The 57,671-nt window shown below is 64.2% G+C and carries 50 protein-coding genes, 1 tRNA gene, 1 rRNA gene and 1 pseudogene (1 of these 53 running past the window's edge); 35 read left to right on the plus strand and 18 right to left on the minus strand.

What is annotated here, in order from left to right:
• The 14 genes from rrf to JDV76_RS05225 all read left to right on the plus strand — a co-directional run.
• Positions 1–112, plus strand: a 5S ribosomal RNA gene (rrf, locus tag JDV76_RS05160); the annotation flags it as partial.
• Between the two features lie 209 nt (positions 113–321).
• Positions 322–1,503, plus strand: a complete 1,182-nt coding sequence (locus tag JDV76_RS05165; protein ID WP_198735830.1) for a hypothetical protein — start codon at positions 322–324, stop codon at positions 1,501–1,503.
• Positions 1,504–1,596: 93 nt separating this feature from the next.
• Entirely contained in the window at positions 1,597–2,580 is a 984-nt protein-coding gene (locus JDV76_RS05170; protein ID WP_198735831.1) for an HAD-IIA family hydrolase, read from the plus strand.
• A 2-nt stretch (positions 2,581–2,582) separates the two neighbouring features.
• Positions 2,583–2,774, plus strand: a complete 192-nt coding sequence (locus JDV76_RS05175; protein WP_198735832.1) for a hypothetical protein — start codon at positions 2,583–2,585, stop codon at positions 2,772–2,774.
• Between the two features lie 68 nt (positions 2,775–2,842).
• Complete coding sequence (locus JDV76_RS05180; RefSeq protein ID WP_198735833.1) at positions 2,843–3,679, plus strand: TlyA family RNA methyltransferase; 837 nt, start codon at positions 2,843–2,845, stop codon at positions 3,677–3,679.
• Positions 3,676–4,611 carry an NAD kinase gene (locus JDV76_RS05185; RefSeq protein WP_198735834.1) on the plus strand — a complete coding sequence of 312 codons (936 nt, stop codon included), beginning with the start codon at positions 3,676–3,678 and terminating at the stop codon, positions 4,609–4,611. Before JDV76_RS05180 ends, JDV76_RS05185 begins: the two co-directional genes overlap by 4 nt.
• 61 nt (positions 4,612–4,672) lie before the next feature.
• Positions 4,673–6,403 (plus strand): DNA repair protein RecN, encoded by a 1,731-nt coding sequence (gene recN, locus JDV76_RS05190; RefSeq protein ID WP_198735835.1) that lies wholly within the window; start codon positions 4,673–4,675, stop codon positions 6,401–6,403.
• A gap of 85 nt (positions 6,404–6,488) precedes the next feature.
• Positions 6,489–7,673: a putative cytokinetic ring protein SteA gene (steA, locus tag JDV76_RS05195; protein ID WP_198735836.1), complete on the plus strand. Its 1,185-nt coding sequence runs from the start codon at positions 6,489–6,491 to the stop codon at positions 7,671–7,673.
• A gap of 51 nt (positions 7,674–7,724) precedes the next feature.
• Complete coding sequence (locus JDV76_RS05200) at positions 7,725–8,750, plus strand: copper transporter (protein ID WP_198735837.1); 1,026 nt, start codon at positions 7,725–7,727, stop codon at positions 8,748–8,750.
• A gap of 253 nt (positions 8,751–9,003) precedes the next feature.
• Positions 9,004–10,665, plus strand: coding sequence for a CTP synthase (locus JDV76_RS05205; RefSeq protein WP_232958922.1), 1,662 nt, complete (start codon positions 9,004–9,006; stop codon positions 10,663–10,665).
• Positions 10,666–10,677: 12 nt separating this feature from the next.
• A complete protein-coding gene (locus JDV76_RS05210) occupies positions 10,678–11,340 on the plus strand; it encodes an NUDIX hydrolase (RefSeq protein ID WP_336244244.1) in 663 nt (220 codons plus the stop codon).
• Positions 11,337–12,275, plus strand: a complete 939-nt coding sequence (locus tag JDV76_RS05215; RefSeq protein ID WP_198735838.1) for a tyrosine recombinase — start codon at positions 11,337–11,339, stop codon at positions 12,273–12,275. Before JDV76_RS05210 ends, JDV76_RS05215 begins: the two co-directional genes overlap by 4 nt.
• Positions 12,276–12,468: 193 nt before the next feature.
• A complete protein-coding gene (locus JDV76_RS05220; protein ID WP_198736405.1) occupies positions 12,469–13,341 on the plus strand; it encodes a ParA family protein in 873 nt (290 codons plus the stop codon).
• 2 nt (positions 13,342–13,343) lie between these two features.
• Positions 13,344–14,177: a segregation and condensation protein A gene (locus JDV76_RS05225; RefSeq protein WP_248140996.1), complete on the plus strand. Its 834-nt coding sequence runs from the start codon at positions 13,344–13,346 to the stop codon at positions 14,175–14,177.
• Between the two features lie 14 nt (positions 14,178–14,191).
• Here JDV76_RS05225 and JDV76_RS05230 read toward each other — a convergent pair whose 3' ends face one another.
• Positions 14,192–15,340: an AAA family ATPase gene (locus JDV76_RS05230; RefSeq protein WP_198735839.1), complete on the minus strand. Its 1,149-nt coding sequence runs from the start codon at positions 15,338–15,340 to the stop codon at positions 14,192–14,194.
• Positions 15,341–15,591: 251 nt separating this feature from the next.
• Between JDV76_RS05230 and JDV76_RS05235 the strand changes: the two genes are divergently transcribed.
• The gene (locus tag JDV76_RS05235) at positions 15,592–16,419 is read left to right on the plus strand and encodes a sulfurtransferase (protein WP_198735840.1); all 828 of its coding nucleotides are present in this window, start codon (positions 15,592–15,594) and stop codon (positions 16,417–16,419) included.
• A gap of 30 nt (positions 16,420–16,449) precedes the next feature.
• Positions 16,450–17,013, plus strand: coding sequence for an SMC-Scp complex subunit ScpB (gene scpB / locus JDV76_RS05240; protein WP_248141005.1), 564 nt, complete (start codon positions 16,450–16,452; stop codon positions 17,011–17,013).
• On the opposite strand, the gene JDV76_RS05245 is transcribed toward scpB, so the two are convergent.
• Together JDV76_RS05245 and JDV76_RS05250 are read right to left on the minus strand one after the other, a co-directional pair.
• Positions 17,007–17,486, minus strand: coding sequence for a hypothetical protein (locus JDV76_RS05245; RefSeq protein ID WP_198735841.1), 480 nt, complete (start codon positions 17,484–17,486; stop codon positions 17,007–17,009). The two genes, scpB and JDV76_RS05245, sit on opposite strands and share 7 nt — an antisense overlap.
• A gap of 115 nt (positions 17,487–17,601) precedes the next feature.
• Positions 17,602–19,083 (minus strand): peptide MFS transporter, encoded by a 1,482-nt coding sequence (locus tag JDV76_RS05250; protein WP_198735842.1) that lies wholly within the window; start codon positions 19,081–19,083, stop codon positions 17,602–17,604.
• Between the two features lie 213 nt (positions 19,084–19,296).
• Between JDV76_RS05250 and JDV76_RS05255 the strand changes: the two genes are divergently transcribed.
• The 8 genes from JDV76_RS05255 to JDV76_RS05290 all read left to right on the plus strand — a co-directional run bounded on the left by JDV76_RS05255 (position 19,297) and on the right by JDV76_RS05290 (position 28,923).
• Positions 19,297–21,015, plus strand: coding sequence for an ABC transporter transmembrane domain-containing protein (locus JDV76_RS05255; protein WP_198735843.1), 1,719 nt, complete (start codon positions 19,297–19,299; stop codon positions 21,013–21,015).
• Positions 21,012–22,853, plus strand: a complete 1,842-nt coding sequence (locus tag JDV76_RS05260; protein ID WP_198735844.1) for an ABC transporter ATP-binding protein — start codon at positions 21,012–21,014, stop codon at positions 22,851–22,853. The genes JDV76_RS05255 and JDV76_RS05260 overlap by 4 nt, the downstream gene beginning before the upstream one ends.
• 429 nt (positions 22,854–23,282) lie before the next feature.
• A complete protein-coding gene (locus JDV76_RS05265; protein WP_198735845.1) occupies positions 23,283–24,563 on the plus strand; it encodes an adenosylmethionine--8-amino-7-oxononanoate transaminase in 1,281 nt (426 codons plus the stop codon).
• Complete coding sequence (bioD, locus tag JDV76_RS05270; protein ID WP_198735846.1) at positions 24,560–25,234, plus strand: dethiobiotin synthase; 675 nt, start codon at positions 24,560–24,562, stop codon at positions 25,232–25,234. Before JDV76_RS05265 ends, bioD begins: the two co-directional genes overlap by 4 nt.
• A gap of 71 nt (positions 25,235–25,305) precedes the next feature.
• Positions 25,306–26,184, plus strand: a complete 879-nt coding sequence (locus JDV76_RS05275; protein ID WP_198735847.1) for a pseudouridine synthase — start codon at positions 25,306–25,308, stop codon at positions 26,182–26,184.
• A gap of 17 nt (positions 26,185–26,201) precedes the next feature.
• A complete protein-coding gene (gene cmk, locus JDV76_RS05280; RefSeq protein ID WP_198736408.1) occupies positions 26,202–26,894 on the plus strand; it encodes a (d)CMP kinase in 693 nt (230 codons plus the stop codon).
• Positions 26,891–28,525: a ribosome biogenesis GTPase Der gene (gene der, locus JDV76_RS05285; protein WP_198735848.1), complete on the plus strand. Its 1,635-nt coding sequence runs from the start codon at positions 26,891–26,893 to the stop codon at positions 28,523–28,525. The genes cmk and der overlap by 4 nt, the downstream gene beginning before the upstream one ends.
• Before the next feature lie 245 nt (positions 28,526–28,770).
• A complete protein-coding gene (locus JDV76_RS05290) occupies positions 28,771–28,923 on the plus strand; it encodes a zinc transporter permease (RefSeq protein ID WP_198735849.1) in 153 nt (50 codons plus the stop codon).
• Between the two features lie 93 nt (positions 28,924–29,016).
• Here the strand turns inward: JDV76_RS05290 and JDV76_RS05295 are convergent, their stop codons facing one another.
• The 4 genes from JDV76_RS05295 to JDV76_RS05310 all read right to left on the minus strand — a co-directional run bounded on the left by JDV76_RS05295 (position 29,017) and on the right by JDV76_RS05310 (position 32,402).
• Positions 29,017–30,435: a Na+/H+ antiporter family protein gene (locus tag JDV76_RS05295; RefSeq protein ID WP_198735850.1), complete on the minus strand. Its 1,419-nt coding sequence runs from the start codon at positions 30,433–30,435 to the stop codon at positions 29,017–29,019.
• A 200-nt stretch (positions 30,436–30,635) separates the two neighbouring features.
• Positions 30,636–30,712: transfer RNA gene (locus JDV76_RS05300), tRNA-Pro, on the minus strand.
• Between the two features lie 102 nt (positions 30,713–30,814).
• Entirely contained in the window at positions 30,815–31,225 is a 411-nt protein-coding gene (locus tag JDV76_RS05305) for a YchJ family protein (RefSeq protein ID WP_198735851.1), read from the minus strand.
• Positions 31,212–32,402 carry a bifunctional alpha/beta hydrolase/OsmC family protein gene (locus JDV76_RS05310; protein WP_198735852.1) on the minus strand — a complete coding sequence of 397 codons (1,191 nt, stop codon included), beginning with the start codon at positions 32,400–32,402 and terminating at the stop codon, positions 31,212–31,214. Before JDV76_RS05310 ends, JDV76_RS05305 begins: the two co-directional genes overlap by 14 nt.
• Positions 32,403–32,643: 241 nt before the next feature.
• Between JDV76_RS05310 and secA2 the strand changes: the two genes are divergently transcribed.
• From secA2 to JDV76_RS05335, 5 genes are all read left to right on the plus strand, one after another.
• The gene (gene secA2, locus JDV76_RS05315) at positions 32,644–34,938 is read left to right on the plus strand and encodes an accessory Sec system translocase SecA2 (RefSeq protein WP_198735853.1); all 2,295 of its coding nucleotides are present in this window, start codon (positions 32,644–32,646) and stop codon (positions 34,936–34,938) included.
• Between the two features lie 259 nt (positions 34,939–35,197).
• On the plus strand, positions 35,198–35,644 hold the full coding sequence (odhI, locus tag JDV76_RS05320) for an oxoglutarate dehydrogenase inhibitor Odhl (RefSeq protein ID WP_198735854.1): 447 nt from the start codon (positions 35,198–35,200) through the stop codon (positions 35,642–35,644).
• A gap of 94 nt (positions 35,645–35,738) precedes the next feature.
• Positions 35,739–36,488 carry a transcriptional regulator FtsR gene (gene ftsR / locus JDV76_RS05325; protein ID WP_248141013.1) on the plus strand — a complete coding sequence of 250 codons (750 nt, stop codon included), beginning with the start codon at positions 35,739–35,741 and terminating at the stop codon, positions 36,486–36,488.
• A 79-nt stretch (positions 36,489–36,567) separates the two neighbouring features.
• Positions 36,568–37,329 carry a bifunctional nuclease family protein gene (locus tag JDV76_RS05330; protein ID WP_198735855.1) on the plus strand — a complete coding sequence of 254 codons (762 nt, stop codon included), beginning with the start codon at positions 36,568–36,570 and terminating at the stop codon, positions 37,327–37,329.
• Between the two features lie 119 nt (positions 37,330–37,448).
• A complete protein-coding gene (locus JDV76_RS05335; protein ID WP_198735856.1) occupies positions 37,449–37,994 on the plus strand; it encodes a MerR family transcriptional regulator in 546 nt (181 codons plus the stop codon).
• 319 nt (positions 37,995–38,313) lie between these two features.
• On the opposite strand, the gene JDV76_RS05340 is transcribed toward JDV76_RS05335, so the two are convergent.
• The 6 genes from JDV76_RS05340 to gndA form a co-directional block, all read right to left on the minus strand.
• A complete protein-coding gene (locus JDV76_RS05340; RefSeq protein ID WP_198735857.1) occupies positions 38,314–39,783 on the minus strand; it encodes a hypothetical protein in 1,470 nt (489 codons plus the stop codon).
• Between the two features lie 84 nt (positions 39,784–39,867).
• Entirely contained in the window at positions 39,868–40,728 is an 861-nt protein-coding gene (locus JDV76_RS05345) for a 3-methyladenine DNA glycosylase (RefSeq protein WP_198735858.1), read from the minus strand.
• A 6-nt stretch (positions 40,729–40,734) separates the two neighbouring features.
• Entirely contained in the window at positions 40,735–41,796 is a 1,062-nt protein-coding gene (locus JDV76_RS05350) for a hemolysin family protein (RefSeq protein WP_198735859.1), read from the minus strand.
• Positions 41,793–43,172 carry a hemolysin family protein gene (locus JDV76_RS05355; RefSeq protein WP_198735860.1) on the minus strand — a complete coding sequence of 460 codons (1,380 nt, stop codon included), beginning with the start codon at positions 43,170–43,172 and terminating at the stop codon, positions 41,793–41,795. Before JDV76_RS05355 ends, JDV76_RS05350 begins: the two co-directional genes overlap by 4 nt.
• A 31-nt stretch (positions 43,173–43,203) precedes the next feature.
• Positions 43,204–44,607, minus strand: coding sequence for a DEAD/DEAH box helicase (locus JDV76_RS05360; RefSeq protein WP_232958926.1), 1,404 nt, complete (start codon positions 44,605–44,607; stop codon positions 43,204–43,206).
• Positions 44,608–46,059 carry an NADP-dependent phosphogluconate dehydrogenase gene (gene gndA / locus JDV76_RS05365; RefSeq protein WP_198735861.1) on the minus strand — a complete coding sequence of 484 codons (1,452 nt, stop codon included), beginning with the start codon at positions 46,057–46,059 and terminating at the stop codon, positions 44,608–44,610. It abuts the gene before it with no gap.
• 145 nt (positions 46,060–46,204) lie between these two features.
• Between gndA and JDV76_RS05370 the strand changes: the two genes are divergently transcribed.
• The 4 genes from JDV76_RS05370 (at position 46,205) to JDV76_RS05385 (ending at position 49,066) form a co-directional block, all read left to right on the plus strand.
• A complete protein-coding gene (locus JDV76_RS05370) occupies positions 46,205–46,672 on the plus strand; it encodes a hotdog family protein (protein WP_198735862.1) in 468 nt (155 codons plus the stop codon).
• Positions 46,673–46,735: 63 nt separating this feature from the next.
• The gene (locus tag JDV76_RS05375) at positions 46,736–47,188 is read left to right on the plus strand and encodes a PaaI family thioesterase (protein WP_198735863.1); all 453 of its coding nucleotides are present in this window, start codon (positions 46,736–46,738) and stop codon (positions 47,186–47,188) included.
• Between the two features lie 88 nt (positions 47,189–47,276).
• The gene (locus JDV76_RS13025) at positions 47,277–47,819 is read left to right on the plus strand and encodes an isochorismatase family protein (RefSeq protein ID WP_198735864.1); all 543 of its coding nucleotides are present in this window, start codon (positions 47,277–47,279) and stop codon (positions 47,817–47,819) included.
• 155 nt (positions 47,820–47,974) lie between these two features.
• Positions 47,975–49,066: a hypothetical protein gene (locus JDV76_RS05385; protein ID WP_198735865.1), complete on the plus strand. Its 1,092-nt coding sequence runs from the start codon at positions 47,975–47,977 to the stop codon at positions 49,064–49,066.
• 347 nt (positions 49,067–49,413) lie between these two features.
• Here JDV76_RS05385 and JDV76_RS05390 read toward each other — a convergent pair.
• Positions 49,414–51,678: pseudogene (locus tag JDV76_RS05390) on the minus strand (bifunctional hydroxymethylpyrimidine kinase/phosphomethylpyrimidine kinase).
• A 203-nt stretch (positions 51,679–51,881) separates the two neighbouring features.
• Here JDV76_RS05390 and JDV76_RS05395 point away from each other — a divergent pair.
• Positions 51,882–52,475: a class I SAM-dependent DNA methyltransferase gene (locus tag JDV76_RS05395; RefSeq protein ID WP_198735866.1), complete on the plus strand. Its 594-nt coding sequence runs from the start codon at positions 51,882–51,884 to the stop codon at positions 52,473–52,475.
• A gap of 121 nt (positions 52,476–52,596) precedes the next feature.
• Here the strand turns inward: JDV76_RS05395 and JDV76_RS05400 are convergent, their stop codons facing one another.
• Positions 52,597–54,009 (minus strand): NAD(P)/FAD-dependent oxidoreductase, encoded by a 1,413-nt coding sequence (locus tag JDV76_RS05400; protein WP_198735867.1) that lies wholly within the window; start codon positions 54,007–54,009, stop codon positions 52,597–52,599.
• A gap of 229 nt (positions 54,010–54,238) precedes the next feature.
• Here JDV76_RS05400 and JDV76_RS05405 point away from each other — a divergent pair, with 229 nt between their 5' ends.
• Positions 54,239–55,579 carry a class I SAM-dependent methyltransferase gene (locus JDV76_RS05405; RefSeq protein ID WP_198735868.1) on the plus strand — a complete coding sequence of 447 codons (1,341 nt, stop codon included), beginning with the start codon at positions 54,239–54,241 and terminating at the stop codon, positions 55,577–55,579.
• A gap of 5 nt (positions 55,580–55,584) precedes the next feature.
• Here JDV76_RS05405 and JDV76_RS05410 read toward each other — a convergent pair whose 3' ends face one another.
• From JDV76_RS05410 to JDV76_RS05420, 3 genes are all read right to left on the minus strand, one after another.
• Complete coding sequence (locus tag JDV76_RS05410) at positions 55,585–56,250, minus strand: histidine phosphatase family protein (RefSeq protein WP_198735869.1); 666 nt, start codon at positions 56,248–56,250, stop codon at positions 55,585–55,587.
• 31 nt (positions 56,251–56,281) lie between these two features.
• Positions 56,282–56,971 (minus strand): DedA family protein, encoded by a 690-nt coding sequence (locus tag JDV76_RS05415; protein ID WP_232958930.1) that lies wholly within the window; start codon positions 56,969–56,971, stop codon positions 56,282–56,284.
• A gap of 127 nt (positions 56,972–57,098) precedes the next feature.
• Positions 57,099–57,671: the 3' portion of an MFS transporter gene (locus tag JDV76_RS05420; RefSeq protein ID WP_198735870.1), read on the minus strand. It continues 789 nt past the right edge of the window; 573 of the gene's 1,362 nt are visible here — the last part of the coding sequence; the start codon falls outside the window, past its right edge; it ends in the stop codon at positions 57,099–57,101.

The following is a 57,671-nucleotide window of genomic DNA, read 5'->3' on the forward strand; positions in this document are numbered from 1 at the left end:
TGGTTTTAGCGGTGGGGAAACGCCCGGTCCCTTTCCGAACCCGGAAGCTAAGCCCTCCAGCGCCGATGGTACTGCATGCGGGAGCGTGTGGGAGAGTAGGACACCGCCGATACTATAACTTCACATTCTACGAAGCGTGGACCATGATCCGACCATGATGCCCTCAGGGGGTCACGGTCACGATCATGGTTCACGCTTTTTGTGTGTACCAGCCCGGAGATGAGGCGCGGTAACATGAACTGTTCCGGTTACCGCACACACTCACCGTGCGGTCGCTGTTTATATCGTTTTAAACCCGATGATCCCGGAAGGGCATGTGTCATGGCTGAACACAATTCCAACGACAACCGTTACTCGGGCCGGGGTCGGGGCGACAACCGTCCGTCCTCCGGTCGCGCCCAGAGCTCCCGCGGATCCCGCGGCGGACGCTCGGATTCAGGTGACCGCCCGAAGGCCACCTACGACCGCAAGACCGGTGGATTCAGCACCGACGGTGATCGGACGAAGCGTGACGGTTACCACGGACGCTCGGCCTCTGCCGAGGACAGGAACCAGGGTGACCGCCGGCGCGCCAGTAAATCTGGTGAGCGGACTTATGGTGCCCAGGACACCGAAGACCGCCGTGGCGGTTACGACAGGGGTGCTTCTCGTGACGGTGGCGCACCTCGCAGTGGTGAACGCCGACCGGCGGGGAACCGTGGTGATGATCAACGCCGCGGTGGACGCAACAACAACGCTGGCCGTGGGCACGCACAGCGGGCCGGTGCCGGTCGCCGTGACGATGAATTCCGGGCGGGGCCACAGCGGGCCGGTTTCCGGGAGGAACGGATCAAAGCCCGCATGGCGGAACCGGAACTCCCGGATGACATCACCGCACAAGACCTGGATCCGTCGGTCCGGCAGGATCTCCGGTCGCTGTCGAAAGACAACGCCGAGGCCGTCGGCAGGCACATGGTCATGTCCGCCACCCTCATGGCGGACGACCCCGAACTCGCCCTCCGGCACGCCCGGGCCGCCAAGGATCGGGCGGGCCGCGTCGCGGTGGTCCGGGAAACCTGCGGCATCGCCGCCTATCACGCGGGCCAGTGGAAAGAAGCCCTCGCCGAACTTCGCGCCGCACGCCGGATGAGCGGAGGGCCGGGTCTCCTCGCGGTCATGGCGGACTGCGAACGGGGGCTCGGTCGCCCCGAGCGGGCCATTGAGATGTCCAGAAACGAGGATGTCGATGCCCTCGATCCGGAATCGAAAACCGAGTTCGCAATCGTCATCGCCGGTGCGCGGAAAGACATGGGCGATGTCGATGCCGCAGTCATCGAACTCCAGCGTGAGGATCTGAATCCCGCCCGGACCGGGGCGTCGGCCGCCCGGCTGTTCTACGCGTACGCGGATGCACTCGCCGCCGCAGGACGCAGAGAGGAAGCTCGCGAGTGGTTCACCAACGCGAAGAAAGCCGACACCGAGGAGATGCTCGACACTGACGAGCGGCTCGGCGAACTTGGCTGACGCCCGAACCGGGGTACCTGCCACGGGCCGGTGACACACTGTTCACCGGGGCACCGGATGCGCTCCGATGGCCCCTCGGTACACTGATGGACCATGACTGTGGCCTCAGATTACGATGCACTTCTCCTCGACCTCGACGGAACGATCTACCAGGGTGGGGCCGCGATACCGGGTGCCGTCCCGGCCGTCAGCGGATCCGGACTCCCCGCCATCTACGTCACCAACAACGCCTCCCGCGCTCCCCGGGATGTGGCGGAACAACTTAATTCCCTCGGCCTGGAAACACGCCCGGAGAACATCATGACCTCCGCCCTGGCGGCTATCCAGCTCGCCACAGACCGGATCCCCACCGGTTCGACGGTTCTTGTTCTCGGCACCGATTCCTTCCGGACACTGGCTGCGGACGCAGGCTTCACTGTTACCGACACGGCCGACGACGATCCCGTCGCCGTCCTGCACGGGCACAACCCCGACACCGGGTGGAGACAGCTCTCCGAGGCTGCACTCGCCATCCGGAAAGGGGCCCTGTATCTCGCGAGCAACCTGGACACCACGCTGCCGAAGGAGCGCGGCCTGCACGTCGGGAACGGCTCGATGGTCGCGGCGGTAGTCTCCGCTACGGGTGTTTCCCCGATCTCCGCGGGAAAGCCAGAACCGGCGATGTTCCATTCTGCGGCCCGGACTCTCGGGTGCAGCGCGCCACTGGCTGTCGGCGACCGACTGGACACCGACATCGCGGGCGGGGTCGCCGCCGGAATGGACACCCTCTGCGTTCTCACTGGGGTAAGCGGATACCATGACGTGCTCAGAGCACCCGGGCCCCACCGCCCGACCCTCATCTCCGACACCCTGGACATCTTCAGTGAAGCCACCGATACTCTCCGTCCCGGGGCACAGGGGGGCTTCACAGCGTCCATGGATGGTGACGTTTTGTGCATCAGCGGCGGAAGCCCCAATTCGACCGCTATTCAGGCGCTCCGGACCGCCGCTGCCGTGGCCTGGTCCACGGGAACCACGTTCGGCGAGGTCACCGGGATCGGTGTCGATGCGCGGCGCGTGCTCGAACAGTGGTGGTGACGATGCCCGGACACCCGAAACCGGGACCGCGGCTGGGCGGTCCGCTGCCCGGTGATCCCGGGGCATCACGGATGACCCCGGAACAACTCGCGACGAGTCTGGACGCTGTCCTGGGCGAGGCGCCTGCCACGCTGGCCGAGGAGGCTGATCAACTCACCAGGGCACATCAGATCCTGCACGATGCGCTGCAGTAGTCACAGTGGTTCCGTCCCGCCACCCCATCACCCGTTATGCACGTCACCGAACACCGAGGAGTCTCTTGATGGTCGCCCGCCGGCGTCTCGACGCCGAACTCGTCCGCCGCAAGATCGCGAGGTCTCGTGAACACGCTGTGGAGATGATCCGAGGGAAGAGAGTGGAGGTGGGGGGAATCCTCGCGGTCAAACCGGCCACCGTGGTCAACCCGGATGTCTCAATTCGGGTTTCCGAAGCTGAGGAAGACACGTACGCGTCGAGGGGGGCACACAAGCTGCTCGGGGCTCTCGACGCGTTCGCAGCGGATGGACTCTCCCTGTCCGGGCGGCGTGTCCTTGACGCGGGTGCCTCGACGGGTGGTTTCACTGATGTCTGTCTGCGCCGCGGGGCGGCAGAGGTCGTCGCTGTCGACGTCGGGTACGGACAGTTGATCTGGCGACTCCAGAACGATCCTCGGGTCAAGGTCCTCGACCGGACGAACATCCGTGGGATCACCCCGGAGATACTCGGGGGACGCTGCGACGCGATGGTGGGTGACCTGTCGTTCATCTCTCTGCGGCTCGTCCTCCCCGTCATCCGCGAGTGCCTGATCCCTGGCGCAGATCTGCTTCCCATGGTGAAACCCCAGTTCGAGGTCGGTAAGGACAGACTCGGATCCGGTGGTGTGGTGCGCAGTCCCGAACTCAGGGCTGAGGTCACCTGCGGCATTGCCCGCTTCGCCCGGGATCTCGGGATGGGTTTCCGGGGAGTAGTTGCGTCCCCGCTCCCCGGACCATCCGGCAACGTAGAGTACTTTCTGTGGCTCGTCAATGGGCCCGCCACCGACGGTGAGGTGTGTCCGGACCACGGGGACGATGACATCCGGAAGATGGTGGAACGAGCAGTGGAGGAAGGGCCGAAATGACCGACCGCGAGGTACTACTTGTTCCGCACGTAGGGCGCAGAGCTAACCTGCAGGCCACCGCTGATGCGGCGGAGCTCCTCGACGCCGCGGGCATCCGAGTCCGCGTGCTCACCCCCAGCGACCCGACCGTCCTGGTCGAACACCCCGTCCTCGGACGGTTCCCCCGCTACGCGCACGGCGCGGAGGCCGCGGATGGTGTCGAACTCGTCCTGGTTCTCGGTGGCGACGGCACGTTCCTCCGGGCCGCCGACATCGCGCACATGAATGACCTCCCTGTCCTCGGGATCAACCTCGGGCATGTCGGATTTCTCGCCGAGTGGGAGTCCGATTCTCTCGAACTGGCCATCACCCGCGTCATCGAGCAGGACTACCGGATCGAGGATCGGATGACCCTCGACGTCACCGTTCTGGGACCGGACCAGCAAAAGGTCGGTACCGCCTGGGCGCTAAACGAGGTCAGCGTCGAGAACCTCAACCGTTCCGGAGTTCTCGACGCGACCCTCGAGGTGGACGGTCGCCCGGTCACCACCTTCGGGTGCGACGGCATGCTCATCTCCACACCGACCGGATCCACGGCATACGCTTTCTCCGCTGGGGGGCCGGTGCTCTGGCCCGAACTGGACGCCATCCTCGTGGTCCCGAACAACGCCCACGCGCTGTTCGCCAAGCCCCTGGTGGTCAGCCCCTCGTCGATCGTCGCGGTGGAGTCGAACTCAGATACCTCTGCGGCGGTCGCGATCATGGACGGTTTCCGCGAACTCCCCATGCCGCCCGGTTCCCGGATAGAGGTGGAGCGTGGACGTCACCCGGTCCGTTGGGTCCGGCTTGACGAGTCGACCTTCACCGACCGTCTCGTCACGAAGTTCCGGCTTCCCGTGGAAGGATGGCGGGGGCCCGACCCCACACAGCACCAGCGATGCGAGGCCGTCTGACGTCTCACCGCCCGCTACGCCTCTAGCACGCGTGTTCTAACAGTTGCTGTATCGTGGTGGCATGCTTGCAGAGATCACGATCGAGAACCTCGGTGTCATCCCCATCGCCACCACCGAACTCGACGGTGGGCTCACTGTCCTGACCGGGGAGACCGGCGCCGGCAAAACCATGGTGGTCTCCGGACTCCGGTTGCTGTGTGGTGGCCGGGCCGATGCCTCGAGGGTCCGGACGGGCGCCGCGCAGGCTGTGGTCGAAGGCCGGTTCCTCGTCGATCAGCTGCCCGCGGAGACCGCGCGAACGGTCACTGAACTCGTTGACGCCGCAGGCGGTACCGCCGACGAGAACGGCGAGTACATCGCCTCCCGGACGGTGAACGCAACGGGCCGTTCTCGGGCGCATCTCGGGGGTCGATCGGTGCCCGCAGCTACCCTCGCGGACTTCACTGCGGATCTGCTCACGATTCACGGGCAGAACGATCAGCTGCGGTTGCTATCCCCGGAACGCCAGTTGGCCGCTCTCGACAGGTTCGACCCTCAGATAGCGCCACTGCTCGCGGACTATCGTCGTGCCTGGCGGTCGTGGCGCGACAAGGCCAAGGACCTCAGGGAACGGACGACGCGGCGGCGTGAGCTCGCACAGGAGGTGGATCGCCTCCAGTTCGCGATCGGGGAGATCGACGACGTGGATCCCGCCCCGGGCGAGGACACGGACCTGAAGGAACAGATCCGTCGGCTCCAGGACGTCGACGGACTGCGGGAACAGGCGACCGCCGCCGTCGTCGCAGTCGACGGTCCCGAGGCGCTCGGTGGTTTCGACGGGGCAGCGGACACTTCGGGTGCCTCTGACCTACTCGGTGCAGCCCAGTCAGCGCTGGCGGATTCTGATGATCCCGTTCTCACGGCGATCGCCGTGCGGCTGGGGGAGATGACCGCGCAGCTGGGGGAGATCTCCGCGGAACTCGGCGGATTTCTGTCCAGTCTCCCCGCCGACCCTGACGCCCTCGAACAAATGCTGCAGCGTCAACAGCAGTTGAAGCAGCTGACCAGGAAATACGCTGCGGACATCGATGGGGTTCTCGCGTGGCGGGACAAGGCTCGCCGCAAGCTTGCCGCCATTGACGTCTCTAGCGAGGCGGTCGAGAAACTCCAGTCCGAGACGGTGGAGGCCGAGAAGATGATGCAGTCCACCGCGAAGAAGCTGACGTCGGCCCGCGCTGCCGCCGCGGAACGGCTGGGAAGTGAGGTGACCGCGGAGCTGCATGGACTCGCGATGGCGAAGTCCCGCTTCGAGGTTGCTCTCCGCCAAGTGGCCCCGGGTGCAGATGGCGCGGATGATATCGAGTTCCTCCTCGCCGCAACTCCGGACACGGAGGCCCGGGCCCTGGCCACGACTGCCTCCGGTGGAGAGCTGTCGCGCGTCATGCTCGCGCTAGAGGTCATTCTCGCAGCCGGAACCAGCGGGGCGACCCTCGTGTTTGACGAGGTTGACGCCGGGGTCGGGGGGCGGGCTGCGGTTGAGATCGGGCGCCGACTCGCGCGGTTGGCAGTGGACAACCAGGTGATCGTGGTCACTCACCTGCCGCAGGTTGCGGCATTCGCGGACACCCACCTCCACGTCGCGAAGCAGGTGGGGGACGCATCCGTGACCTCCGGGGTCGAGGTGCTGGATGCCGATAGGCGGGTCGAGGAGATTTCGCGCATGCTCGCCGGGCTCGATGACACTGCGACCGGCCGGGCACACGCCCGGGAACTGCTCGACACCGCTGTGAAGGTCCGCGCCGAATTCCGCTGACGGAGAGGCAGTCGGGTTGGATATCCTGCACCGCTGTTCCGCGAGTCTCCACCACGTGGAGCCTGCCTGGTTGCACAATAGCGACATGAGTCTGTTCTCCCGCACCGTAGATCTCCCCGGCCTGCGCGGTACCCTCCGCGAGTGCACCCGCCGCGGTAAGGGCCTCAAACGCCTTTCCGCCGGTGACATCGCGGTGATTGATGCGCCGGATATTAACCGGGCTTTCGCCCAGCGGTTGATCGACGCCAATCCCGTTGCCGTCATCAACGTCGCCGAGTTCACCACTGGTGCCGTACCGAACTTCGGTCCGCAGATGATGCTTGATGCTGGGATCACCCTGGTCGACGGGGTGGGGGCGGAGGTCTGGCGTCATCTCAAGGATGGTCGCAAGGGAGTGCTCACCGACGACGGTGAGCTGTACCAGGGTGACACGCTGATCTGTGCGGGCAGGGTCCTCTCACCGCCCGAGGCAGAGAAGGCTTTCACTGAGGCACAGGGGTCCCTCGTTGACCACATGGAGGCGTTCTTCGGGAACACCATCCAGTTCATACACTCGGAGGCGCCGCTGTTGATCGACGGCCTCGGTGTCCCCGAAACCGGAGTCGAGATCGCCAACAGGAAGGTCCTGGTCCTTTCACCCGGTCCAGACCACCGGGAACAGCTGAAGCGGCTGCAGAACTTCATCCGCGAGTACGATCCCGTGCTCATCGGCGTTGATTCTGCGGCGGATGCCCTGGTCGACGCGAAGTACACGCCGGACCTCGTTGTCGGCGACCCGTCCGGTATCGGTTCGGAGGCGTTACGCAGTGGAGCTCGTGTCGTGCTCCCCGCGGATCCCGACGGACACGCGGTGGGGCTGGAGCGAATCCAGGACCTCGGTATCGGGGCGATGACTTTCCCCGCCGCCAGCAAGTCTGCCACTGACCTGGCGCTGCTGCTGGCCGATTACCACGGTGCTTCCCTTATCGTGAACGCCGGATCCCCCCTGGATCTTCACACGATCTTCGTCGGGGGGCCCGAGGCGACGCCCTCGGCCTTGCTCACCAGAGCGAAGCTCGGCAGCAGATTGATCGACGGGGACACAGTCGAGGAGCTCTACAACGTCGGCGGCCGCGTGAATCTGGCGTGGCTCTGGACCCTGCTCGGTTTCCTCGTCGCGGTCGCCGTGGTCCTCGTCATCGCAGGTACCTCCGGGGACGGCGGTTTCACGGAGAATCTCATCGACACCTGGAACAATCTGGCGCTGACCGTTCAGAGTTGGTTCCGTTAACAGTTTTCCGACACCGACCCCCTCACCACATCTGATCAGGAGTTCTCACCCATGGCCCACACATCACAGCGCCGCTTCGGACCGCTGGCGGGCATCTTCTTCGGCATCGCGGGCGGCGTAGCTTTGGGAGCCTGTGTGCTGGCACCCATCCTCCCGGAAGGCGATTCAGGGACGGAGTCGATCACGCCCGCGCAACTCAAGGAGGCGCGCCTCGACGCCGAGATTGGCGCGGCCCAGGCGGATACCGCGGATGCGGTCGTCGCAAGTGTCGCGGAGGAGACCGTGGAAGGGGTACTGGCCGGCCAGTCGATTCTGTTGATGACCACACCGGACGCGGAGCAGGAGGACATCGAGAACATCGCCTGGCTCCTCGGGAAAGCTGGTGCGGTTGATGCCGGAACCGTGCAGCTGACGGAGAAGTTCCTGAACCAGGAGGGGGCGGACGGTCTCAAGACGATCGTCACCTCCACGCTCCCGGCGGGTGCACAACTCTCCCTCGACCGGCTCGACCCCGGCACCCACTCCGGTGAGGCGCTTGGGTCGGCCCTGTTCAAGGACACCGCGACCGGCGAACCGCAGGCCGACGCTGGGGAACGCAACCTCCTTCTGAACGCCCTCTCCGAGGGCGGATTCCTCATCTTTGCGCAGGGAACGATCCAGCCTGCCGACATCATCGTCATCGTCACCGGCGACGATGACGGCTCCGGCGACCGGTTCTCGGCGAAGAACCTCGCGACCTTCGCGACCGCCCTCGATACCCGGGGTCGCGGTGTCGTCCTCGCAGGCCGGGTGCACGCGGCGGCGGACACCGGGGCCATCGGCGTGCTCCGGGCCAACGCGGATGCCAATGCCCATGTCTCCACGGTGGACTCCATCGACCGTGCCTACGGTCGCATGGCGACGGTGCTCGCGGCACGCTACGAACGTGAGGGGGAGTCCGGCTCCTACGGATCCGCGGCCTCGGCTGAGGCCGCTGCGCCGGCCAAACCCACCGGCCCCGTCCGGGAACCGGAGCGCCCCGCCGACGCGCCCCCGAACCCGGAGGTCCCGACTGCGGATGCACCCGGTGGGGACTAGCCCGCTCCGGACCAACGAGCAGACTAGCGGCGTCCGGGAAGCGGAAGTTGGCTGTGTTAGACTGAAGACCCGTGGGTTACTATGCCGTTAACCTTCAGCACCACCTGGGGTTTCCTCCTTTTCGGGTCCGCTCCACGTTCGTGGGGTAGGCGGACGAACCGGTTGATTGCGAGTCCTCGGGTGGGGCAGTCCGCACACCTCGATCCCCTCCGGCAAATAGGCCGGGATCGACCTACAACCCCGGGAGCCCCTTTTGTCGCATACGCGTGGCATTGATACCAAGTACATCTTCGTCACCGGCGGTGTCGCATCCTCGCTGGGCAAGGGCCTGACGGCCTCCAGCCTCGGGCAGTTGCTCACCGCACGGGGCCTGAAGGTGACCATGCAGAAGCTTGATCCGTACCTCAACGTCGATCCGGGCACCATGAACCCCTTCGAGCACGGCGAGGTCTTCGTGACGGAGGATGGCGCTGAAACCGACCTCGACCTCGGCCACTACGAACGTTTCCTCGACCGGAACCTCGGTTCGAACGCGAATGTCACCACCGGTCAGGTGTACTCGACCGTGATCGCCCGCGAGCGTCGTGGTGAGTTTCTGGGGCACACCGTCCAGGTCATTCCGCACATCACCGATGAGATCAAGCGCCGTGTCCTTGAGATGGGCGAGCCCGATGCCGATGGCGTCCGCCCCGACATCGTCATCACCGAGATCGGTGGAACCGTCGGAGACATCGAATCGCAGCCGTTCCTCGAGGCCGCACGCCAGGCTCGCCACGATGTCGGGCGGGAAAACATCTTCTTCATCCACGTCTCCCTCGTGCCCTACCTTGCACCGTCGGGAGAGCTGAAGACCAAGCCCACCCAGCACTCCGTCGCCGCGCTACGCTCCATTGGCATCGTCCCAGATGCCCTGGTGCTCCGCTGCGACCGGGAGGTACCGGATGCCCTGAAATCGAAGATCGCGCTCATGTGCGACGTTGATGAGGAAGGCGTCATCTCCTGCGCTGATGCACCCTCGATTTACAACATCCCGAAGGTCCTGCACCGCGAGCACCTCGACTCCTTCCTGATCCGCCGACTCGGTCTCCCGTTCCGTGATGTCGACTGGACCGTGTGGGGTGGATTGCTGGAGCGCGTCCACAATCCCTCTGGCGAGGTCACCATCGCCCTGGTCGGTAAGTACATTGACCTGCCCGACGCCTATCTCTCCGTCACCGAGGCCATCCGGGCCGGCGGTTTCGGGAATAACGTCCGGACCAGGATCCGCTGGGTGCCCAGCGACGACTGTGCGACGACCGAGGGAGCCGCCCGGGTGCTCGCGGACGTCGACGGTGTTGTCGTACCGGGCGGCTTCGGTATCCGTGGCATCGAGGGGAAGATCGGCGCGATACGGTACTGCCGGGAGAACAACATCCCGCTCCTCGGATTGTGCCTCGGTCTGCAGTGCACCGTCATCGAGGCGGCCCGAGCCGCCGGAATCGAGGATGCGTCTTCCTCGGAGTTCGACCCCGAGACCCCCGCGCCCGTCATCGCCACGATGGCCGATCAGCACGACGCCGTCTCCGGTAAAGGGGATCTGGGGGGCACGATGCGTCTGGGAGCATACCCGGCTGTCCTGGCGGAGGGCTCGGTCGTCGCCGAGACCTACGGAACGACCGAAGTGTCTGAGCGGCACCGCCACCGCTACGAGGTGAACAACGCCTACCGCGACCGGATCGCCGAGGGCTCGGGGCTCGTGTTCTCCGGAACATCCCCGGACGGCAAGCTGGTCGAGTTCGTCGAATACCAGCGGGACGTGCACCCGTTCCTCGTGGCTACGCAGGCGCACCCGGAATACAAGTCCCGTCCGACGCGCCCGCACCCGCTGTTCGCCGCACTCGTGGCCGCAGCGGTGGAACGTCACGCCGACCGTTAGGAGGGCCTACCCGTGACCGAACCGGGTTCGCACGAGTTCACCGTCACTGAATCGGAGCTGCTCCTCGATGCCCCGATCATCGCGGTCCGCCGCGACCAGGTAACCATGCCCGGCGGGAGTGTCTCCGCCAGGGAGATCGTCGAGCACTTCGGTGCGGTCGCGGTGCTCGCCTTCGACGGGGAGCGGATCGCGCTGGTCCGCCAGTACCGGCACTGCGTCCGGGACCGGCTCTGGGAACTACCGGCGGGACTGCTCGACCTGTCGGACGAGGATCCGCTGCAGTGCGCCATCCGGGAGCTGACGGAGGAAGCCGGACTCCGTGCCGGTCGGTGGGATCTGCTCACCGATGTGGTCAGTTCCCCGGGCTTCTGCGAAGAAGCCGTGCGGGTGTACCTCGCCCGCGACCTCTCCGAGGTCGAACGGCCGGAGACGCCCGACGATGAGGAATCCGACATGATTCTCACCTGGTTCGATCCCGGGGAGGTCCACCGGATGGTGGTTTCGGGACAGATCGTCAACTCGATCGCCGTCGCCGGGATCATGGTGGGACTCGATGTTATCGCGGGGCGTAGCACGCCCAGGAGCGTCGACGAACCGTTCCGGCTCCGTCCGACGTCGCTCCCGCGACGTCGGGGAGTGGGCCGTGCACCGGGCACGGATCTCAAACGGTTGTGACGGATCCCCGGGAGCTGGCCGAGACCTGGCTCGATCATCTGGTGGTGGAACGGGGCGTATCATCGAACACCGAATCGAACTACCGGCGCGATCTTCGCCGCTACCTCGGTTGGCTCGATGCGGTCGGACTCGACGATCTCCGCTATGTGCGCGAAACGGACATCGAGCGTTACCTCGCCTACCTGCGTACGGCGGACCCGGACACGGGGCGGAGGGCATTGGCGGCGTCGTCAGCGGCACGGGCACTCGTCGTGGCCCGGGGTCTCCACAGATTCGGTGTCGCGGAGGGGAAACTCGAACTGGACGTGGCCAGTCAGGTACAACCTCCTTCCGTCGACGAACGGCTACCCGACGCCCTCACCGTCGAGCAGGTCGGATCCCTCATCGACGCTGTTCCGTGCGGTGAACACGCCCGTCCCGCCGATCTCCGGGACAGAGCTCTCCTGGAACTGCTCTACGGCACGGGTGCCCGAATCTCCGAGATCACCGCCCTCCTCGTCGATGATGCACCCCGGCCGACCGAGGACGGTTCTATGACCATGTTGGTGCTCACCGGCAAGGGAGACATCCAGCGCATAGTCCCGGTGGGAGGTCCGGCGATCCGGGCGGTTGAGGAGTGGCTTATTCGAGGTAGGCCCGCAATGTCCCGGGGAAAGACTCACGCTCTGCTGCTCAACCGACGCGGTGGTCCACTGAGCAGGCAGAGTGCCTGGCGGATCATCAGGGAGGTCGCGGACCGTGCGGGGCTGGGGATGGACATATCTCCGCACACGCTCCGCCACTCCTACGCCACCCATCTATTGCAGGGCGGAGCTAACATCCGCGTCGTCCAGGAGCTGCTCGGGCACGCTTCCGTGACGACCACGCAGATTTACACCCACGTGACACCGGAGAACTTGCGGCAGGTGTGGGCCAGCGCTCACCCACGGGCATAATAGTAAAGTCAAGGTTTCAAACTTGTTTATCGGCGTAAATCGGCCATTCGGCGGTGTCGTCCGGACGTTCACCGATGACCATGTAATCTGGAACCACACTGGTGTAAGAGAATGAGTTCCGGTGGCGATGCCCCCGGCGGCGTGGCTGGGTGTCTGGCTAGATGTGCGAGACGACAAGGAAGAGGGATTGACTGTGAGTGATTCGGCACTGTTCGATTCACCGGGACCCCAGGTGGGTCTGACCGGGCGCCCCCTCCGCGAGCCCGCAGAACCCGCGCCGTTGGACAGGCACGGGCCCGCGACGATCCTCTCCATGTGTAACCAGAAGGGCGGCGTGGGAAAAACTACATCCACCATCAACCTCGGTGCCTGTCTCGCTGAGGAGGGGCGCAAAGTTCTTCTTGTGGATCTCGACCCGCAGGGTGCACTGTCGGCGGGTCTCGGTATCCCCCATGATGAGCTCGATCTGACCGTCTATAACCTGATGGTTGACAGTTCCACGTCGGTCCTCAATGCGATCCACCGTACCAATGTTCCCGGTCTTGACCTTGTCCCCGCCAACATCGACCTCTCTGCCGCGGAGATCCAGCTGGTCAACGAGGTCGGCCGCGAACAGACCCTCGCCCGTGCTCTGCGCCCCGTCATGCGTGACTACGACTACATCATCATCGACTGTCAGCCGTCTCTCGGTCTGTTGACAGTCAATGCGCTCGCGTGTTCCCACGGCGTGATCATTCCCATGGAGTGCGCTTATTTCTCACTGCGTGGTCTGGCCCTTCTTACCGATACCGTCGAAAAGGTCCGGGACCGACTCAACTTCGACCTTGAGGTGGTCGGGATTCTGGTCACGATGTTCGACCGCCGCACGAGCCACGCTCGCGAGGTCATGTCGCGGGTCGTGGAGGTGTTTGGCCAACAGGTGTTCGATACCGTGATCACCAGGACTGTACGTTTCCCGGAGACCTCGGTCGCGGGAGAACCCATTATAACCTGGGCGCCTAACTCCCAGGGCGCGGACCAGTACCGGAACCTCGCCCGCGAGGTCATCGAGCGGACTGCCGACTGACCGTGGGCCAACGGATCCACGCGACCCCGGCGGACCTGGGTGAGCAACCCGAAATCACCGGTTTCCGGGTCGCACTCGCAAATTTCACCGGACCGTTCGACCTGTTGCTGCAGCTGATCGGGCAGAAGAAGCTCGACGTCACGGAAGTAAGTCTCTCGCGGGTCACCGATGAGTTCATCGCCTACACGCGAGCACTCGGAGAGACCGCTGAACTCGACGAGATCACCGAGTTCCTCGTCGTCGCTGCGACGCTCCTGGATCTGAAGACCGCGCGGCTGCTGCCCCGTGGTGAGGTGGATAGCGAGGATGATCTCGCCCTGCTCGAATCCCGCGACCTCCTGTTCGCGCGACTGCTCCAGTACCGCGCCTACAAGAAGGTTGCGGAGCTCTTCGCCACCTGGCAGCGCGGAGCGCTGAGACGGTATCCCCGCGCCGCCAGTCTGGAGAAGCGGTTCGCGGACCTTCTGCCACCCGTGAAGCTTGGGCACACTCCGGTGAGCTTCGCTGAGCTAGCGGCCGGGGTCTTCCGGCCCAAGGCCCCGGAGCTCGTCGGCACCGATCACATCCACAAGGCGGCGGTATCGGTTCCGGAGCAGGCCGGGCGGATGCTTGACACACTGCGTCTCGCCGGGGTGGAGCATTGGCTCACCTTCGCGACGCTGACCCGAGACTGCACTGTCTCCATGGAGGTGGTCGGGCGGTTCCTTGCGTTGCTGGAGTTGTACAAGGCACAGGCCATCGGGATCGAGCAAGAGGAGGCGCTGGGGGAGCTGCGCATCGCTTGGACCGGGATCGAGGTCGACCCCCGGGTGGTGGCGGCCGACAACTGGGAGTGAGCAGACGCGGTGCCTCACCAGAAGCCGGTGTATCTCGCCTCGGTGGTTTCCGGGTCGAGTCGCAGGTAGTCGCGCATTCCTGGCATCGGTAGATCGACGAATCCGTGCGCGGGCGCGGAGATGATGTGTTTGGCTAGTAGTCTCCGCCGGTACTGACCGACGTAGGCGGGGGACCGGTCCATTCGCGCGGCGATGTCGCTGGTGTGGCTCGGCCCGTCGTCAATGGCCATAGCACGGACGAACTCCAGCTCCTTCGCTGACAACAGCCGGAGGGCGGGGCGGTGCACCATGCGCCCGACCTCACCGATTGCCCTGCTCCGGGCCGTCGTGACGGCATCGAGGTCGATGACGTCTTCCCCGTGTACCGCGAAGGCGTGGTATCCGATCAGCTGGATCATATAGGGGTAACCACGGGTCGCGTCGACTGCGGAGTCGAGGGCGTCGGAGGTGAATCGCCGTCCTACCGCGGCCACGGGTACGTCGAGGGCAGCGCGGGCCTCAGCTCTCGTGACGGCCCCGAGAATCGCGTGGTGCGCCCGTCGCAGGAAAGTGATGGCCTCGCCGTTGAGCAGCGTGTCGACGTTCTCGGGTAGACCCGCCATCACGACGGCGACGGGACGTGCCTCCCGGAACAGGTGCTGGATCACCGTGGCCAACTCGCGGAGCTCCCTGGCGGAGCCCGGCCACACCTCGTCCACCGTCAGCAGTACGCCGGTCCGGTGGGGTGCGAGGATTTCGGTGAGGTCCGTGAGTTGGGAGCGCAGCGACGGGGTTCCCGGGTGCCGGTCCCGGACGGTGAAGCTGGCCCCACCGATCCCGCCCGGGGCGGTCACACCGTCGAGGTGCCTGGTCACCGACCGGGGATCGTGGTTCCGGAGAAGCGCCGGCAGATGGTCGGTGACGAGCCTGTCGATCAGCCCCTCCAACGCGGTCTCCGCGATGGCCAGCCAGCCAAGCGTCTGTGCCCGGTCCTCAATCGCGTTGAGCAATGCGGTCTTGCCGACGCCGCGCTGGCCGGACAGCAGCAGTGCACGCGTCGGTGATCCGGGTCCCTCATCGAGTCCGCGGGCGAAGGCATTGAGGATATCGTCTCGTCCGACGAGGAGTTCTGGGGAGCTGCCGAAGGTCGGGGTGAAGGGGTTTCTCACGGCTGGATCGGGCACGGTTCCTCCTCTGTCCGGTGGTACACCGCCAGTGCGTCCTCTTGTTAAATCTGTTAAAAACAACTCCGTGGTTGCCGATAATAGGCCAGTCCACCCCAACCAGGTCCGTGGGGTGGCCCATGGAACGGCTGTGGTCACCACCCGGCCCCGTTCTCCAGGGATAGGAACTCCAGCTGTGTCATACCCCGCCTCACTTGCGCACCCCTTTTCGGGTGTTTTTTGCGGGTGGGCCAGTCCCGTAGTCTCTTATTATGCTCTCCGTCACAGTTCCCGGTCCCGTGGTCTCCGTCAATTGGTTGTCCAACCAGCTCCACAATCGGGACGCGGACCTTGTTGTCCTGTGTGCGTCCATGGGGAACCCGGAGAAGAGCTCGGTGGGTGTACCGGGCGCCCTGCTCGCTGATCTGGACGGCGATTTTTCCGCCCCCGATTCACCGCTCCCGCACACCGCTCCCTCGGATGTCCGTGCACTGTTCGAGACCCGGGGAATCTCCGATGGCACGGCGGTCGTCGTCTACGACCGTTTCGGCATCATGTGCGCACCCCGGGTGTGGTGGCTCGCGAAGGTCGCGGGTCTCGACAACGTCGCGGTACTGGACGGCGGTCTCCCGGCGTGGATCGGTGCTGGGCTTGAGGTTGAACCCGTGGCATCGCCCACGATCCGGGGAACGATAACCGCGGTTGGGCACCCGGAACTCCTGGTCGGCATGTCTGGAGTATCCCGGGCACTCGCCCGGAGCGCCTGGGAGGTCGTCGACGCCCGAAGCGCGGGCCGTTTCGCCGGCGTCGAAGCAGAACCCCGGCCAGGCCTGAAACCCGGTCACATACCCGGGAGCGTGAATATCCCGTTTACCAGGGTCCTCTCCAACGGTCACATGCGTGCGCCGGAGGAACTGGCCGATCTGTTCCGACAGACGGTGGGTGACGCCCGCCGACTCACCTTCACCTGCGGCTCCGGTGTCACGGCGTGCGTGGATGCCCTCGCTGCGGAATGTGCGGGCTATAAGGATGTCACCGTGTATGACGGATCCTGGTCCGAATGGGGTAGTCCGGAGGCCGGCCAGCCGGTGGGTCCCTGATGTACTCCCGGCATCGGTAGAGTGTCCGGGGTGAGTGAAACAGGTTCCCCGGCACCGGTGACCGCGTTGCGGTCCCAGATCGAGTCCATTCTCCTCGTCATCGACACCCCCGTCGGCGCAGACACCCTAGCCAGCGTGCTCGGCGCGGAGACGAACCTCGTGACGGAGGTACTTGAGGAAATCCGTACCGAATTCGACGCCCGGGGCAGTGGTTTCGATCTCCGTTCGAGCTCCGAGGGGTGGCGCCTCTACACCCGCCCCGCCAACGCCGGTGTCGTCGAGAAGCTGATTCTCGACGGAAGTCAGTCACGACTCAGCCGCGCGGCCCTCGAGACACTCGCGGTCGTCGCCTACCGTCAACCGGTGACCCGCGCGCAGGTGTCGGCCGTCCGCGGCGTCAACGTCGACGGTGTGATGCGGACACTGCAGCTCCGCGGCCTCATCCGCGAGGTCGATAGCGACGAGACCACGGGAGCCCACCGCTACGTCACCACCGAGCTCCTGCTCGATCTGCTCGGCATCGACAGTCTCGAACGGCTGCCGGACCTGGCGCCGCTGCTTCCCGACGTCGACTCCATCGACGAGGACTACTGACCAGTGGGATCAAGGTCCTCCGTATTCTCCGGATCGAGGGCAACGAGAGTGAAGGTGCCGCCACGGTCCTCGAACGTAGCCCGGGTGCCCCCGGGATAGAGTTTCAGATCCACCGGTCGGCTGCAGAGATCGACCTTGGAGCGGCCGAATCTCTTGATGATCGTGCGCCCGGATGGCTTGACGATCCCGATCGCGTTGGAATCATCGAGGAGCCCGGCCTCCGGGATGTCCCTGTGAGGAACGCCACCGAGCACCTCGTCGACGGCCGCCCGGGGCTGGTAGGGACAGATGACCGCCATTCCCGTGGCCCCGGAGTCATAGAGCCTGGCCGGTACGACGTCGTCCGGATGCGCCTCCAGGGTCTTCAACAGGGGATCGCGGCCGAAGTCGCACGCCCCGCTGCTGAGCCCGGCGGCGACGAGTGTGATCGCCAGGAATACCGAGGTCGATTGGACGATCGGGCGACGTGACACGGAGGTCCTCCTTTTGCCATTGCCATCCAGCTTCCGGTGGTTGGACAGCGGTTCAGCCCATTATCCTCCTTCGCGATCGTATTCGTGAGGATCGTCGGTTCACTGAGAACCGGTGTCAGGTGCCCGCGTGGGCGAGCCGGTTTATCCTCCGTCCAAGGGCGAGCACCATCGCGCCGATTACGATGACGGTGAGTCCGCAACCGGTGAAATAGATCCGCTCAGCGGCCGCATCATCCGGGTTATAGAGTCTGGAAATGACGCCCGCCGCTGCGGTTCCCGCAGCCATGGTGAGGAAGTAGAGCGCGGAGAACCGCGTCCCGTAGCTCGCGGGCGCCAACGCGGTCGTGGTGGACATTCCCACCGGTCCGACGAGCAACTCCCCGCAGGTGATCACGAGGACGGCCGCAGCGAGCGCGAGGAACGGTGTACTGCCCGGCCCGCCTCCTGTGAAGGGGAGGAGCACGAGCAGCCCGCAGCCGGAGATGATGACCCCCACGGCCATCTTCGTCGCGGAGCCGATCCGGTCGCCCAGCGTGGCCCAGAGCAGTGCCGCCGGGCCGGACAGGATGAGAATGTACGCCGGATTGAGAGACTGCGTCCAGGAGGCCGGTACCTCGTGTACGGATCCGAACATCTCGACCGTTCGGTCGAGGCGGATGTCCGAGTACACGGCTAACACACCGTAGGTCTGGTTCAGGACGGCCCAGAAAGCCGTGGATGCGAGAAACACCGGGATGAATGCCGTGACCTTGCGTCGTTCCACCTCGTTGAGCGAACCGTCGCGGAGCATGTGTGCGAACAACAATCCGGCGGCGCCGAGGGTGAGCGTGAGGAACACGTTGGCGGCAGATCCGGCGTTCAGCCAGCCGGTAGCAACCGCGACGGTGACAACGGCGATTGCGCCCACGGCAATGGCGATGAGCCGCGGCCGGGACGATGCGGGCAGTGGATCGGTGGGGCCGGCCGCGATGCGCCGGGACCGGGTGAACAGGTAGTTCGCGAGTCCCACGAGCATGAGGACGGCGGCCGCGCCGAATCCGTAGTGGAAACCCCGTGCGGTTTGCAGCCAGCCGGTGAGCAGCGGCCCCAGGAGGGCACCGATATTAATTCCGAGGTAGAAGATCTGGAATCCTGCATCGCGTTTGCCGTCGTCATCGGAAAATGCAATACCGAGGACCGTGATCGCGGAGGCCTTCAATGCCCCGGATCCGACAGCGACTGCGAGGAGCCCGGCGGTGACGCCCGGGACCCCGGGCACCAGGGCGAGGATCAGATGACCTGCGACGAGGATGAGAGCACCGCCGAGGAGGGTCGTCTCTGCGCCGGTCAGCCTGTCTGCGACCCAGCCGCCGCCCAGTGTGCACAGGTAGACCAGGGAGCCGTATGCGCCCATCAGTGCAGTGGCGTCCGTGCGATCGATCCCGAGACCACCGTCGGTGGCGGAGTAGTAGAGGTAGTACAGCATGATTGCCTGCATCCCGTAGAAGGAGAACCGCTCCCACATCTCGACACCGGCGACGGAGATCAGGACCCGCCCCCGACCGGGGGCCGGGGGATCTGTCGAAAACGTCGCTGAACGCTGTTCAAAAGTCGTCATGAGGAGGATTATCGGCGGGTCCATGTGTTCTGAGCAAACGGGATCACGCCGAACGGTTACCCCCGTTAATGACAGAGGGTTGAGCGGAAAGCGACTCTGAAAAGGTGGTGCGAAGTCCCCGGGAGGGGTGGATGGACAGCTTTGATGTGACGGGAAGGTGAGCCGCGCCTTACCCTGGGACAGTTGAGAATACGTTCCCGCGGAGGAGGGTGAATGACAGCGACAGACGACATCCCCCGCGGAATCACCGTCAGGGCCCGCGCAGAGTCACCGGATGCCCCGCGCGTCGACCCAGGGACGACCCCCAGGCAGCTGCTGTGGCGATCGATGACCGCACATCCGCGACTCATGGTGCCGGCTCTGCTCTTGTCCGCTACACACCAGATCGGTGAGATGGGAGTACCGGTCATCGTCGGCCTGGCCATCGACCACGGTATCGCCGCAGGTGACGGCCGTACTTTCGTCCTACTGCTCATACTCCTTGCTCTCGACTTCCTCATGCTGTCCACCGCCTACAGGTATGCGTCCCGGCTCGGCTGGATCTCCATGAACTACGTCGAACACGGACTCCGCATGCGACTGACCGACCGGATGCTCGACCCCCGTGGGCTCGGGGGTCAGCCCAGACTTCCGGGGGAGCTGCTCGCCATCGCCGCCACCGACGCGCGCCAGGTTGCAATGAGCACGCAGGCGCTGCTTTATCCCGTGGGGCAGATGGTCGGCCTCATCTTTGGCGCAGGCATCCTGCTGCGCATCTACTGGCCGCTCGGCGTCGCGACAATCCTCGGGGCGCTGATCGTGGTCTTCGTCGCGGAGAAGGTCGGTGGGCCCTTGGCCTCTCGGTTCCGGAAACAGCAACAAGCCGCAGCGGAGGCCGCCGGAACCGCTGCGGACATGATGCAGGGAGTCCGGGTGATCAAAGGCCTCGGTGCCGACCACGCCGCGGAGACCCGATACCGGAGGCTCTCGCGGCGCGCGTTGTCCGCGACACTGCGGTCCGTGAACTCCAACGCGGTCCTCACCGGGGCGATGCGGATCACCGGGGGACTACTCATCGCCGCAATCGCGGTGGCGGGTGCCCTGCTCGCGGTCACCGGACGCATCACCCTCGGTCAGATGATCACCGTCATCGGACTCGCCCAGCTCGTCACCGAACCCCTGAACTTCGTCGGGGACTTTGGGGCGGTCCTCTGGGCGACCGGAAAAGGAAGCGCTGACCGAGTTCTGGGGGTCCTTCAGTCCCCGACGGTCTTCGATGACACCGGCAGAGCCGCGCCGGCCCACGACAGCACCATGACCCTTGACCTCTCCGTGCACGGTGCCGCCCTGGCCGTTGAACCCGGTGCGCTGTCCGTGTTCGATCTGCCTGCCACAGACGTCGCCCGCATCACCGATGCACTCGCGATGACGGTGCCCGCGGAACCCGGGATGATCAGGATCGGGGGAACCGACCTCGCGGATCTGGACGTCGACGCCGTTCGCTCCCGCATCCTTGTCGCACCGCACCGGGCGCAGGTATTTGAGGGCACCGTCGCGGGCAACATCGCCGAGGGCGCAGCCCTGGCAGTCTCCGCCCCGGGGACACGGGCGGCGGTCAGCGTTGATTCGGCCGCACTAGCGGCGGGACTTGACGACATCATTGCCTCCCCGGAGGGACTCGACACACTGGCCGGGGATGCCGGTGACAGACTCTCCGGGGGACAGTGTCAGCGAGTGGCCCTGGCCCGTTCCCTCGCCGCCGATGCGGACATTCTCGTCCTGGACAATCCGACTACCGCGGTGGATTCGGTCACCGAAGCCCGCATCGTCGAGCGCGTCCGTACTCTCCGTAGCGGGCGGACAACGGTCGTGTTTACCGGGTCCCCGGCCTGGCGGGCAGCAGCTGATCAGGTCATCGGTTCTGCGACCGCCGAGAACGGGGCGGCGTCGTGACCCACTCGAACAACGCAGCGACCCCGTGTACCCATCAACATCGGCCGGACGTCTCCGCGGCCGCCGACGCGCTACACGTAGCCACCGGAGCCCAGGTCCGCAGCACACTGATCGCGGAACTTCAACCGCATCTCGTCCGCTTCGGTGCGTCGCTCGTCCTACTCATCACGGGATCCGCACTGGGACTCGTGACCCCCCGGCTCATGGGTGGACTGGTCGACCTCGTCCGCGATGGTCGCCCGCTGCTCGGCCACACGGGTACCACCGCCGTCTGGTGGACGGCAGGCACCATGGCGACGGCCGTGGCAGCAATGGCACTGATAACCGGATTCGGTTACGTGCTCATGGCCGGAACTGTAGAACGTGTCATCGCCTCCCTGCGGGAACGTGTCATAGCCGGTGGAATCGGGATGCCTGCGGAGCGCATCGAGGAGGTTGGGGTCGGGGATCTGGTCTCCCGGACGACCGATGACGTCGCGGAGATGACCCGGGCGGTCAACCAGTCGTTGGCGTCACTCGCGATCGGTGGTTTCGCTGTGCTCGTGACCGTCGTTGGAATGGCCCTCCTGGATTGGAGGTTTCTCAGCGTGGCGGTGTTCCTCCTCCCCGTCTACGCAGTGTTCGTCCACAGGTACCGGAGGTACGCCCCCGACGCTTACCTGTGTCAGCGCATGGAGATGGCGCAACGGGCGTCCGGGATCCTCGCGAGCCTCCGCGGCCTGCGGACCGTGCGCGCATTTAACCTGCAGTCGTCCCGCCGGGTCGGGATCGGTGACCATTCCTGGCGTGCGGTGGAGCTGGGCGTCTGGATCCGGATCCTGATCAACCGACTGTTCGGCGGGGTCAACCTTGCCGAATACATGGGAATGTCCGGGGTTCTGGTGATCGGTTGGTTCCTGGTCGAACGCGGTGAGGTGAGCGTCGGCGTGGTGACCACAGCGACCCTCTACTTCCTCAGGCTCTTCCAGCCGATCGGGATGCTCGTCATCCTCATCGATCCTCTGGCTTCCGCCGCCGCGTCGCTCCGCAGGGTGGTTGGCGTGATTGTCGAACCGGACAGCCGTCCCGCGGAGATCGTCGACGCTCCCGGGTTGCCGCCGGGCTCTGCACCGGGGTTGCGAGTGGAACATCTCACCTTCAGTTATCCGGGCGGTCGGACGGTACTCGATGACCTCACCGCTGAGGTCGCGCCGGGAGCGGTCACCGCGCTGGTCGGGGCTTCCGGCGCCGGAAAATCGACACTCGGCGCCCTGATTGCAGGCTGTCGGCCGGTGAACTCGGGACGGGTCCTCATCGGCGGAACGGATGCATCGACGCTCACACCCGGGCAGCGCGCACGATCCGTGTGTCTCATCGCCCAGGGTGCGCACGTCTTCGCCGGGACGCTGAGAGAAGATCTCCTGCTGGCTCGCCCCGATGCGGATGACGACGCGCTCATCGACGCGTTGCGGCGGGTCGGCGCCGGCGATTGGGTGGCAGCTCTCCCCGAGGGCCTGGACACCGTTGTTGGGGAACGGGGACAGGTCCTCGATCCGGTGGAGGCCCAGCAAGTCGCACTGGCCCGGGTCCTCCTCGTCGACCCTCCGGTGGTGGTACTCGACGAGGCCACCGCAGAAGCCGGCGCCGGGGGATCGACCGCCCTGGAGGAAGCTGCGTGGAATGTCGTCCGTGGCCGGACCGCGGTGGTCATCGCGCACCGTCTCGATCAAGCGGTACGGGCGGATGAGATCTGGTTGATGGAATCCGGACGGATCGTGGAGCGTGGGACGCACCGGAAGCTCGTGGAACAGGAAGGAGCCTACGCGGATCTCTGGGCCGCGTGGTCCCGCGGACGGTGACGGCGCCGGAACAGAGTCGACTCCGACCCCTCTGGTGTGGTGAGTGCCCGTGCTTCTCACTGCCGCTCCGGTCTGTGGGCGACCGGGCCCGGGTAACTGCCTGTCGCAGCTGTTGTCGGTCGCAGCGGAGAGGACGGCGAGATCGGGCGGGGTGGGTGAGCCGCCCGGAATTATGCCGGGGATCCGCCGCGAGGCCAGCGGCAGCGGATCACTAAGACGGTCGTGCTCGTTGAGCAGCGACCTGTCATACTCCGGTACGGAAACATGACAGTCTCGTTCTGATGCACGTCTCTGCTCAGGCGCGGGTGATCGAGGATGGTGGTCGGGTTGGTCGAACCGTGTTCCCGCCCTGCGATCAGCGTTAACTGTGTGACGCGATAGAGTTTCCGGTAACCAGTGAACAACGTTCAACCCTGACGCGAGGAAGCGATGACCGACACCGTCACCTTCGATCAACAGCACATTTGGCACCCGTACAGTCCCACCCCGGCGGCGATGGATCCCCTGCCGGTCGCGTCTACTTCGGGTGTCCGCCTCACCCTCGAGGACGGGCGGACGCTGATCGACGGGATGAGTTCCTGGTGGGCCGCCTGTCACGGACACGGGCACCCGGCACTCGTCGCGGCCGCCCACCGGCAGATCGACACGATGAGCCACGTCATGTTCGGTGGGCTGACCCACCGCCCGGCGGTCGACCTCGCTGAGCGCCTGCTCCGGATCGCGGGAGAGCCGTTGAATCGGGTGTTCTTCTGCGACTCAGGTTCCGTCTCCGTCGAGGTTGCTATCAAGATGGCGTTGCAGTACCAGCGGGGAAAAGGACACCCGGAGCGCAACCGACTGATTACCTGGCGGTCCGGCTATCACGGTGACACCTTCGGGCCGATGAGCGTGTGCGATCCCGACGGCGGCATGCATTCGCTGTGGGCCGGAACCCTGACCGAGCAGATCTTCGCCCCAGCTCCACCCGTCCGGGGCTCATCGGTGGCACAGCGTGCCGCCTACCTCCAGCAGATCGAGGAGTTGATCGACGATTCCGTCGCCGCCATGATCGTCGAACCCGTCGTGCAGGGCGCCGGTGGGATGCGGTTCCACGATCATGAACTCGTCGCCGGTGTCCGGGAACTGTGCGACCGGCATGGAATCCTGTTCATCGCCGACGAGATCGCCACGGGCTTCGGCCGCACCGGTGACCTGCTCGCTACCCGTGCAGCCGGTGTCCACCCGGACATCCTGTGTCTCGGTAAGGCCCTGACCGGTGGTTTCATGTCCCTTGCGGCCGTGTTGGCGACCGACGCGGTGGCAGCCACGATCCAGAGGCCCGAGGGGGGCGGGGCCCTCATGCACGGCCCGACCTTCATGGCGAACCCGCTGGCATGTGCGGTGGGTTCCGCCGCTCTCGATCTGGTGGAGGAGGGTTATTGGCGTGAGACGGTGCCCCGAATCGAACGGGAACTGATCCGCGGGCTGGAACCGCTCCGGGAACTCCCGGGCGTCGCTGATGTCCGGGTGCTCGGCGCAATCGGGGTCGTGGAGATGGTTCGTCCGGTCAACATGCGCGCAGCGACGGACGCCGCTGTGGCTGTGGGCGTCTGGCTCAGGCCGTTCGGACGGTTGATCTACACCATGCCGCCCTTCACCGCCACGACGAAGGACGTCGTGGCGATCTGCACCGCGATGGCCGCCGCTGCGGAGGCGGGAGAGACCGAATGACCGTGCACATCATCACCGGCACGAACACGGACGTCGGAAAGACCATCGCCACGGCCGCGCTCGCCGTGCGACTACACACCACCGGCCGCGCCGTGACCGTGGTCAAGCCCGCCCAGACCGGGGAACCCGAGGGACAGGGGGACCTGACGACGGTGCGTCGACTGGTAGGGGAAACCGTGACGACCGTCGAGTTCGCCCGCTATCCCGAACCACTCGCACCGAATCTGTCGGCCCGACGGGCCGGTCTCAGACAGCTCGATCTCGTGGAGACGGCGGCCAAGATCCGGGACCTCGACGCCCCGGGCCGTACCGTCCTCGTCGAAGGAGCGGGAGGGCTGCTCGTCCGGATCGCCGACGACTGGACGATCGCGGACCTCGCCGCGGACCTCGCCGCCCCCGTCACCGTTGTCACCTCCCTCGGGCTGGGGTCTCTGAACTCGGCTGCGCTCACGGTCGAGGCCGCACGGCGTCGAGGTATCGGTGTCACCGGCCTCATCGGCGGGTGCCTGCCCCCTGACCCCGACCTCGCGACCCGTCTGAACCTCCGGGAATTGCCCGAGGTCACCGGAGTCCCGCTGCTCGGGTGCATTCCGCAGGGGGCCGGAAATCTCGATCCGGAGAAGTTCGCCCGCGTGGCGGAGCACCTCGACGCAGAACCTTTTTCGAGGTGAAATGGCGTCAGCGTCGCGACACGGCTAGAGTTGCCCCGTTACACAACCACATAGAAAAGGACACGATTACCGTGAACCAACCCGCTCGCCGAGACGGCACACCGGAGAAGAAGAAGCGCGCCGCTGACATCTACGTCTCCAAAGCCAAGCCAGCCCGCCACCAGCATGTTCAGTCCGACCACGGCCACCGCGCAGCCACTGTTGGCGATGCCGCAGGCGAAGGCGTCCGCCTCCAGAAGGTCCTCGCCCAGGCGGGCGTGGCGTCCCGCCGGATGGCCGAGAAACTCATTGACGCGGGTCGTGTCGAAGTCGACGGCCGCATCGTCACCACCCAGGGCATGCGGATCAACCCCAACACCGCCATCGTCCGCGTTGACGGCGCGAGAATCCGCGTCAACGAGGACATGGTCTACTTCGTGTTGAACAAGCCGCGCGGAGTGCAGTCCACGATGAGCGACGACATGGGTCGCCCGTGCGTCGGAGACATCGTCGGAGAGAAGCTCGACGCCGGTCAGCGTCTCTTCCATGTCGGGCGTCTCGACGCCGCGACCGAGGGGTTGCTGCTGCTCACCAACGACGGTGAGCTGGCCAACCGCCTCATGCACCCCAAATACGAGGTGTCCAAGACCTATATGGCCACACTCGTCGGCGAAGCCGACCGCAAGCTCATCAAGCAGCTCAAGGAAGGCATCGAACTAGACGACGGCGTCGCGCGGGCGGACTACGTTCAGATCGTCGACGTTCACCAGGGCAAGTCCATCGTCCGCATCGACATCCACGAGGGGCGCAAGCATATCGTCCGCCGCATGTTCAAGACCGCCGGCTACCCGGTGGAGCGGCTGGTGCGCACCAAGATCCACACCGTGGCCCTGGGGGAGCAGACCCCGGGCGCGATTCGTGCCCTCAACAGTGCGGAGCTCGGCAGTCTGTACAAGGCGGTGGGAATGTGACGGCCGATCTGTCGAACATGCCTGACGGTGGGCTGATCGTCGCCGTCGACGGTCCCAGCGGGACCGGAAAGTCCACGGTGTGCCGTGCACTGGCCACCCGTCTGGGGGCCCGTTACCTCGACACCGGTGCCATGTACCGGGTCGCGACGCTGCATGTGCTCCGGCAGGGGATCGATCCCGCTGACACGGATGCGGTCATCCGGGCGACCGCCGACCTCCCCCTCGAGGTTAGCGATGATCCGACGTCAACCGCGGTCCTCCTTGCGGGGGAGGACGTGTCCGGGATCATCCGTGGGGCGGAGGTCACCCGGAACGTTTCGGCTGTGTCCGCCATCCCCGAGGTGCGCCTCAACCTTGTCGAGCTGCAGCGCAGCCTTGCGCGGCGGGCGCACCGCTGCATCGTGGAGGGCCGTGATATCGGCACCGTAGTGCTCGTCGACGCACCCGTGAAAGCGTTTCTTACGGCCTCCCCGGAGGTGCGCGCACAGCGACGTTTCGACCAGGACATTGCGGCGGAACGCGCCGCTGATTACGACACCGTTCTAGCGGACGTGGTTCGCCGGGACGAACTTGATTCCACCAGAGCGGCATCGCCGCTCGTTCCGGCCGCGGACTCCGTGGTCGTAGACACCTCCGATATGACGCTGGAGCAGGTCATCGACCGTCTTGTCCAGCTCACCTCGGACAGCGCAGAAAGGACGCGCTCATGAGCGACAAACAGCATTCCTCTCCCGACGACGAACCGGAGACGATGTTCGTCTATCACACGCAGGGCGGCGAGATGGACGCCGTCGGTGTTTTCGCCGACGAGGACGTCGCTGCGCCGCACGGTGGACACGCCGCCAAGGACTTCGACCCGGCAGAATTCGGCGAACGCAACATCGACGACGCCGGAGACATCATCGATCCGGAGTTTGATGATTCGGAGTTCGCCGACGCCGATTTCGGCGAAGACTTTGATGACGAGGACTGGGAACGCATGGAGGAGGCCTTCGGCGTCGAACGTCCCGAGCACGTCGAGGAGTCACTGTGTACGGTTGCCATCGTCGGACGACCCAATGTGGGTAAATCGACACTGGTGAACCGGTTCATCGGCCGCCGCGAAGCGGTCGTCGAGGACTTCCCAGGTGTCACGCGCGACCGTATCAGTTACCTGGGGGAGTGGAATGGACGTCGCTTCTGGGTCCAGGACACCGGTGGCTGGGATCCGGACGCCAAGGGCATCCACGGCGCCATCGCCCGACAGGCCGATGTAGCCATGGCTACCGCCGATGTCATCGTCCTCGTCGTCGACACCAAGGTCGGTGTTACCGAGACCGATGAGGTCATGGCTCGCAAACTCCAGCGCGCCGAGGTTCCGGTCATCCTGGTGGCCAACAAGTTCGACTCGGATTCCCAGTACGGGGACGTTGCCGAGTTCTGGTCGCTGGGCCTCGGGGACCCGTACCCGGTGTCCGCACAGCACGGCCGCGGTGGCGCCGATGTCCTCGACAAGGTCGTCGCGTCCTTCCCCGAGGAACCCCGGCAGAAATCGATTCTTGAGGGGCCGAGGCGGGTTGCGCTCGTCGGCCGGCCCAACGTGGGCAAGTCCTCACTGCTGAACAAGATCACCGGTGAGGAAAGGAGTGTCGTCGACAACGTCGCAGGCACCACCGTCGACCCTGTCGACTCCCTGGTGCAGCTGGACCAGAAGCTGTGGAAGTTCGTCGACACGGCGGGTCTGCGCCGCAAGGTGAAGAACGCTCAGGGGCACGAGTTCTATGCCTCGTTGCGTACCAAGAGTGCCATCGAGGCTGCCGAGGTCTGCATCTTCCTCATCGACGCCTCCGAGCCCATCTCCGAGCAGGACCAGCGCGTCCTCGGGATGATCTTGGACGCAGGCAAGGCGGTCGTCATCGCCTACAACAAGTGGGACCTGATGGACGAAGATCGGCGCCCGCTCCTCGAACGTGAGATCGACCTGCAGCTGGCACACATCCCGTGGGCCCGCCGGGTGAACATCTCCGCCAAGACGGGTCGCGCCCTCCAGCGCCTCGAACCGGCGATGCTCGAAGCCCTGGAGTCCTGGGACACCCGGGTGTCCACGGGGCAGCTCAACACTTGGTTGCGTGCGGTCATCGCGCAGAATCCGCCGCCGATGCGCGGGGGCCGGTTGCCGCGGGTCCTGTTCGCCACTCAGGCGTCGACCCGCCCTCCGGTGATCGTGCTGTTCACTACCGGGTTCCTCGAGGCCGGGTACCGACGCTACCTGGAACGCAAGTTCCGAGAGTCCTTCGGTGGCTTCGAGGGGTCACCGGTCCGTATCGCGGTGCGAGTCCGGGAGAAGCGGAAACGGAAGTAGTGGTTAGCGTACTCAGGCAGCAGAAAGCCCTCCCACAGGGGAGGGCTTTCTGCTGCCTACACGACTATTTTTCATTAAGTTATTCCCATATTGGACCATCAGAATCACCCGTTTTCAATAATGTGTCAGACTATTCGAGGTAGACGGCTTGTAATCTTACGATGTTTTCAACTAGACTGATCGTTGAAAGAGCCAACCGGTCCATATGTTTTCAATAGGTCCGGATCCAATATCAAGGAGCCACCATGAGCCACACCATTCACGAGAGCCACGACCACGAGCACGGTGAGAATTGCGGACACGAGGCTGTCAAGCACGGCGACCACGTCGACTACATCCACGACGGACACCGCCACCACCGCCACGAGGATCACTGGGACGAGTGCGTAGCGGTCTAGCACCCCTAGCAAGCAGAAGCCCCTCAGGTGAAGATCGAGCCTGAGGGGCCTCTCGCTGTTCAGGGTAGGGTGGGTGCGGCGGCTGTACGGGCGTCAGAGAACCATCGCCGCCACCCACCCGGCCGCCAGCAGCGGCAGGTTGTAGTGGATGAAGGTCGGGATGACGGTGTCACGGATGTGATCGTGCTGGCCGTCGGCGTTCAAACCGGAGGTCGGTCCAAGAGTAGAGTCCGAGGCCGGGGAACCGGCGTCGCCGAGAGCACCGGCGGTACCGATGATCGAGATGGTCGCCAGGGGCGAGAAACCCATTGACATGCACAGTGGGACATAGATCGCCGTGATGATCGGCAGAGTGGAGAACGACGATCCGATGCCCATCGTCACCACGAGCCCGACCATGAGGATTGCGAGGGCCGCCGCTGGCCGGTTGCCACCGAAGAGGTCCGCAGCGGACTCGACGAGCGCCGGAATGTCGCCGGTCGCGGTCATCACGGCGGCGAATCCCTGGGCGGTGATCATGATGAAGCCGATCAGAGCCATCATGCGCATACCCGCGGTGAATACGTCGTCGGCCTCATTCCACTTCACCGCGCCTGAGGCCATGAAGATGGCCAGTCCCACCAGCGCACCGATCAGCAGGGAATCCGCGTCGACGTCCATGGCGTTGATGACCAGCTGGATGATGAAGCAGGACAGGATCGCGATGACCGAGATGATGATCTTGTACCTAGAAATCTCGCCAGGGCCGGAACCCGATCCGCCCGCTGAATCCCGGGAAGAGGAGCCCTTGGCCTCGTCGGCGATCGGGATGTCCTCGTAGATCCTCGGCCTGCGGTACGAGACGAAGACCGCGGTGAGAAGGCCGGCGACCATGCCGAGGGCGGGTATCCACATGGCGCTCATAACGTTGATTCCCGTGGTGTCGAGACCAGCGGTGCTGATGTTCCCCATCAGGATCGACTCGAGGTAGATGCGGCCGAACCCGATCGGGAGGAACATGTAGGTCGTGACGAGACCGAAGGTCAGGACACAGGCGACCAGACGACGGTCCATCTGGAGCGCGTTCATGACGCGGAGCAGGGGTGGGATGAGCAGTGGGATAAAGGCGATGTGAACGGGGATGAGGTTCTGGCTCATCACCGCCATGGCGAGGATTCCGGCGATCAGACCGTATTCGGTGACCGTCGCCGCCCGCTTCTGGGCGCGGGTCAGCTCACCATCCAGTCCGGCCGCGGTACTGCTGCCCGCGATTCTCCTGATCATCCAGTCCGCCAGCAGCTTCGGGAGTCCGGCGCTGGCGACCGCCATCGCGAAGGCGCCGAGGAGCGCGTACGACAACGCGATTGTGGCGCCGCCGCCCAGGCCCTCCTGGAACGTGACCATGGTGTCGGTGAAGCCCAGTCCACTGATCACGCCGCCGACGACGGCACCGATCAGCAGGGCGAGGACGACGTGGACACGGAGTACGGCCAGGAGGAGCACCAGCATGACGGCTATCAGCACAGAGTTCATGAAGACAATACTAAGGTCACGTATCAACCGGACTCATCATCACCCCAGGTTTGGTCAGGTGCGACCGTACCCGGGAGGATGGCAACGTTCCAGAGCGTCCGAGTTTTACCGGGTTTGGTTTCCAGAGAAACCGGTAACCGGAGACATAAGAAGAACGGGTGAGCCCCGGTGAAATGTTTCACCGGGGCTCACCCGTTCGCTGGTCGGACTGACAGGATTTGAACCTGCGACCCCTTGACCCCCAGTCAAGTGCGCTACCAAGCTGCGCCACAGTCCGCCGTTGACCCCGTTCTATCGGAGCAACTGCCACAGATTACAACAGCGTCGAGCAGTTGCGCCAATCCGCAGGCCACGACGGGAAAACGGGAAGTTCGCCGGATCACAGAGCATCGACGTAGACCCACCGCCCGCCGACGCGCGTAAAAGCGGAGTCCTCCTCCTGGGTTCCACGTTTTCCCGCACTGGTCCGGTAGTGGGCGGTAAAGTGGACACGGCCCGTGGCGTCGAACGGGCCGCCGCCGGACGTCCCGTGCACGACCAGAAGAAAGAACCTGGTATCGGCGTCGAGGGTCAGCTCGGCGGGTCTCGTGTCGGGATGCCAGGAAGCGAGGAGGTGGTCCACGTCACCCACGCAGAATGCCGTATAGCGGGACCGCATGAGGGCCTCCGCCGTCGGGGCTCGCTTAGAGCCGTCGAGGATGGCACCGCAGCATGAACCGTAGGTGTCACCGCTACCGCACGGGCACCTGTCGGCGCCCCGAAGGATGTCGGTCACCTCAGCTGTCTCCATCAATGAGAGTCGACGAGGTGGTGATAATTCTCTCGATCACACTCGAACTGGCGGCGGCGCGGAGCTCCGCGCGCTCGTTGTCGTCCAGGTCGCCGATGAGCTCTATGCGGCGCCGGAGCACGGTGGCCTCGTCGTCCGAACCGACGATGCGCGACACCGTCACCTTCACGTCGTCGAGCCCGCGGATGCGTGCCTCGTTCGCTGCGATCCTGATGCTCTGGGACGTTGCGGAGGCGAGGGCGGCGATGAGGAGCGACGTGGGGGAGAATCCGAGGTTCCGGCCCCCGAGGGACCGTTCCCGGTCGGTCGTGATGGTTTCCCGTTCGATGCGCACCAGATCGGTGAATTTGCCTGCGGGAATCGACCGCGCTTCGGCCACGCCTTCCGGCATGACGTCCGTGTCTTCGCCATCGGATTCGGTTGCCAGATACGGGTCGACCCAGGTGCGGATGAGGTTCGCCGCGCGCTGTGCGACGCCTGGGCGGGTGCAGAGATGATCGGCCTTGTCGAGCGCGATGAGTGATTTCGGGTAGCGCGAGAGCTGGAAGATCTTCTGGGCATTGTCGATGCCGACGGTCTGATCCGTCGGCGCGTGGAGTAAGAGGAGCGGTCGGCGGAGCTTACCCAGGTAGACCTCGGGGTTGATCTCAGCGAGATCCTCGAGATAAGAGCGTGAGATCGTCAGTTCCCGGCCCCCAAGGGTGAGGGTGACGGCGCCGTTGGCGTCTACTTCGCTGATCCGGTCCGCGAAGTGGAGCACGGAGTGCGCGGGATCGAACGGTGCACCGATGGTCGCCACGGCACGGAGCTTGGGCATCTGCGCCCCGGCCTTCAGTGCAGCAGCCCCACCCAGTGAATGCCCGATGAGCAGCTGCGGTGCGGCGTAGTTCCTCTCCAACCACCGATAGGCGGCGATCAGGTCCGCCACGTTCGATGAGAAGGACGTCTCCGCGAAGTCGCCCTCCGACTGCCCGAGCCCGGGGAAATCGAACCGCAGACAGGCGATCCCCTGCTCGGCGAGGGCCTTGCACACCCGGGCCGCCGCCGGAGTGAAGCGGGAACCGGTGAAGCAGTGGGAGAACATCGCCCACGCGACCGGAGGGGAATCGGGGATGTCGAGGGTCCCGGCCATCATCTGTCCGGAACTGCCGGGGAGCTTCACGCTGACGGAGTGCACGGATTCTCACTCGCTTTCGGGTCGTGGTTCGGGAGGAGTGGGCGAGGTCTGCACCACCGTCGCCCGTCGTCACGGCCACTCTATGCCAGTGGACGGTTGCCTGCTAAGAGGTGCGCGGTGCCGGGCACCGGGCGCAGTTGGTTAAGGTCGTTGTAGCGAGAGTTGTGTCAGATCAGACAGAGCGTGGCCCCGCGCACCCGGGGTGCTGCAATCCACACCGACGAGTAAAAGGAAGTCCCACGTGGCCGGATTCAACTGGTTCTGGAAGGCGATGGGCGGTCAGCAGAGCCGCAATCAGAAGCGGAGCCGCGCGATCGTCGACAAGGCGAGGGCCATCAACGATGAGCTTGAGGCCCTCGACGACTCCCAGCTCGCGGCCCGAGCCCGGGAGTTGACGGGTGGCGGATCCGTCGATGATCCCGCCGCACTGCTCGCGGTCCTCGGTGTCGCGGCGAGCAGAACCCTGGGACTGACCCCGTTTCCCGTGCAGTCGCAGGCGACCCTGCGCCTCCTCGAGGGGGACGTCGTCCACATGGCGACGGGTGAGGGCAAGACCCTCGTCGGGGCGATGGCGGCCACCGGATTCGCGTTGACGGGAAAGCGTGTGCACTGCATCACCGTCAACGATTACCTGGCCAGGCGGGACGCTGAATGGATGGCGCCGCTCGTCTCGTTCTTTGGCCTGACCGCGGGTGCGATCACGGAGAAGCTGACCCCGGAGGAACGCCGCAGGATCTACGCGTGCGACATCGTTTACGGGCCGGTGAACGAGATCGGGTTCGATGTGCTGCGCGATCAGTTGATCACCGACCGGTCACAGGCCGTCCAGCACGGCGCTGATGTGGCGATCGTTGACGAGGCCGACTCGGTGTTGGTCGATGAGGCACTCGTGCCGCTCGTTCTGGCTGGCAGCGAGCCCGGTCGCGCACCTCGCGGCCGGATCACCGAGGTCGTCCGTACCCTGGAACCGGGCACCGACTACAGACCCGACGACGAACGCCGCAACGTATTCCTCACTGACGAAGGTGCAGCGAAGGTGGAGCACGCTCTCGGGATCAGCTCGCTCTACGATGACGACCACGTGGCCACCACTCTCGTGCAGGTCAATCTCGCTCTGCACGCGCGGGAGCTGCTCATCCGGGATGTGCACTACATCGTCCGCGACGGGAAGGTCGCTCTGATCGACGCCTCCCGTGGTCGGGTGGCTGATCTGCAACGGTGGCCCGACGGGATCCAGGCCGCGGTGGAGGCAAAGGAGGGGCTCGCCGTCACCGAGGGAGGTCGGATCCTGGATACGATCACGCTCCAGGCGCTGATGGGTCGGTATCCCACGGTCTGCGGTATGACCGGTACCGCGGTGGAGGCCACGGACCAGCTCCGGCAGTTCTACGACCTGCGGGTTTCGGTGATCGACCGGAACCGGGAGCTGAAGCGCTTCGATCAGGCGGACCGGGTGTTCGCCACTCTCAAGGAGAAGAACGCCGCTATCGTCGAGGAAATCCGGGCCATCCACGACGCCGGTCAACCGGTGCTCGTCGGTACCCAGGATGTGGCGGAGTCGGAGGAATTGGCGGACCGACTCCGGGAGTACGACATCGAAGTGTCTGTCCTGAACGCGAAGAATGACGCTGAGGAAGCCCGGATCATCGCCGAGGCGGGTGACCTCGGTCGGGTGACGGTGTCCACCCAGATGGCGGGTCGGGGTACCGATATTCGGCTCGGTGGCGCCGACGAGGCGGACCGGGATCGTGTCGTGGAGCTCGGCGGGCTCGCCGTGATCGGCACCTCCAGGCATCGGACGGCGCGCCTGGACAACCAGCTCCGTGGTCGTGGCGGTCGGCAGGGGGATCCTGGATTCAGTCTCTTCTTCGTGTCGCTGGAGGACGATGTCGTCACCGCGGGTGGTGCGGGGGAGGAGGTCACCGCGACCCCCGGCCCGGGAGGGGAGATCGATTCGAAGCGGGTCCGTGATTTCATCGAGCACTGCCAGCGTGTCACCGAGGGGCAGTTGCTGGAGATCCACTCGCAGACGTGGAAGTACAACAAGTTGATCGCAGATCAACGGGAGATCATCGACGGCCGACGTGCCGCGATCCTCGACACGCCGGCGGCGTGGGATTCGCTCGCTCGGCGCGCCCCGGACCGTGCCGCAGAGCTCTCCGAGAAGCTACCGCGGGATGTCCTGGACACCGCGGCCCGGGAGATCATGCTCTTCCATCTGGACAACGCGTGGTCAGACCATCTGGCGCTGCTTGATGACGTTCGTGAGTCCATCCATCTGCGGGCCATCGCGAGGGAGACCCCCATCGACGAGTTCCACCGGATCGCCGTCAGGGAGTTCAAGGAGCTCGCACAGACGGCGATGGCGGAGGCGGTGGACACGTTCCGCACGGTACGGATCGACGGGGACGGTGCGCATCTTGAGGATCAGGGGCTGGCGCGCCCGTCGGCGACGTGGACCTACATGGTCAACGACAATCCGCTGTCCGGTTCGGGTAACTCAGTCATCGGCTCAATCACTTCGATGTTCCGCTGACGGCGGGGCCGGTTCCACGACCGATCCTGGATCCTCCAGCGTTCGGACGCGATTAGTGCGTCCATTGTGACGTCGTCTGGTGCATGACGCGCTCCTGTCGATACCCACCCCCGGGGTAGCAGGTCGGGAGATTATCCCACCCCAGAAGGGGTTTGGTGATGGATCGGTGCCGTCTTCGGCGCGGGACTCGGCGGTGACCCGCTATGATGTGAGGGAACGCCAGATATTTTGTGGTTTATCGTCGATCCGGAGGTTTAACATGAGCGACAACACCGGCTTTTCCGAGGCCCAGGCCGAAACCACCTCGGTATTCCGCGCTGACCTGCTCAAAGAGATGGAGTCCGGCGCTGCCGCCGGTTCTCCCGCGAACACCACCGGGACGACCGGGACTGAGAACCTGCCTGCGGGTGCTGCCCTTCTGGTGGTCAAGCGTGGACCCAACGCCGGTTCCCGCTTCCTGCTCGATCAGCCCACCACTACCGTTGGTCGCCACCCCGAGAGTGACATCTTCCTCGATGACGTCACAGTGTCCCGGAGACACGCCGAGTTCCGCGTGTCGGACGGGCAGTTCGAGGTCGTCGATGTCGGAAGCCTGAACGGTACGTACGTCAACCGTGAGCCGAAGAACTCCGAGGTTCTCTCGAGCGGCGACGAGGTGCAGATCGGCAAGTTCCGGCTCGTGTTCCTCGCCGGACCCACGAAGTAGCTCCACGGAGCGGTGGGGGACATTCCCGCCGACCCTGTCGGAGGACCCCAGATTCCCCACATCCGCCGATCCGACGAATCCGAGTAGACACCACGTGACAGCCTTAAGAAAGCCCGCAGGCGACAACTCCCCGGCCACGGGGACCCGGGCTGCGAAGCCCGCGAAGACCATGTCCATCGGTGTGGTCCTCGACCGACTGCGCACGGAGTTTCCCGATGTGACCGTTTCTAAGATCCGGTTCCTCGAGTCGGAGGGCCTGATCACCCCGCAGCGCACGGCCTCTGGGTATCGTCGTTTCACCGAGAGTGACGTCGAACGGCTGCGCTACATTCTGGTCACCCAGCGGGACAACTACCTTCCCCTCAAAGTCATCCGTGAGCAGCTCGAGGCAATGGACTCCGGCGCGGTCACGGCCATCCTGAGCACTGCGGAAGCAGCACCGTTGATCAGCCCGGAGAATTTCCGGGCGCCGGTTCTCACCCGGCTCACCGCCGCGGATGTGGCGTCCCAGGCGGGCGTGGAGGAGGACTTCGTTTGTGCTCTCACCGAAGCCGGTCTGATTCGCACTGACGAGTCCGGCTTCTTCACCGCCGATGATGTGCGCATCGTCCACACGGCGAGTGCACTCGGCGAGTTCGGCTTCGACATTCGTCACCTGAAGAGCCTTCGGACGACCGCGAACCGTCAGGCCGGGCTCATTGGACAGGTGGCGACCCCGGTCGCTAGGTCGAAGGGCGAAGGTGCACGTCAACGCGCGGAGGAACTCTCTCAGCAGATGACCGCGCTCGTCGTCTCACTCCATGCTTCGCTGGTCAAGAACGCACTGCGGGACGAACTCGGCTGATACCACGGTCACTTCCGGGCGATCTACGGTGGACGTCCCACCGCCGTACGTCCATCGCAGAAAGGTAGGGGTTAACCCGATGAACGAGGATGAACCGGTAGAGGTCACCTACCGTGGGGTTTATGTCGCCGGTCCGGAGAGCTTCACCTGCATGGTCCTGGATTGGCCGGGGACCGGTCGCGTCCTGCCGATCTGGATCGATACGGCGCAGGCCGTCACACTGAACGCTGTGAATGAAGGCACCGGACAGCGGCGACCCGGTAGCCACGAGATCATCGAGTCGTTGCTGTCCGGGTTCGGGGGTCCCGACCCGTCGATCCACATCAGCAGCTGCTGGCAGGGCGTATTTAACGCTGAGATTCACACGGGGCTGGACGACCCGGATGCGGAGTACGCGACGATCGACGCACGCGCCTCGGATGGTGTCCTCCTAGCGGTGACCGCGAACTACCCGATCTACGTCAACCGCTCTGTCCTCGTCGCCCAATCGGTCTACCTCGGGGATGCCCCGACCGAGTCGCTGTTCGATGGATCTCTTGATGCGACCGCCGCCGAGCGGGAGTTCCCGATTCAGGAGATCGTTTCAGCGTCGGGTGACGCCGAGGCCGATGCCGACTTCGAACAGCTCATGCAGTCCCTCGGGGTGTCGGAGGCGGATCTGCTGGGATCTGCGGATGCCACCGACAGCACGGTCGACGCCCCCATCGGGGGTGGAGAAGGGGGTGGTCTTGGTTGCCAGGACGCGGCGGGGGAGAAGAAGCCGTCTAAAAGCCCGACCGACGGAAATGACAACGATGTGACTGGTGGTGGCGATGTTACTGATGTTAAGGATGGTGAGTGAGCTTCCTGAACCTAAACTTGAGGTTTAAGTTTCGGGCGTGTCGCGCGTCGACTCCTTGACGTTGAACTACTCTTACCGAAGAATGAGCTGCAGGAAGCTAGATCACACAGGAGAGATTTATGAGCGACACAACCCGCCCCGTCCAGGAGTCACTGTTCGACCTGGGCCCCGATGAAGAGGTCGGGTACCGTGTGCCCACCGCCTGCCAGGTCGCGAACATCACCTACCGTCAACTCGATTACTGGGCGCGGACGCAACTCGTCGTCCCGTCGATCCGTTCCGCACGTGGATCGGGTTCCCAGCGGCTCTACTCCTTCAAGGACATTCTTGTCCTGAAGATCGTCAAGGGCCTGCTCGACACCGGTATCTCCCTCCAGAACATCCGCCAGGCGGTGGAGAAACTCCGTGACCTCGGGGTTGACGATCTCGCGACAATCACGCTCGTCTCGGACGGGACGACGGTCTACGAGTGCCGTTCCAACGAGGAAGTCATCGACTTGCTCGGCGGTGGCCAGGGGGTCTTCGGCATCGCCGTCCCCGGCATAATGAAAGAACTAACCGGAACCATCTCTGCGTTTCCGCACGAGCGGGTCGATGAAGATAGCGCGACGATCGTCGGCGAGGACGAACTCGCTGCCCGTCGTCGACGGCGCCACATCTCCTGACGCCCCGCTCCTGGATCCCGATGGACCCGCCCGCTGTCTCTCCTCCCGGGCGGGTTGTTCTGTATCCGGATAGCGGACACCCCACCCAGACGGCGAAGTCGGGTTGCAGGTCATCCGTCCGGGAGGCCGGTCCCGCTGGGGCCACGGATCCGGGTAGATCGGCACCGCAGGGCGGGATTCCCCGGTGACACAGAGGTACGCGATGGAACAGAACCGTGTGTCTGTGATAGTCGGGGCCTGTCCCGACCGGGGTGGGGTCCGGGCAGCGACATCACCCGGTGGAGTCTGAACGGGCGCCGCCTCCGCGGAGATGTGATATCTAGGGTCGGGCGACCCCGAAGGCGTCCTGCAATGTGTCCGCGATGGAGGCCACAGTCATGTCTGCGGTGACTGCGGTACCTCCGTTGCTTGTCGCCCACTCCGCGAGCACCGGATCGAGCGGTCCCGTTCCTACGTGCACGACCTGTGGGATTATCTGGCCCGAACCCCCGGCGGTCAAACCGTCCCTAAAAGCGCGGTCATCCATGGTATCGGCAGTACCGGATGTGATGATGACGAACCTGACCGCCTGGCCGGTATCTGTGGACCGCTGCGACACAGCTCCCAGAGCAGCCAGTACGGAGGTCCGCGTCATCGGGTCCCCACCGGTACCGAACCCCTTCACGGCCTTTGTCGCGGAGACTCCGGCGGTATCGTCGAGGAACGTGACGTTCTCCCGCCAGGGCCGGGTCACTCCAGGGGACAGCGGGGAGGAGTAGTTCCAGAGAGCGACCCGGCCACCGGCCCGGCCAACCGACAGCATCAGGGGATCGAGTAACAGTGCCACCTCACTGGCGATCCGGTGTCCGTCGATGAGGGCGTCCATATTCGTCGATGTGTCAAGCAGAACGAGTGTGTCTGTTCCATCGTCGATCGAGCCCTTGGATTCCTCTGGGACGGAAGCGAACCGTTCACTGATGATGTCCGCGGTGCTCAGGAGCTGCCGCTGGGGACCATCTGGCTCCGCCTGCTCGACTTGGGCAGAGACATAGCGGGCGAAATCGGCAGCAGCCCTGGTCTGCTCCTCGCTGACGCGATCGGTTGCGGTGAGAGGGATCGCGACCGTGCTCACGGCTAGATCGTCGGGTGCGTAGAAGGTGTACCCATCCGGAGTCGAATCTTCGGTCACCGCGAGGAGTGGGGAGCCATCGGCGACGGCATCATCCACGGTAAGGGTCCGATCTGCGCGAAGCAGATCGACGCCCCGGTCGATATCTCCCGAGGTGAGAGCGGACGCGGCGACCGCCCGGGCGTAGACGTTCTTGCCTGCCGGTATTACGACGCCGCGGTCCGCGAGCTCGGTCCAGTCGGCTCCCGAGACCTCGACATCATTCGTGTGTGCGACGCCGATGGCCGTGTTGAAGACGATGGGCCAGGTATCCGATGCCGGTGTCCTGTCCACCGCCTCCAGGGCCGCACGGGTCACGTCCCTGGGGCCGGACGCGAGAGTCAGCGCGGCATCAACGCCGGAGGATACGAGCTGCGGTTCGACGCAGTAGTCCCTGACCACGGGGTCCGAATCCTCGTAGCCGGCGATCAGCTCTGCCAGCTGCGGCGAGTCAATTGCCTGGATGGGTAGGGTCACTGTGCCGTTGATGCACGGTGTCGCCGTGGCGTGGTTGCGGTTTGTATCTTCCCGCGCCGTCGTCCACCAGAGGATGACGGAGACGATCACGACGATGGCAATCAGCCCAATGGTCAGCTCCCGGGACAGCCGCCAGTTATTGCGTCCGTTTGCGTGTCGTCCCACGTCATTCACCTGTCCTTGCCTCCTCGTGTGCCACATTCCTCGGTCCATCCCGGGGGTGTGTGGAAAGCACGTCGACCGGAATACCTACAGTGCAACTCTACTTGTTTCATCGATCAATGTGATCAAACTGCGACGCAGTGAATCCGCGCGTCGTGCGAGGTCGCGTTGCCTGGTGACGTATGTCCGCTTGCCCTCCGTTGTCTCGATGGGCACGATGCCTAGGCCGAGGTGGCGGACGTCGTACGGGGATGCCTCCATGTCCAGCACCCGCGCGGCGCGCGCGAGCTCGAAGCAATCCAGAAAGAGATCACCAGGGACCAGGGGGCCAAGTTTGCTGGCCCACTTGTACAGGTCCATCGTCGCGTGCACACAGCCACGCTGCTCGTTCACGGGTTGGCCATCCCTGGTCAAGGGCGTGATGTTGAGGGGGCGTGCGGGCTCGGTGAAGAACCGGAAGGCGTCGTAGTGCGTGCACCGGAGCTGGTGTCCCTCGACGACAGCGTCGGTTCCGGCCGGACCCAGCCGCAACGGAAGATCGTGGCGGGGATTGTCGGTGCGGTAGACCATCGCCCACTCGTGGAGCCCGAGACAATCGAAGTGGGCCGTGTTGGCGGCCGTGGATTCGAGGAGGTTCCGGATGTAGCGGAACGATTCCCCCCGTTTGTCCCAGAGTTCCCCGATGTCGACCCCGGTGGTACCCCCGGGGTCACTGTCGTAGTGACGCCACCCGGCATGTGGGCAGTCGCCACGGAGCCTGATCCCCGGTCCCGGGTGCCAACGCGCGAGTTGCGCGGGCGTCACGGGGTAATAGTCGAAGAGGAAGTCCCATACGGGATGCTTCTCCCCGTGGCTGCGGCGCTCGAGATGATCGGCCGTGAAACCGTGGGCCCGGGCTGCGTGAGCGGCGGCGAGCGGTTTCCACTGTGTCGGAGACAGCACACGCATAAAGGATCATGCCTCCTCGTGGGTCCAGTCCCGCACCGTGCCGACGAACTCCTCGATGAGATCCTCGAGGGTCACGATACCGATGAGTTCGCCACGCTCGTCACGGACCTGGGCCATGTGGGCGGAACGGCGACGCATGAGACGCATCGTGTCGTCGAGTGTCCCGGCGGCCTCCACCGTGATGAGGGGACGTAGTTCGGACTGTTTGACGACGTCGTTGAGTGTCGCCTCGGGGGAGACCATCCGGTCGAGGATGTCCTTGACGTGGATGTAACCGACATAGTTTCCGGCCAGCCCGGTGACGGGGAAACGGGAGTACCCCGTATCACTCACGGCGTGTTCCACCTCCCCGAGCGTCGGGCCCTTGGCACCGAAGTTGAGGGTGCGGACGTCGGAGCAGGAAATGAGAACCTCCCTGATCGTTCGGTTGTCGGAGCGGAGTGCCTTGTTGAGGCGGGCGTGCTCCTCCGCATCGAGCAGCCCTTCGGAGCGCGACTCGGTGATCATCGTCGCGAGCTGCTGTGGGCCGACGGAGGTGTCCATCTCTTCCCGTTGCTCGATGCCGAACATCCGGAGGGTGACGCCGGCGAACCAGTTCATCGCGACAATGACCGGACGGGTGAGCTTGACAAACAGCATGTGCGGGGGCACGAGGATCATCGCCACGGTCTCCGGCCCGGCGAGCGCGATGTTCTTCGGCACCATCTCACCAAGAACGATGTGCAGGTAGGTGACGATGCCGAGGGCGACCGCGAAGGCGACGGGGTGGAGGAGATTGTCCGGCAGCCCGAGGGCGCGGGCCGGACCCTCGATGATGTGGGCGATCGCGGGCTCGGCAACCTTGCCCAGCAGCAGGGATGCGATGGTGATGCCGAATTGTGCGCCGGCGAGCATCATCGACAGGCGTTCCGAGGCCCAGAGAACCTTCCGGGCGCGGGACTTGCCCTGCGCGATGAGGGAATCAAGCCGGTCCCGGCGGGAGGAGATGAGTGAGAACTCGGCACCGACAAAAAATGCGTTGATGAATAGGAGGAGGACGGCGAACAGCACCGCTGAGTAGTCGTTCATGCGTACTGTCCTGCTTCCTCGTTGGCGATCGGGGTGAGGTAGACACGGTCGACACGACGTTCGTCCATGACGGTGACCCGCGCCAACCAACGTCCCGTGATGCCGGACTCGAATTCGTCCATCGAGTCACGCTCGGTCTGAGGCAGCAGAACGATGTCCCCGGCGCAGGGAATCCGGCCGAGGGTGGCCATGATGAGTCCGCCGAGAGTTTCATAGGGACCGTCCGGGGCGAAGTAACCTATCTTTTCCGGGAGATCGTCGACGCGGACGAGCCCGGAGACGTCCCAGTTTGCGCCATTCTGTACGTAGTCCCGCTCGGCGTCGGCGTCATCGTGCTCGTCGTAGACCTCGCCGAGGATCTCTTCGACGACATCCTCGATGGTCACGATCCCGGCGGTGCCGCCGTACTCGTCGGCGACGAGGACGACCTGCGAGCCTGCGGACCGCACGGCGTCGAGAACGGCGTCGCCGTCGAGGCTGGCCGGTACCACGGGGATCGGGCGGGCTAGGGTACGTAGGCTCGTCTTCGCCCGGTTCTCCCGGGGGACGGCGAACGCCTCCTTGACGTGGACGACGCCGACCGTCGCATCCAGGTCACCGTCGGTCACCGGGAAGCGGGAATGACCGGTCGACAGTGCGAGATTGAGCAGATCTTCGACCGTGTCGTCGACGTCGAGATCCTCGATCGTCGACCGCGGAGTCATGAACTCCTCAGCTGTGGCCTCACCGAACTTGAGACTCCGGTCGAGCATGATGGCTTTCGACTTGTCGAGGCCACCGTGTTTCGCGGAGTTGCGCACCAGCGCACCGAGCTCCTGGGCGCTGCGCGCCGAGGCGAGCTCATCTGCGGGTTCGATGCCCATCTTCCGGACCAGCCAGTTCGCGGTTGAGTTCAGGGATTTGATGAACCACTTGAAGATCTTGTTGAAGATGCGGACGGGGCCGACGGTAATCCTGGCTGCGGTGAGCGGATCGGTGATTGCCATGTTTTTGGGCACGAGTTCGCCGTAGACCATCGAGAGCAGTGTCGCGGCGACCATTGCGAGAATCAGTGCTATGGGGCGCGCGGCTGCTTCGCTCAGGCCGAACCATTCGAGCAAGGGATCGAAGAAGTGCGCGAGCACGGGTTCCGCCAGGTAACCCGTGGCAAGGGTTGTGATCGTGATACCGAGCTGGGCACCCGACAACTCGAAGGAGAGGTCGTTATGGGCCTTCTGGATGTTTAGGGCCCGGGCGTCACCCTTGTTCGCCACATGGTTCTCGATGCTGGAACGTTCCAGACCGGTGAGGGCGAACTCGATGGCGACGAAGAAACCAGTCCCGACGGTCAGGGCTATGAACCCGACCAGGGCGAGGATGCTGAGGAGTATGTCCATGGACCAATCGTGGGAGTGGGGGAGGTCGCGGTCAGCGGCGTCGGCGGCGACGCGGGGTGCCGTCTGAACCGGGCTCCGGCCGGGGTTTCCGGGATGCAGGGCGTTCAGCGCTGGGGGAGACTTTACCGCGACCCTGTCCGTTTCCCCTAGCTGAGGGGTCCCCGGCGGGCCTGGCGGAGCGGCGACGCTTTGGGGGAACACCCCGTGCACCGCCGCGACCGTGGCCACGGGACTGCTGTTGCTTCGCGCCGGGATTGGCCAACGGCTCGCCTGACGGTGGTCGGGCCCCGGTGATGGTCGCGAGCTCCGGAGAGGTGGGGGTTACCCTGATCTCATCGGCTGTGACGCCCGCCTTCTTGAACAGGGTTCGGACCTCGGCGACCTGCTCGTCGGTGACGAGGGTGACTACGGTTCCCTTCTCCCCGGCGCGGGCCGTACGGCCGGCCCGGTGGAGGTAGGCCTTGTGCTCTGACGGCGGGTCGATGTGGACAACGAGAGAGACGTCGTTGATGTCGATACCGCGGGCAGCGATGTCCGTGGCGACGAGAACCGGGATCGAACCGTCGGAGAAGCCGGCGAGCGCGTTGGCTCGGGTGTTCTGTCCTTTGTCGCCGTGGAGACCGACCGCGTTGATGCCCACCCGGCGGAACTTCTTGACCTGCCGGTCAACGCCGTGCTTGGTGCGCATGAACATGATCGTGCGGCCGGCGCGGGCGGCGATCTCCGCGGCGACTTCGCTGCGGTTGTCCCGGTCACCGACGAGGAGGCGGTGATGGGACATGGTGTCCACGGAGGCACCGACGGGGGCGGTGGAGTGGGTCACTGCGTTGTGGAGATAACGGTTGACTAGTTTGGTCACGTCACCGTCCAACGTCGCGGAGAAGAGCAGCCTCTGGCCGTTCGCGGGGGTGAGATCCATCAGTTTGCGGACCTGTGGGAGGAAACCCATGTCAGCCATCTGATCGGCCTCGTCGAGTGCGGTGATCTCGACGTCATCGAAAGACAGGATCTTCTGGTTGATCAGATCCTGGGCACGACCCGGGGTAGCGACGAGGAGATCGACGGGCCGGGCGAGTGCGCTGATGTTGCGCTTGATGTTCACGCCACCGACGACCTCGAGGACGCGGAGGCCGAGTGCCTGCGCGGGAGCGTCCAGGCGCTCCTTGACCTGTGCCGCGAGTTCCCGGGTGGGAACGAGGACCAGGCCACGGGGGCGCCCCGGTTTGGAGGCGCCGGAGTTTGCGAGCCTGGCCAGCATCGGTAGACCGAAGGTGAAGGTCTTGCCGGAGCCGGTCGGTCCGCGGCCGAGCACGTCCCGGCCGCGGAGAGCATCCGGGATGGCCTCGGCCTGGATGGGGAAGGGTTCGGTGATGCCCTGTCGCTTCAGTTCGTGAACGACGGGAGTGGGCAGACCGAGATCGGAGAAGGATGTCATTTAGGCTTGGACCTCAGACCTGTCGCCGGACCATTCCGTGTGGAAGTGGCCGGGACGGTCAGTTCTTTCATAGGTGTGGGCACCGAAGTAGTCTCGTTGCCCCTGGATGAGAGCGGCGGGAAGCCGCTCTGCACGGAGACTGTCATAGTAGGACAGTGATGATGCGAAAACCGGGACCGGCAGGCCCTGGCGCGTTGCGTTGATGACGACCCGGCGCCAGGAATCGACGAGGTCGACCATTTCGCCGGTGAAGTAGGAGTCGAGCAGAAGGGACTCGATGCCGGGATCCGCGTCGTATGCGTCGCGGATGCGGTTCAGGAAGGTGGCGCGGATGATGCAGCCGCCACGCCAGATCGTCGCGAGATCCCGGGGATCAACGTTCCAGTCGTGTTCCTCGGATCCCGCCCGGATCTCATCGAATCCCTGCGCGTAGGCCACGAGTTTCGAGGCGTAGAGTGCACGGCGCACGTCCTCCACGAAGCGCTCGCGCTCATCGGCGGAGACGGGGCCGGCGATCGTTCCTGAAGGGAGGACGCCGGTCGTGGCGGAACGCTGGGCGCGGGCACCCGACAAAGCACGTGCGAAGACGGCCTCACCGATGGCGGTGACCGGGATCCCGAGATCGAGGGCGGCTTTCACAGTCCACCGACCGGTGCCCTTCTGGCCCGCGGCGTCGACGATGACGTCGATCAGCGGTTGACCGGTGTCGGAGTCGACCTGGTCGAGGACCTCGGCGGTGATCTCCACCAGGTAGGAATTGAGGTCACCAGTGTTCCATTCGCGGAATACCCCGGCGATCTCCTTCGGCTCCATGCCTGCCGCGTAGCGGAGCAGGTGGTAGGCCTCCCCGATGACCTGCATGTCAGCGTATTCGATGCCGTTGTGTACCATCTTGACGAAGTGTCCGGCGCCGTCCGGACCGATGTGCGTGCAGCAGGGGGTGCCGTCGACCTGCGCGGCGATGGACTCGAGCAACGGCCCGAGGGATTTATAGGATTCCGCAGGACCGCCCGGCATGATCGCAGGACCGTTCAGGGCGCCCTCCTCGCCGCCGGAGATACCCGCCCCGACGAAGTGCAGGCCACGGGCGCGCATCTCCGCCTCGCGACGGATCGTGTCGGTGTAGAGGCTGTTGCCGCCGTCGATGATGATGTCGCCTTCCTCCATGGCGTCGGCGAGTTGGCCGATGACGGCGTCGGTCGCGTTACCGGCCTGGACCATGATGAGGGCGCGACGCGGCCGCTGCAGAGAGGAAACGAAGTCCTCGATCGTCTTTGCAGGGAGGAACGCGCCCTCGTCTCCGTGGTCGGTGATGAGGGCGTCGGTGCGTTCGGGGCTACGGTTGTACACCGCGACCGTATGTCCGTGGCGGGCGAAGTTTCGGGCGATGTTCGAGCCCATCACAGCGAGTCCGACAACGCCGATCTGGGCGAGGTGCTTCTGGTCAGTCATGTTTCCACATCGTACCCGTTCACCGTGTCCGACCGGACACCCGAGGTCTGATAATGGGCACTGGGCCTGGATTTGTGACACCTCACGCTTCTTGTCATACGATTCAGTTCACCTGGTCGACTCAACAGGTTTATGGTTGGAGGCTATGGACGCCAGTAACCTCACTCTGAACCAACTTCTCGCCCTCGCCGCCGACCGACCGCTGCATATGCGGGAACTCGCCCGATTCGGTGATCTGAACGACGGCATCGACCGCCTGCTTGGTCTCCGGTACCTGGAGATCGCACCCGATGGTGTTCGGGCGGAAATGCACATCACCTCCGATCACCTCGACTGCGGTGGGAGCAACGTCTCCCGGGCAGTCTGCCTTGCCGTCGCCGAATCGGTCGGCAGTGTCACGGCGGCTGTCGCGGCACGGGGTAACCCGATCAACGTAGCGCACGTGACGGGGGAATTCTGCCGCAACATCGCGGCCGGGGTGATTGAGATCACTGGAACCTTCGTCAACGAGGGTGAGTCGGTCGCCCTTGTCGACGTCAGCGTCACCAACCGCGGGGATCTCATCCTCCGCAGTACGCAGCGTTCCGTGCGTGCGACCCCGTCGGCGCGCTGACCTGTACCGCGGGTGCGTTCCACACCATTCCCGCCCGACCGGGTGCGAACTATGCTGGGCAGCATGAATCCAGCGGATCCGACACTGACCGAACTACTCATGCGCGCCACCGAACGTGATCTCACCACCGAAGAGATCGCCGAGGTCAACCGCTGCAATGCCGGGGTCGATCCGCACATGGGTATCCGCTACACGCGGATTGGTCCGAAAGGGGTTCGCGCTCGGCTCAAGGTCGGGCCCGAGCATCTCCAGCCGTTCGGGCTCGTCAACGGCGGAGTGCTCGCGCTGCTCGCCGAATCCGCTGGCTCAATCATGGCGATCATCGCCGCGAAGGCCGTTGCCGTCGGCGTCAACAACAACACGGATTTCATCAAGTCCGTAACCTCGGGTGTGATCGAAGTTGAAGCGGTCCCCGTCCACGTCGGCAGCACGACCCAGCTGATCGACATCACTATGAAGAACAATGGTCAGGTTGCGGCCAGGAGTAGGCTCCGGACGTTGTGTCTCCGATCATAACGTTAGGTTGGTCTGTTGCAGGCTGAGCGGATCATCGGGTGTGTGGTTAGACTTGGCGGAAGAGTAAAAACAATAGGAGATCCGCGTGATGACAGAGCCTCGTCCATCCGAAACCTGCTTAGTAATTGTTGACGTACAGGCCGGATTTATATCTGAGTACACGAAACGCTGCCTTCCATGGATCCATGAGTTGGTTAAAGATCCTCGGTTCGCGTTTAAAATAGCTACCCGTTTCGCAAATGCCCCGGGTTCTCTTTTTCGGACGCGAATTGGTTGGAATCGGCTTTCTACCCCAGAAGAGATAGCACTTGATTCTGTGGTTGAATCCAATGTGGATGCCGTGGTTGACAAAGAAACTTACGGATGTGCTGAGGAAATCGACGATCTGCTCAAAGCCCGGGGGATCGGTCAGGTACTGCTTGTGGGAATAGATACTGATGTATGTGTCCTCCAGAACGCGGCGCAGTTGTTTGACCGTGGATATCCTGTCTGGGTTGATATGAGAGGATGCGCCACAGGGGGCGGGTATCAGGCGGATAATGCAGCGGTTCCACTCCTCCGCCGGACGATCGGAGGTGACCAGGTGATCGGTTGCACCGTCGATGGTGCCCGAGGGCAGGACCCCCGGTGAACCCTTCGGTTCCGACCTTGGAGTGGTGGGAATTTGCTCCCGTAGATCTGGGTGCTCCACTCGAGTCCAAACGGGTACAGGACGAGCTGCAGAGGTGCGCGGAGCGTGCTGGGTGGCAAGTTGTGGAAAATGACCGCGGGGAACGGTCTTCCGGTATGGACAGTATCAATCAGCTTATTCCGCATTGCATCGGGCGGTGGCGACTCCGTGGTGTTGAGCTATATGTTCCTCGTTCAGGGTTTGCGGTCATACGGTATCGCATGGCCTGCAAGCAGGTGAATGAAGATACCCTTGCGCCCGCTGTAGCGGGCATTCTGTTGGATCGTGTCGAGGAACATGCGAACCTCCAGGCGAAAGGAGTTTTCCTCGAGCATGAGGACGTTGATTCAATAGTCCGTTTGCTCAGGGATATGCTGCATTCGCGTGCTGGAATCAACTATCGGCTCAATGGTTCTGAACCTGTTCATACTTACGCCGTTTCTTGTTTCAGTCTTGTCGGGATGAAGAAATCGTGGCGAGATATCGATCGATGTCTCGCTGCCCTGCAGTGGCCTAGGAAAGTCGGATGCACAACATCGGTAGATCAATCCGAGTTACCGGATTCGGAGGAACTGTCGGAGTGTATACGCCGATTGAAACTAGCTGATGGCGTCGTTTTTCGGGAGGCTCTGGATAGGGGGATAGAGATCCGCGCTACGTGGTCTTCTGTGGTGGGCATTGAATACACCGGTACATCATATGTACTACTTCATGAGTTGATCAGTTGTTGCGAATATCGTGTTCAGTCAACCTGGCTCGCCGCCCATCAGATCGCTGAAGCCGCATGGAGTTCGGAAAACAGTGGTGGTCGTTTCAGGTCTCCGGCACATGTCGAATTCATTGCTTCGGATTTTCACCGCCTGGTTTCTGGTTATCGGGGGAGGATAGGTACAGATTCTCCGGATAGAGAAACCAGGGCACTTCTAGCTGTAGCGCGTAGTAGCGAAGTTGAATTCGAGATTGAACAAGCTGAAGCTGCGATTGAGGCACTTCAACATCATTCGAATTTGATTCAGGAGAAAAGGTCTCGAAGTGGGAGACTATTGCTCGAAAGCTTGGCTCTCATTTTTGCCGCTTCGGGTCTGGCAGGATTGCTTTTCCCATTGCCTATCACAAGGGAAGTGATCTTCTCTGAACCATACTTGTTTGGGGGATGGTTGATGGTGATTTTTATTGGAATATGGGCGGTTTGGCGTAATCAGTGGTGACAATCTGTGGGCGAGTTCTCTTGATCCCACTCCTAACTGTAACTTTCGAAAGAGAATCCATAACGGGTAGGAGTTTATCTATGTTGAAGCTCATGTCTGCCAGGTATTCTTAGTTTCTTGGCATGTTGTGGCGATGGGATGGAAACAGTCAGGATAGGGCAATGCGCCCATGTCGTCATGTACGTATACGGCGGTACGAGGACTTCGAAGATATTCTGGAGCAAAACTACCAACAGAGCTGGTTGTTGTTGCTCTGGCGCAAGTTTGGTTTTAACCTATCTGGAATTTCATGAGCTCGACCGGTTATCCAAACTCGGTCCAGCAAGTGTCCGGATGACCCGGAATACTTACATTCCGAATCTGTCCGCCTGATCGAAGAATTCCCGCTCGTGGACGCAGGCACTGAGGTATGCGCGGGCTGCCCGGGCGCGCTGGTCCGGCGAGGCTGCGGCGAGCGCACGCTCCACCCGTTCCACGGCAGCGCGTGTCTCCGCGACGAATTCCTCGGCCGCGTACTCGGTCAACCAGGCGTGGTACGGATGCTCCGCGTGGTTGTGTTCCGCCAGCGCGAGGCCGATCTCGACGTACAGCCAGAAACAGGGAAGGACCGCCGCCGCTCCGACAACGTAGTCCTCACCAAGCGTGTTTGCGCGGAGAAAATCGGTGTAGGCGCTCGTGATTGGTGATGGCCCGCCGATCCGCTCACGGTCCGCGAGCCAGGCCCGGTGGAGTTCGGCCTCGCCCATGATGCAGCCGACGGCGTTCTGGGCCCAGGCGATTCGGTCCCCGGTGTCCGGGGCCCTGACTGCCAGTGCAGCCAGGGCCCGGGCGTATTCATCGAGGTAGTGGGCGTCCTGGTCGAGGTAGAACGTGAATGAGTCCTCGCGGAGGCTACCCATCTGTAGTCCGGTGATGAGGGGGAGATTCATGATCTCTGTCCAGATGTCTCCGGTGGCAGCCCAAAGTGCGGCGGTCCAGGGGCCGGCCGGGGCGACGTGGGGGGTGGGCGCGGTGCGATCCGTTGCGAACACCAGTGACTCGGGGGCTTCTCCGGACGGCATGGGGCCGGTGAGGTGCCGCCACGGGGTGGTGTCGGCCGCTCGGGCGAGACGACGGGCTCGGTGGCCGTGATCGATGGGGCCGTGTCCGTGGCCGACCTCCAGCCGATGTGCGTGTTCGATGGCTTCGTTGAGCCAGCCGGTCACCCACTCGAGGGCTAGGTCCGCGTCCCCCGTTTCCGCCAGTCGGGTTGCTAGTGCGGAGGAGAGGGAACACCCGGTTCCGTGGGTGCAGGAGGTGTCGTGTCGTGGTGCCGAGACCGTGTGCGCATGCCCGTCGGCGCTGACGAGGGCATTCCCCGCTTCGGCCGTGGTCAGGTGCCCCGCCTTGACCACCACGGATGTCCCCGTCTCTGCGGCGAGAAGGCGGGCCTGCTTGACCGCTCCGGGGAAGTCCTCTGCCGGATCTGTGTCGCATAGAACCGCCAGCTCGGGGATGTTCGGGGTGACGACGTCGACGTCCCGCACGAACTCCCGGAGGGCGCATTCGGCGTCTTCGTCCAGCAGTCTGTTCCCCGAGGTGGACACCATCACCGGATCAAGCACGATCCACGGGGGCCGCTTTGCAGCGAGGTAGCCGCGCACCACGTCGACCGTCGCCGCGTCACCGAGCATCCCGATCTTCACTGCGTCGACGTCGACGTCGTCGAAGACGGCGTCCAACTGCGCGGTTAGAAAACTCAGTGGCGGTGTGTGGATCTCCCGTACCCCCTGCGTGTTCTGTGCGACGAGCGAGGTCGTCACGGCCATGCCGTATCCGCCTGCGGCAGCTATGGACTTCAGATCCGCGTGGATACCGGCGCCGCCACTGGGATCGGTGCCGGCTATGGACAGAACTCGGGGTAGAGCTGGGGACACGTCGTATTCTCCTGGTGGTCAACTCGGACGGATTTCTGCGGGACGAAATAGGGTGAGCAGGGTGCGTGCAGTCATGAACGGATCGTCGGCGCCCATCTGTGCCGAGGAGACACAGATGGTGTCGACCGCGGTAGCCCCGAGTTTATCCACGTTCCCGACAGTGATGCCCCCGACGGCGATAGTCGTCACACCTGCTGTGGCCGCTGCCCGGGCGATGGCATCAACGCCTTCCGGTCCGAGTGGAGGAACCTGGCGTCGGCGCGCATCCGTCGACCACACGGGGCCGATCCCGATCACGTCGGGGATCCGGACACCGAAACGGGAGCAGCTGGTGGCGAGAGTCTCGAGTGCGTCGGGTTCATCGATTGACACGCCGATCATCAGGTCGCCGGGCATCCGGCGTCGAGCCTCGAGGTAGTCGATGTCGGAGTGCTGAAGGAGTAAATGGAAACCGTGCCGAAGTGCGACCCGGAACCGGTCATGGACGAACACAGGAACGTGGAACGGTGTGTGCGGACCGGGCTCGGCAATCACCCGGGACACCTCCGCGCGGATCCTCAACGCCTGCTCCGCGAACACCGCGTCACTGGCTGTTCTGTCCTGCACCAGGATCATGTTGACACCGGCCCGGACAGATTCGGTGAGGATCTTCGACACCTTTTCGGTGGATACCAGCATCGAGGGATCGGTGGCCAGACAGAGCCCCCGGTGGGTTTCGGTGCGACCGGTCACTGCAACTCCTCGCCGTCAGAGATGGGATCGGTCGAGGACCGGTCCCAGTATCGGTGGTTGGTTTGCCGAGGGTAACACGCCGCTAGTTCTGTGTGTTAGGGCACCCTTGTTGTCCTATTTCCGGCGAAGCTCAGATCGTCCGCCCCCGAATCGGTAGCGTGGAACCCATGCCCACGTGGAAAGAAGTTCTCGCAGTCAACCCCGACCACTCTGAACAGTATGCGGCCAGGTGGCGCACATTCGCCGCCCAGGGCCGCGATCTCGACGGTGAAGCCCGTCTGGTGGATGCCCTCGCCCGAAACCGCAGTTCCCGGATCCTGGACGCGGGGTGCGGTACAGGTCGCGTCGGGGGCGTGCTCGCTGCGCGTGGGCATCAGGTCACGGGAGTGGACCTGGATCCCGTCCTGATCGGATACGCCGAGAGGGATTTTCCGGATAGTCGGTGGGAGGTTGGGGACCTCACCGGCGGTGACATCCCGGACGGGGAGTACGACCTTATCGTTTCCGCCGGAAACGTCATGACCTTCCTGCCTGCCGACGGCCGGGTCGCCGCTCTCCGGGCGCTGGCTGGGGTTCTGGCCGACAACGGCCGGATGGTCATCGGATTCGGTTCGGGGCGTGGTTACGGGTTCGACGAGTTCATCGCCGATGCTGCCGAAGCCGGTCTGGTTCCCCAGCACCGGTGGGGAACCTGGGAAATCGATCCGTTCACCGCGGAATCCGACTTCATGGTCACAGTGCTGGTCCACCAGGACGTGTAGCGGCGGCTACAGGGTCGTGGGACCTCCACAGAAACCACGGACAACGGCTGGCCGCACCGGTGATTTATCCGGTGCGGCCGGCCGTTGCACGGTGCCGCGGGAGATCAGCAGTCCGAGGTGATCAGGCCTTATCGGTCTTGCCGTTGAAGCGGGCCGTGTCTTTGACCTCGATCAGGTCGTCGCCTTCACCGGCGAGATCGCGTAGCTTCGCGAGTGCGGTTCGTGCATGCATCTGTTGGCGGGTTGTTGCCAGTTGCCAGCGGTTGCGTGAGAGCACGTTCAGTCCCCAGGATACGGCCGCGACGAAACGGTTCCGGAAGCCCACGAGGAACATCAGGTGGATAGCGAGCCAGAGGATCCAGGCGAAGAAACCGGTTAACTCGACCTTGCCGATCTTCACGACGGCCGAGAACCTAGATACGGTCGCCATGGAACCCTTGTCGTGGTACTCGAAGGGCTCACGCTCGGATACCGGGATGCCCTCAACGGTCCGGATGATCTGTTCCGCCGAGTACTCGCCCGCCTGGATCGCGACCTGGGCGACACCCGGGAGCTTATTCAGTGACATCATGTCGCCGACAATGAAGACATCCCTGTGCTCACCGACGGTGCAGTCGGGATTCACGGGGACACGACCGGCACGATCCGCCTCGACGCCACACTGGTCAGCGACGAGCTTGCCCAGCGGAGACGCCTGAACACCGGCGGACCAGATCTTGCAGAAGGCGGGAATCTTCTCGATGGAGTCGTCGACCATCGACTTGTAAGTGACCGCCTCCTCATCGACGTCCGTGACCATGGCATTCAGTCGTACAGTGACGCCCAGCTTTTCCAGTTGGCGCTGTGCGTTCCGGCCCAGCCGCTTGCCGAAGGGGGGCAGGACTTGCGGTGCACCGTCGAGGAGAACGATTCTCGCGCTTTCCGTGTTGATGTTCGAATACTCGCCCTTGAGAGTGCGGTGCGCCATCTCGGCCAACTGTCCGGCGAGCTCGACGCCCGTGGGCCCCGCACCGACGATGACGAAGGTGAGCAGGCGCTCACGCTCGACCGGATCGGTGCACAGTTCCGCGCGCTCGAAGGCGCCGATGATTCGGGCCCGGAGCTCGAGGGCATCGTCGATGGATTTCATACCCGGTGCGTACTCGGCGAAGTGATCGTTACCGAAGTAGGACTGGCTCGAGCCGGCGGCGACGATCAAGGAATCGTAGGCGTATTCGCGTTCGAAGTCGCCCAATCTGGTTGTGACCAGTTTCCCGTTGACGTCGATGTCCGTGACCTCGCCCTTGACGACGTGGACGTTGTCCTGGTCCTTGAGGATCTGACGGGTGGACGGGGCGACCTCACCGGAGGAGAGGATTCCGGTCGCCACCTGGTAGAGCAGCGGCTGGAAGAGGTGGTGGTTGGTGCGGTCGATCAGAGTGACGTCGACGTCCGCGTCCGCGAGTTTCTGGACGGCGAACAGGCCACCGAAGCCCGAGCCGATGACGACGACATGGTGGCGGCCGCCCTCGGGACGGAAAGGCTTGTCAGTCATATAGGTGTTGTCTCCTGGATGAGGATCTGGGCCGCAGGAGGAGGCTGCGGCAGTACGGTGCTTCATCGTAGTACGTTGTCGGATAAATCACATCACCCCGGCTCGCGGGGCGCTGTCTGCGGAGACCGCAGGCAGCGGCGGGATACTATCGGCGCACGTTTATTCGGCGCTCCACCCGGCTCCGGTGAACCAACCGCCCAACCCAACGAAAACGGAAGTAGTCAGACCCATGCCCGGCCCCGCATCCGGGGGGTACACCCCCGCCCATCTCCTCCACGTCGATGCCTCCAGGTGGCCCGGTGTCGCACTTGTTCCGGACAACCGGATCGTGCGGTACCAGGCATCTGCGGCGGAATCCCGGTTCGCGGCGGCTTGCGCCACCGCGGGTATCAGCCTGGACCCGGAGGCGCCGGGTGGTGCCGACCTGACTGTCGAGAATGAGGAGCTGTTTCTGCGGCTTGCGGACAGCGGCTGGCTGGGGTTGGCCGAGGGATACATGGCCGGAGAGTGGCGGAGCCGCGACCTGGTGACGAGTCTCGCCGGTCTCCTGGAATGCGGGTTCGCTCCACGCGGCAGGTTCCGAGCCGGAGCACCGAGGTCCGTTGTATCGGGCGGCTACGCCGGAGGGGAGCTTCCCGGGGATCTGGTCCGGCTCTTTTCCGGCGACGGAATGTCGGCCTTCGGTGCCAGGTTCTCCTCCGGAGTTCCGACGACGGTCCGTACTTCGGTGCGGAGCTTCGTCCGTGGTGCAGGTCGGGGGAGTGAGCCATCCAGCCATTTCGTCGACGTCACGACGCTCGCACCTCCGGTGGCGGTCGAACGTGCGGATCTCGGCCCGGCACAGCAGCGGGCCGCGGAAGCGCTGCTCGATGCGGCACGTGTCCGGGCGCGGACGGACCTCGTCGAGTTTCCCTGCGGTGGGGGGACGATGGCACTCGCCGCAGCGCGACGGGGCGCCACCGTCGATTGTCTGACGGCTGATCCGGAGCTCGCCGGAACCGTCCGGGAACTACTCGACCGGGGTCGGGATGGTGGTCGCGTGCATGTCACGGTGACGGACACCCCGATCCCGACACACCTGGACTGGAGCGGCAGGTATGACGCACTCGTGAGCGTCGAGAAGATCGAGGTTCTCGGTTCCTCCGGTCGATTGGACTATCTCCGCGCCGTGGAAAAGATGCTCGCTCCCGGTGGGTACGTGGCACTTCAGAGTGTCGTCTCCACCGACGGCATGCGTCGGGCAGGGCGGGATGCTCTCGTCGCGTTGCGGGCCTATATCTGGCCGGCGCTTGAGCACATCACCACGGAGGATCTGCACCGTGCCGTGGACAGATCCACGGACCTGCGGATCATCGCCGAGGCGCATTTCGCCTCCCACTACGAGACCACTCTGCGCCTGCAACGGGAAGTGTTTGCCGCAAATGAGCGCAGTGCGGCAGCCGCCGGTTTCGACATTGTGTTCCGGCGTCTGTGGGACTACCAACTCGCGCTGATGGAGGCGATGTTCCGGTTGGGTTGGTTGGACGCGGTACAAATCACCGCAACCTCCCGGAGACCACTACGCCGTTAGCGTCGTCAATGGTCCCAGGAGATGAGCCGCCACCGCCCAAACGGTGCATCGCCGGGTTCCATGATGATCAGCCCCGTGTTCGGTAGCGGATACGCCTTCTCGATGGCGATCCCGGTGGCGTGGCGCGCGAACAACCGCATGGCTGAGGCGTGGGCGACGACTATCGCGTCGCCGGACGGCTGCAGGGCCATCTCCCGCAGCACGACGTTGTCGATGACTGACCGGTAGCGGCCGAGGAACGTGGTGATGTTCTCGCCGCCCGGGGTCATCCCCGTGGGATCGCCTGAGAGCGCCGCGAAATGGGCTGCCCGGAACGTCTCGATCGACGTCATGTCGGTGAGGTCCTCGAGTGTTCCGGCGGAGAACTCTTGAAGGCCCGGACGTATTGACATCGGTACGCTTCCGGGGGCGAGCCCAGCATGAATCTCGAGGGACTCGACGAGTAGCGCACCGGTAGTCCTCGCGCGGATCGCTTCAGAAGTGTGTACTCCTGTGAGCCGACCGGGATCGCCATGGCGTGCACCGACTATGTCGGCGAGTCGTCGGCCCACCTCGGTGGCCTGGTTCCGGCCGCGCTCGGTTAGGGGAGCTCCCGGGGGGCGGGTATCCAGCGCATGCCGGATGTTCGCTGTCGTCTCACCGTGTCGGACCAGAATCAGGCGTCCGGTCATCGTTTCCTCCTCGTGTGGAACTAGTTCAGAGTCATCGTGGCGGTGTACGAGTCCTGAGCTTTTCAGTACCGCTGTGTTCTGCTCCGACCTCCCGGCGCGAGTGTCGAATCAGTGACGCCACTTTGATGAGCATCGGGATCAAGACGAGAGAGACACCGACGACGATGACCCAGTGCATGTACTCCTGTACGACGGGAACCTCTCCGAGAAGATACCCGGCCGAGGTGATCCCCGCGCCCCACAGCACACTGCCGATAACCGAATAGAAGGTGAACGTCCGGTGCGGCATGGATGAGAATCCGGCGATCACGGGGGTCACGGTACGGATGACGGCGACGAACCGAGCGAGGGTCACCGTCGCAGGCCCGAAGCGATCAAAGAAGTGGTTGGTACGTTCGACAGCCTCGGGACCTATCCACTTCATCGCCTGCGAATCCAACACCCTGGGGCCGTACCGTCGACCTATGAGGAATCCGAGTTGGTCGCCGAGTATCGCGGCGAGCGGGATCCCAATGAGTAGGACCCACAGTGGTGCAAAAGAGTTTTCCGCGTGGGCCATGATGCCCGCCGTGAAGAGCAGCGTGTCCCCGGGGAAGATGAAGCCGATGAGCAGCCCGGTCTCCATGAAAATGACAACTAGTATGCCGAGCAACCCAAACGAGTTGACCAGTGTGTCCACGTCGAACATTACCGGCCACCCGCTCTCCATCAGTTGTTCCATGCTATGAGACGCAACGGAATCGATCCACCTTCGAGGTGGCTGTCCCTCTGATGATACGACACGATTCCGGGCGACGTTACCCGGGGCGTTTCCGAAGGACCGGCGCTGATGTACCCGGACCCGTGTTCTAGATCTCCGTCATATCGACGTACCGGGTCTCGTGCATGCAGCGGATCGCTATGAGGGAGATCACTGAGACCACGACCAGGTAAGCACCGACGGATGCCACACCGAATGCCGCGACCAGTGCGGTGGCGACGAAGGGGGCGATCGCCGCTCCGAGGATGGATGCCAGATTGTAAGCGATTCCGGAGCCGGTGTACCGGACGTTGGTGGGAAACAGCTCCGGTAGAACCGCGGACATGGGGCCGAAGATCAACCCCATGATGAACATGCCGATGGTCAGGAACGCGAGGGTACTCCCGGTGGTTGCAGTGTCGGGGCTCAGGAATAGCGGAAAGACCAGACCGAAGCCGATCATAAACAGTGACACGATGCTCAGCGTTCGGCGGCGGCCCCGGGAGTCCGCCAGCCGTCCGGAGAAGACGATGCCGACGATGAACGCGAAGATGGAGATCAGCTGGATCTTCAGGAAATCGGTGTAGTTGATCCCCAGTCCTAGTCCCTTCTCCCGTGGGCCGATCCCGTAGGAGAGGACCCAGGTGGTGACGAGATAGAAGAGCGTGTAGCAGCTGACCAT

Origin of the sequence: Corynebacterium marambiense, assembly GCF_016342275.1 — a bacterium.
GTDB classification, from domain to species: Bacteria; Actinomycetota; Actinomycetes; order Mycobacteriales; family Mycobacteriaceae; genus Corynebacterium; species Corynebacterium marambiense.

Coding starts and splice junctions, on each gene's coding strand:
- gndA (WP_198735861.1), bottom strand. CDS start 46,059: ATGACTGACCAGAAGCACCTCGCCCAGATCGGCGTTGTCGGACTCGCT.
- JDV76_RS05400 (WP_198735867.1), bottom strand. CDS start 54,009: ATGACTGACAAGCCTTTCCGTCCCGAGGGCGGCCGCCACCATGTCGTC.
- steA (WP_198735836.1), top strand. CDS start 6,489: ATGAGTCTGTTCTCCCGCACCGTAGATCTCCCCGGCCTGCGCGGTACC.
- JDV76_RS05200 (WP_198735837.1), top strand. CDS start 7,725: ATGGCCCACACATCACAGCGCCGCTTCGGACCGCTGGCGGGCATCTTC.
- JDV76_RS05335 (WP_198735856.1), top strand. CDS start 37,449: ATGAGCGACACAACCCGCCCCGTCCAGGAGTCACTGTTCGACCTGGGC.
- JDV76_RS05305 (WP_198735851.1), bottom strand. CDS start 31,225: ATGGAGACAGCTGAGGTGACCGACATCCTTCGGGGCGCCGACAGGTGC.
- JDV76_RS05250 (WP_198735842.1), bottom strand. CDS start 19,083: ATGACGACTTTTGAACAGCGTTCAGCGACGTTTTCGACAGATCCCCCG.
- JDV76_RS05415 (WP_232958930.1), bottom strand. CDS start 56,971: ATGGAACAACTGATGGAGAGCGGGTGGCCGGTAATGTTCGACGTGGAC.
- der (WP_198735848.1), top strand. CDS start 26,891: ATGAGCGACAAACAGCATTCCTCTCCCGACGACGAACCGGAGACGATG.
- JDV76_RS05345 (WP_198735858.1), bottom strand. CDS start 40,728: ATGCGTGTGCTGTCTCCGACACAGTGGAAACCGCTCGCCGCCGCTCAC.
- JDV76_RS05355 (WP_198735860.1), bottom strand. CDS start 43,172: ATGGACATACTCCTCAGCATCCTCGCCCTGGTCGGGTTCATAGCCCTG.
- JDV76_RS05185 (WP_198735834.1), top strand. CDS start 3,676: ATGACCGACCGCGAGGTACTACTTGTTCCGCACGTAGGGCGCAGAGCT.
- recN (WP_198735835.1), top strand. CDS start 4,673: ATGCTTGCAGAGATCACGATCGAGAACCTCGGTGTCATCCCCATCGCC.
- JDV76_RS05265 (WP_198735845.1), top strand. CDS start 23,283: ATGACCGACACCGTCACCTTCGATCAACAGCACATTTGGCACCCGTAC.
- JDV76_RS05170 (WP_198735831.1), top strand. CDS start 1,597: ATGACTGTGGCCTCAGATTACGATGCACTTCTCCTCGACCTCGACGGA.
- JDV76_RS05180 (WP_198735833.1), top strand. CDS start 2,843: ATGGTCGCCCGCCGGCGTCTCGACGCCGAACTCGTCCGCCGCAAGATC.
- JDV76_RS05370 (WP_198735862.1), top strand. CDS start 46,205: ATGGACGCCAGTAACCTCACTCTGAACCAACTTCTCGCCCTCGCCGCC.
- JDV76_RS05375 (WP_198735863.1), top strand. CDS start 46,736: ATGAATCCAGCGGATCCGACACTGACCGAACTACTCATGCGCGCCACC.
- bioD (WP_198735846.1), top strand. CDS start 24,560: ATGACCGTGCACATCATCACCGGCACGAACACGGACGTCGGAAAGACC.
- JDV76_RS05330 (WP_198735855.1), top strand. CDS start 36,568: ATGAACGAGGATGAACCGGTAGAGGTCACCTACCGTGGGGTTTATGTC.
- JDV76_RS05405 (WP_198735868.1), top strand. CDS start 54,239: ATGCCCGGCCCCGCATCCGGGGGGTACACCCCCGCCCATCTCCTCCAC.
- cmk (WP_198736408.1), top strand. CDS start 26,202: ATGCCTGACGGTGGGCTGATCGTCGCCGTCGACGGTCCCAGCGGGACC.
- JDV76_RS05385 (WP_198735865.1), top strand. CDS start 47,975: ATGGACAGTATCAATCAGCTTATTCCGCATTGCATCGGGCGGTGGCGA.
- odhI (WP_198735854.1), top strand. CDS start 35,198: ATGAGCGACAACACCGGCTTTTCCGAGGCCCAGGCCGAAACCACCTCG.
- JDV76_RS05175 (WP_198735832.1), top strand. CDS start 2,583: ATGCCCGGACACCCGAAACCGGGACCGCGGCTGGGCGGTCCGCTGCCC.
- JDV76_RS13025 (WP_198735864.1), top strand. CDS start 47,277: ATGACAGAGCCTCGTCCATCCGAAACCTGCTTAGTAATTGTTGACGTA.
- JDV76_RS05165 (WP_198735830.1), top strand. CDS start 322: ATGGCTGAACACAATTCCAACGACAACCGTTACTCGGGCCGGGGTCGG.
- JDV76_RS05295 (WP_198735850.1), bottom strand. CDS start 30,435: ATGAACTCTGTGCTGATAGCCGTCATGCTGGTGCTCCTCCTGGCCGTA.
- JDV76_RS05410 (WP_198735869.1), bottom strand. CDS start 56,250: ATGACCGGACGCCTGATTCTGGTCCGACACGGTGAGACGACAGCGAAC.
- JDV76_RS05290 (WP_198735849.1), top strand. CDS start 28,771: ATGAGCCACACCATTCACGAGAGCCACGACCACGAGCACGGTGAGAAT.
- JDV76_RS05350 (WP_198735859.1), bottom strand. CDS start 41,796: ATGAACGACTACTCAGCGGTGCTGTTCGCCGTCCTCCTCCTATTCATC.
- JDV76_RS05235 (WP_198735840.1), top strand. CDS start 15,592: ATGCTCTCCGTCACAGTTCCCGGTCCCGTGGTCTCCGTCAATTGGTTG.
- JDV76_RS05360 (WP_232958926.1), bottom strand. CDS start 44,607: ATGACATCCTTCTCCGATCTCGGTCTGCCCACTCCCGTCGTTCACGAA.
- JDV76_RS05255 (WP_198735843.1), top strand. CDS start 19,297: ATGACAGCGACAGACGACATCCCCCGCGGAATCACCGTCAGGGCCCGC.
- JDV76_RS05395 (WP_198735866.1), top strand. CDS start 51,882: ATGCCCACGTGGAAAGAAGTTCTCGCAGTCAACCCCGACCACTCTGAA.